General features: G+C 68.2%; 59 protein-coding genes (1 of these 59 running past the window's edge). 30 read left to right on the top strand and 29 right to left on the bottom strand.

Annotated elements, in window-relative coordinates:
- On the top strand, positions 1 to 667 hold the 3' portion of the coding sequence (locus BST11_RS05140; protein ID WP_083136898.1) for a DUF2249 domain-containing protein. It extends 101 nt beyond the left edge of the window; only the last 667 of its 768 coding nucleotides appear in the window; its start codon lies off the left edge, out of view; the stop codon is at positions 665 to 667.
- Positions 668 to 678: 11 nt separating this feature from the next.
- On the opposite strand, the gene BST11_RS05135 is transcribed toward BST11_RS05140, so the two are convergent.
- The 7 genes from BST11_RS05135 to BST11_RS05105 form a co-directional block, all read right to left on the bottom strand.
- On the bottom strand, positions 679 to 870 hold the full coding sequence (locus BST11_RS05135) for a ferredoxin (protein WP_067321085.1): 192 nt from the start codon (positions 868 to 870) through the stop codon (positions 679 to 681).
- 16 nt (positions 871 to 886) lie between these two features.
- Positions 887 to 1360 carry a hemerythrin domain-containing protein gene (locus tag BST11_RS05130; RefSeq protein WP_083136897.1) on the bottom strand — a complete coding sequence of 158 codons (474 nt, stop codon included), beginning with the start codon at positions 1358 to 1360 and terminating at the stop codon, positions 887 to 889.
- 8 nt (positions 1361 to 1368) lie between these two features.
- Positions 1369 to 1830 (bottom strand): OsmC family peroxiredoxin, encoded by a 462-nt coding sequence (locus tag BST11_RS05125; protein ID WP_083136896.1) that lies wholly within the window; start codon positions 1828 to 1830, stop codon positions 1369 to 1371.
- Positions 1831 to 1946: 116 nt separating this feature from the next.
- Positions 1947 to 3092, bottom strand: a complete 1146-nt coding sequence (locus BST11_RS05120; protein WP_244897532.1) for a mandelate racemase/muconate lactonizing enzyme family protein — start codon at positions 3090 to 3092, stop codon at positions 1947 to 1949.
- Between the two features lie 17 nt (positions 3093 to 3109).
- Entirely contained in the window at positions 3110 to 3436 is a 327-nt protein-coding gene (locus BST11_RS05115) for a carboxymuconolactone decarboxylase family protein (RefSeq protein WP_067321073.1), read from the bottom strand.
- A 30-nt stretch (positions 3437 to 3466) separates the two neighbouring features.
- A complete protein-coding gene (acnA, locus tag BST11_RS05110; protein ID WP_083136895.1) occupies positions 3467 to 6271 on the bottom strand; it encodes an aconitate hydratase AcnA in 2805 nt (934 codons plus the stop codon).
- Positions 6272 to 6288: 17 nt separating this feature from the next.
- Positions 6289 to 7278, bottom strand: a complete 990-nt coding sequence (locus BST11_RS05105) for an Acg family FMN-binding oxidoreductase (RefSeq protein ID WP_068214518.1) — start codon at positions 7276 to 7278, stop codon at positions 6289 to 6291.
- A gap of 88 nt (positions 7279 to 7366) precedes the next feature.
- Here BST11_RS05105 and BST11_RS05100 point away from each other — a divergent pair, with 88 nt between their 5' ends.
- Both BST11_RS05100 and BST11_RS05095 read left to right on the top strand, forming a co-directional pair.
- Positions 7367 to 8098, top strand: coding sequence for a helix-turn-helix transcriptional regulator (locus tag BST11_RS05100; RefSeq protein ID WP_083136894.1), 732 nt, complete (start codon positions 7367 to 7369; stop codon positions 8096 to 8098).
- Complete coding sequence (locus tag BST11_RS05095) at positions 8091 to 8552, top strand: group III truncated hemoglobin (RefSeq protein WP_067321060.1); 462 nt, start codon at positions 8091 to 8093, stop codon at positions 8550 to 8552. Before BST11_RS05100 ends, BST11_RS05095 begins: the two co-directional genes overlap by 8 nt.
- A gap of 3 nt (positions 8553 to 8555) precedes the next feature.
- Here the strand turns inward: BST11_RS05095 and BST11_RS05090 are convergent, their stop codons facing one another.
- The 3 genes from BST11_RS05090 to BST11_RS05080 all read right to left on the bottom strand — a co-directional run bounded on the left by BST11_RS05090 (position 8556) and on the right by BST11_RS05080 (position 12994).
- Positions 8556 to 9302, bottom strand: a complete 747-nt coding sequence (locus BST11_RS05090) for a succinate dehydrogenase/fumarate reductase iron-sulfur subunit (protein ID WP_083136893.1) — start codon at positions 9300 to 9302, stop codon at positions 8556 to 8558.
- Positions 9299 to 11041, bottom strand: a complete 1743-nt coding sequence (gene ctaD / locus BST11_RS05085; RefSeq protein ID WP_083137021.1) for an aa3-type cytochrome oxidase subunit I — start codon at positions 11039 to 11041, stop codon at positions 9299 to 9301. Before ctaD ends, BST11_RS05090 begins: the two co-directional genes overlap by 4 nt.
- A gap of 222 nt (positions 11042 to 11263) precedes the next feature.
- Positions 11264 to 12994 (bottom strand): molybdopterin-dependent oxidoreductase, encoded by a 1731-nt coding sequence (locus tag BST11_RS05080; protein ID WP_083137020.1) that lies wholly within the window; start codon positions 12992 to 12994, stop codon positions 11264 to 11266.
- A 123-nt stretch (positions 12995 to 13117) separates the two neighbouring features.
- On the opposite strand from BST11_RS05080, the gene fdxA reads away from it, so the two are divergent.
- Both fdxA and BST11_RS05070 read left to right on the top strand, forming a co-directional pair.
- Positions 13118 to 13471, top strand: coding sequence for a ferredoxin (gene fdxA / locus BST11_RS05075; protein WP_067326283.1), 354 nt, complete (start codon positions 13118 to 13120; stop codon positions 13469 to 13471).
- 11 nt (positions 13472 to 13482) lie between these two features.
- Positions 13483 to 14142 (top strand): helix-turn-helix transcriptional regulator, encoded by a 660-nt coding sequence (locus BST11_RS05070; RefSeq protein WP_083136892.1) that lies wholly within the window; start codon positions 13483 to 13485, stop codon positions 14140 to 14142.
- Positions 14143 to 14152: 10 nt separating this feature from the next.
- On the opposite strand, the gene BST11_RS05065 is transcribed toward BST11_RS05070, so the two are convergent.
- Positions 14153 to 14440 (bottom strand): hypothetical protein, encoded by a 288-nt coding sequence (locus BST11_RS05065; protein WP_205781703.1) that lies wholly within the window; start codon positions 14438 to 14440, stop codon positions 14153 to 14155.
- A gap of 104 nt (positions 14441 to 14544) precedes the next feature.
- Between BST11_RS05065 and BST11_RS05060 the strand changes: the two genes are divergently transcribed.
- A complete protein-coding gene (locus BST11_RS05060; protein WP_244897530.1) occupies positions 14545 to 16014 on the top strand; it encodes a PE family protein in 1470 nt (489 codons plus the stop codon).
- Here BST11_RS05060 and BST11_RS05055 read toward each other — a convergent pair.
- Positions 16011 to 16712, bottom strand: a complete 702-nt coding sequence (locus tag BST11_RS05055; RefSeq protein WP_083136890.1) for a cysteine peptidase family C39 domain-containing protein — start codon at positions 16710 to 16712, stop codon at positions 16011 to 16013. The genes BST11_RS05060 and BST11_RS05055 overlap by 4 nt on opposite strands.
- 69 nt (positions 16713 to 16781) lie before the next feature.
- On the bottom strand, positions 16782 to 17105 hold the full coding sequence (locus BST11_RS05050; protein ID WP_083136889.1) for a DMT family transporter: 324 nt from the start codon (positions 17103 to 17105) through the stop codon (positions 16782 to 16784).
- Between the two features lie 65 nt (positions 17106 to 17170).
- On the opposite strand from BST11_RS05050, the gene BST11_RS05045 reads away from it, so the two are divergent.
- From BST11_RS05045 to BST11_RS05035, 3 genes are all read left to right on the top strand, one after another.
- Entirely contained in the window at positions 17171 to 18100 is a 930-nt protein-coding gene (locus tag BST11_RS05045) for an alpha/beta hydrolase (protein ID WP_083136888.1), read from the top strand.
- 61 nt (positions 18101 to 18161) lie between these two features.
- The gene (locus tag BST11_RS05040; RefSeq protein WP_083137019.1) at positions 18162 to 18956 is read left to right on the top strand and encodes an SDR family NAD(P)-dependent oxidoreductase; all 795 of its coding nucleotides are present in this window, start codon (positions 18162 to 18164) and stop codon (positions 18954 to 18956) included.
- Entirely contained in the window at positions 18957 to 19913 is a 957-nt protein-coding gene (locus BST11_RS05035; protein WP_083136887.1) for a phosphotransferase family protein, read from the top strand. It abuts the gene before it with no gap.
- A gap of 3 nt (positions 19914 to 19916) precedes the next feature.
- On the opposite strand, the gene BST11_RS05030 is transcribed toward BST11_RS05035, so the two are convergent.
- Positions 19917 to 20162, bottom strand: a complete 246-nt coding sequence (locus tag BST11_RS05030) for a hypothetical protein (protein WP_083136886.1) — start codon at positions 20160 to 20162, stop codon at positions 19917 to 19919.
- A 226-nt stretch (positions 20163 to 20388) separates the two neighbouring features.
- Between BST11_RS05030 and BST11_RS05025 the strand changes: the two genes are divergently transcribed.
- Positions 20389 to 21024 carry an MspA family porin gene (locus tag BST11_RS05025; RefSeq protein ID WP_169834880.1) on the top strand — a complete coding sequence of 212 codons (636 nt, stop codon included), beginning with the start codon at positions 20389 to 20391 and terminating at the stop codon, positions 21022 to 21024.
- 13 nt (positions 21025 to 21037) lie between these two features.
- On the opposite strand, the gene BST11_RS05020 is transcribed toward BST11_RS05025, so the two are convergent.
- Genes BST11_RS05020 through BST11_RS05010 form a run of 3 tightly spaced genes read right to left on the bottom strand, consistent with a single transcriptional unit; the run spans position 21038 to position 24252 of the window.
- Positions 21038 to 22333 carry an acyl-CoA dehydrogenase family protein gene (locus BST11_RS05020; protein WP_083136884.1) on the bottom strand — a complete coding sequence of 432 codons (1296 nt, stop codon included), beginning with the start codon at positions 22331 to 22333 and terminating at the stop codon, positions 21038 to 21040.
- Positions 22334 to 23479, bottom strand: a complete 1146-nt coding sequence (locus tag BST11_RS05015) for a CaiB/BaiF CoA transferase family protein (RefSeq protein WP_083137018.1) — start codon at positions 23477 to 23479, stop codon at positions 22334 to 22336. It abuts the gene before it with no gap.
- Positions 23476 to 24252: an enoyl-CoA hydratase/isomerase family protein gene (locus BST11_RS05010; RefSeq protein WP_083136883.1), complete on the bottom strand. Its 777-nt coding sequence runs from the start codon at positions 24250 to 24252 to the stop codon at positions 23476 to 23478. Before BST11_RS05010 ends, BST11_RS05015 begins: the two co-directional genes overlap by 4 nt.
- Before the next feature lie 157 nt (positions 24253 to 24409).
- On the opposite strand from BST11_RS05010, the gene BST11_RS05005 reads away from it, so the two are divergent.
- On the top strand, positions 24410 to 25366 hold the full coding sequence (locus BST11_RS05005) for an LLM class F420-dependent oxidoreductase (protein WP_083136882.1): 957 nt from the start codon (positions 24410 to 24412) through the stop codon (positions 25364 to 25366).
- Positions 25367 to 25369: 3 nt separating this feature from the next.
- On the opposite strand, the gene BST11_RS05000 is transcribed toward BST11_RS05005, so the two are convergent.
- On the bottom strand, positions 25370 to 26197 hold the full coding sequence (locus BST11_RS05000) for an oxidoreductase (RefSeq protein ID WP_083136881.1): 828 nt from the start codon (positions 26195 to 26197) through the stop codon (positions 25370 to 25372).
- 155 nt (positions 26198 to 26352) lie between these two features.
- Between BST11_RS05000 and BST11_RS04995 the strand changes: the two genes are divergently transcribed.
- Complete coding sequence (locus BST11_RS04995) at positions 26353 to 27645, top strand: PucR family transcriptional regulator (protein ID WP_169834877.1); 1293 nt, start codon at positions 26353 to 26355, stop codon at positions 27643 to 27645.
- Between the two features lie 102 nt (positions 27646 to 27747).
- Entirely contained in the window at positions 27748 to 28215 is a 468-nt protein-coding gene (locus BST11_RS04990; protein WP_083136880.1) for a 2,4'-dihydroxyacetophenone dioxygenase family protein, read from the top strand.
- Positions 28216 to 28369: 154 nt separating this feature from the next.
- Here BST11_RS04990 and BST11_RS04985 read toward each other — a convergent pair whose 3' ends face one another.
- Both BST11_RS04985 and BST11_RS04980 read right to left on the bottom strand, forming a co-directional pair.
- Positions 28370 to 28672, bottom strand: coding sequence for a hypothetical protein (locus tag BST11_RS04985; RefSeq protein ID WP_142276194.1), 303 nt, complete (start codon positions 28670 to 28672; stop codon positions 28370 to 28372).
- A gap of 171 nt (positions 28673 to 28843) precedes the next feature.
- The gene (locus BST11_RS04980; protein WP_083137016.1) at positions 28844 to 30373 is read right to left on the bottom strand and encodes an ATP-dependent DNA ligase; all 1530 of its coding nucleotides are present in this window, start codon (positions 30371 to 30373) and stop codon (positions 28844 to 28846) included.
- A gap of 111 nt (positions 30374 to 30484) precedes the next feature.
- On the opposite strand from BST11_RS04980, the gene BST11_RS04975 reads away from it, so the two are divergent.
- Both BST11_RS04975 and BST11_RS04970 read left to right on the top strand, forming a co-directional pair.
- Positions 30485 to 31243, top strand: a complete 759-nt coding sequence (locus BST11_RS04975) for an SDR family NAD(P)-dependent oxidoreductase (RefSeq protein WP_083136878.1) — start codon at positions 30485 to 30487, stop codon at positions 31241 to 31243.
- Positions 31244 to 31358: 115 nt separating this feature from the next.
- A complete protein-coding gene (locus BST11_RS04970; protein WP_083136877.1) occupies positions 31359 to 33524 on the top strand; it encodes an acyl-CoA dehydrogenase family protein in 2166 nt (721 codons plus the stop codon).
- Between the two features lie 84 nt (positions 33525 to 33608).
- Here BST11_RS04970 and BST11_RS04965 read toward each other — a convergent pair whose 3' ends face one another.
- On the bottom strand, positions 33609 to 33953 hold the full coding sequence (locus BST11_RS04965; RefSeq protein WP_244897528.1) for a Zn-ribbon domain-containing OB-fold protein: 345 nt from the start codon (positions 33951 to 33953) through the stop codon (positions 33609 to 33611).
- A 57-nt stretch (positions 33954 to 34010) separates the two neighbouring features.
- On the opposite strand from BST11_RS04965, the gene BST11_RS04960 reads away from it, so the two are divergent.
- The 3 genes from BST11_RS04960 to BST11_RS04950 all read left to right on the top strand — a co-directional run bounded on the left by BST11_RS04960 (position 34011) and on the right by BST11_RS04950 (position 37745).
- Positions 34011 to 35204 carry a thiolase family protein gene (locus BST11_RS04960; RefSeq protein WP_083137015.1) on the top strand — a complete coding sequence of 398 codons (1194 nt, stop codon included), beginning with the start codon at positions 34011 to 34013 and terminating at the stop codon, positions 35202 to 35204.
- A gap of 30 nt (positions 35205 to 35234) precedes the next feature.
- Entirely contained in the window at positions 35235 to 36665 is a 1431-nt protein-coding gene (locus BST11_RS04955; protein ID WP_083136875.1) for a FadR/GntR family transcriptional regulator, read from the top strand.
- Between the two features lie 105 nt (positions 36666 to 36770).
- Entirely contained in the window at positions 36771 to 37745 is a 975-nt protein-coding gene (locus BST11_RS04950) for a sensor histidine kinase (RefSeq protein ID WP_083136874.1), read from the top strand.
- A 7-nt stretch (positions 37746 to 37752) separates the two neighbouring features.
- Here BST11_RS04950 and BST11_RS04945 read toward each other — a convergent pair whose 3' ends face one another.
- Positions 37753 to 37962 carry a hypothetical protein gene (locus BST11_RS04945; protein WP_083136873.1) on the bottom strand — a complete coding sequence of 70 codons (210 nt, stop codon included), beginning with the start codon at positions 37960 to 37962 and terminating at the stop codon, positions 37753 to 37755.
- 358 nt (positions 37963 to 38320) lie between these two features.
- Here BST11_RS04945 and BST11_RS04940 point away from each other — a divergent pair, with 358 nt between their 5' ends.
- Entirely contained in the window at positions 38321 to 38824 is a 504-nt protein-coding gene (locus BST11_RS04940) for a 2-isopropylmalate synthase (protein WP_083136872.1), read from the top strand.
- 31 nt (positions 38825 to 38855) lie between these two features.
- On the opposite strand, the gene BST11_RS04935 is transcribed toward BST11_RS04940, so the two are convergent.
- Complete coding sequence (locus BST11_RS04935; RefSeq protein WP_083136871.1) at positions 38856 to 40337, bottom strand: cytochrome P450; 1482 nt, start codon at positions 40335 to 40337, stop codon at positions 38856 to 38858.
- A gap of 123 nt (positions 40338 to 40460) precedes the next feature.
- Here BST11_RS04935 and BST11_RS04930 point away from each other — a divergent pair, with 123 nt between their 5' ends.
- Both BST11_RS04930 and BST11_RS04925 read left to right on the top strand, forming a co-directional pair.
- On the top strand, positions 40461 to 41123 hold the full coding sequence (locus BST11_RS04930) for a TetR/AcrR family transcriptional regulator (RefSeq protein ID WP_083137014.1): 663 nt from the start codon (positions 40461 to 40463) through the stop codon (positions 41121 to 41123).
- 18 nt (positions 41124 to 41141) lie between these two features.
- Positions 41142 to 42056, top strand: coding sequence for an SDR family oxidoreductase (locus BST11_RS04925; protein WP_083136870.1), 915 nt, complete (start codon positions 41142 to 41144; stop codon positions 42054 to 42056).
- Between the two features lie 239 nt (positions 42057 to 42295).
- Here the strand turns inward: BST11_RS04925 and BST11_RS04920 are convergent, their stop codons facing one another.
- Complete coding sequence (locus BST11_RS04920) at positions 42296 to 43336, bottom strand: DNA polymerase IV (protein WP_083137012.1); 1041 nt, start codon at positions 43334 to 43336, stop codon at positions 42296 to 42298.
- Complete coding sequence (locus tag BST11_RS04915; RefSeq protein ID WP_083136869.1) at positions 43333 to 43944, bottom strand: TetR/AcrR family transcriptional regulator; 612 nt, start codon at positions 43942 to 43944, stop codon at positions 43333 to 43335. The genes BST11_RS04920 and BST11_RS04915 overlap by 4 nt, the downstream gene beginning before the upstream one ends.
- A 91-nt stretch (positions 43945 to 44035) precedes the next feature.
- On the opposite strand from BST11_RS04915, the gene BST11_RS04910 reads away from it, so the two are divergent.
- The 7 genes from BST11_RS04910 (at position 44036) to BST11_RS04875 (ending at position 50981) form a co-directional block, all read left to right on the top strand.
- Complete coding sequence (locus BST11_RS04910; protein ID WP_211284645.1) at positions 44036 to 44602, top strand: NAD(P)H-dependent oxidoreductase; 567 nt, start codon at positions 44036 to 44038, stop codon at positions 44600 to 44602.
- 491 nt (positions 44603 to 45093) lie between these two features.
- A complete protein-coding gene (locus tag BST11_RS04900; protein WP_083136868.1) occupies positions 45094 to 45333 on the top strand; it encodes a redoxin NrdH in 240 nt (79 codons plus the stop codon).
- Positions 45334 to 45375: 42 nt separating this feature from the next.
- Complete coding sequence (gene nrdI, locus BST11_RS04895) at positions 45376 to 45828, top strand: class Ib ribonucleoside-diphosphate reductase assembly flavoprotein NrdI (RefSeq protein ID WP_083136867.1); 453 nt, start codon at positions 45376 to 45378, stop codon at positions 45826 to 45828.
- Positions 45798 to 47963: a class 1b ribonucleoside-diphosphate reductase subunit alpha gene (gene nrdE, locus BST11_RS04890; protein ID WP_083136866.1), complete on the top strand. Its 2166-nt coding sequence runs from the start codon at positions 45798 to 45800 to the stop codon at positions 47961 to 47963. Before nrdI ends, nrdE begins: the two co-directional genes overlap by 31 nt.
- Before the next feature lie 143 nt (positions 47964 to 48106).
- A complete protein-coding gene (locus BST11_RS04885) occupies positions 48107 to 48835 on the top strand; it encodes a TetR/AcrR family transcriptional regulator (RefSeq protein ID WP_083136865.1) in 729 nt (242 codons plus the stop codon).
- A gap of 82 nt (positions 48836 to 48917) precedes the next feature.
- On the top strand, positions 48918 to 50471 hold the full coding sequence (locus BST11_RS04880; RefSeq protein ID WP_142276193.1) for a flavin-containing monooxygenase: 1554 nt from the start codon (positions 48918 to 48920) through the stop codon (positions 50469 to 50471).
- Positions 50472 to 50522: 51 nt separating this feature from the next.
- The gene (locus BST11_RS04875) at positions 50523 to 50981 is read left to right on the top strand and encodes a universal stress protein (protein WP_083136863.1); all 459 of its coding nucleotides are present in this window, start codon (positions 50523 to 50525) and stop codon (positions 50979 to 50981) included.
- Positions 50982 to 51007: 26 nt separating this feature from the next.
- On the opposite strand, the gene BST11_RS04870 is transcribed toward BST11_RS04875, so the two are convergent.
- Together BST11_RS04870 and BST11_RS04865 are read right to left on the bottom strand one after the other, a co-directional pair.
- Positions 51008 to 51556, bottom strand: a complete 549-nt coding sequence (locus tag BST11_RS04870) for a TetR/AcrR family transcriptional regulator (RefSeq protein ID WP_083136862.1) — start codon at positions 51554 to 51556, stop codon at positions 51008 to 51010.
- Positions 51540 to 51986, bottom strand: coding sequence for an SRPBCC family protein (locus BST11_RS04865; RefSeq protein WP_083136861.1), 447 nt, complete (start codon positions 51984 to 51986; stop codon positions 51540 to 51542). The genes BST11_RS04870 and BST11_RS04865 overlap by 17 nt, the downstream gene beginning before the upstream one ends.
- 190 nt (positions 51987 to 52176) lie before the next feature.
- On the opposite strand from BST11_RS04865, the gene nrdF reads away from it, so the two are divergent.
- Both nrdF and BST11_RS04855 read left to right on the top strand, forming a co-directional pair.
- Positions 52177 to 53151, top strand: a complete 975-nt coding sequence (gene nrdF, locus BST11_RS04860; protein ID WP_211284641.1) for a class 1b ribonucleoside-diphosphate reductase subunit beta — start codon at positions 52177 to 52179, stop codon at positions 53149 to 53151.
- A 128-nt stretch (positions 53152 to 53279) separates the two neighbouring features.
- Complete coding sequence (locus tag BST11_RS04855; protein WP_068207319.1) at positions 53280 to 53597, top strand: DUF3349 domain-containing protein; 318 nt, start codon at positions 53280 to 53282, stop codon at positions 53595 to 53597.
- A 4-nt stretch (positions 53598 to 53601) separates the two neighbouring features.
- On the opposite strand, the gene BST11_RS04850 is transcribed toward BST11_RS04855, so the two are convergent.
- On the bottom strand, positions 53602 to 54642 hold the full coding sequence (locus tag BST11_RS04850; protein WP_083136860.1) for an NAD(P)-dependent alcohol dehydrogenase: 1041 nt from the start codon (positions 54640 to 54642) through the stop codon (positions 53602 to 53604).
- 98 nt (positions 54643 to 54740) lie between these two features.
- Positions 54741 to 55757: iron-siderophore ABC transporter substrate-binding protein (locus BST11_RS04845; protein WP_142276192.1), on the bottom strand; the 1017-nt coding region annotated here is incomplete at its 5' end.

Here is a 55757-nt window from a genome sequence, read left to right as displayed (position 1 = left end):
GCTCACCGACGCGATGCTGGCCGCCCTCGAGCGCGGTGCGGAATTCGAGCCGGCACGCGCCGCGGCCCTGGTCTTCCTGAACGGTGAGCTGCTGCCGCACGCCACCGCCGAAGAGGAGCGGCTGTACCCGGCCGCCACCCGCACCGAGCGCGCCCGTCCCCTGGTCGAATCGATGATCGCGGCGCACCGCGTCATCGGCTCCCTCGTCGACAGCATCCGTACGGAACCGCCGGTGCGCGCGGCGGGGTCCGGCCGAGCCCTGCGGGTGCTGTTCGACGCACACCTGGCCGACGAGAACGAGCGCATCCTGCCGATCGTCGCCGCCGATCCGGATGTCTCCCTCGTCGAGGTCACCCACGGCATGCACGAGCTCCTCGGCGATGCCCACCCGGCCGACGGCGCCGAGCCGTCACACGCCTGCGGCTGTGGCGAATCCGATGCCGACGATCCCGTGCTCGACGTACGTGAGGTGCCGCACTCGATTCGGCACGCGACCGTCTTCGGCGCGTTCGACGCCGTGCCGGATGGCGGCACGTTGGTCCTGGTGGCGCCCCACGACCCGATCCCCCTGCTGCGCCAGCTCGACTACCGCGCTTCGGGGCGCCTCGGAATCGAGTACGAGCAGCGTGGTCCGGAGGCGTGGCGGCTACGGCTTACCAAGAGGTAGGCCCCGCGCCGTCAGTCCTTGCGGGACAGCGCCGCGCGCGGGCACGCGGCGATGGCCTTCTCGACGAGCTCCTCCTGCTCGACCGGAACGGGGTCCGCGATGACGACGGCGTACTCGTCGTCGTCGAGCTGGAACACCTCGGGCGCGAGATTCGTGCAAAAGGCGTTGCCCTCACAGCGATCACGGTCCACTACGACGCGCATGAGATTCCTCCTTCGATCATGCACCCGCCTGCTGGCACACCCACCCGTCTGGAGTGCGCCCGGATTCCAGGAACCGCGTCAGTTCCGCACTCGTGTGGGGTGGCAGGCCGGTGTCCGCGTTCGGATAGATGACCGGCTCCTCCTTGGAGTTGTGCTGATGAAGTTGATCCAGCAGCTGCGCGCAGGTCTCGGTCAACCGCGCGCTGTCGCTCCCTTCGGCGAGTAGATCCGCCAAGGCGTCCATCGTGCGCCACAGCTCACCGTGTTCGCGCAGCATCACGAAGACCGGCATCACCACCCCGGCCTCCCGGATCGGCGGGAAAAGGAAGATCTCCTCGGCGTAGATGTGCCGGCGCAGCGCTTCCAATGCCCCGGTGAGCAGTTCGGGCTGCAGGCTGCCGCGGTCGAGCTTTTCGATGAAAGTCTCTATCGCGGCGTCGATTTCGCGGTGCTCGCGCGTCAGGACGTCGGACAGGGCCGGGCTGGTCATCGGTGCTCCTATGCGCCGGCCGATGCGGTCTCGTCGAGTTCGGCGTCGACACTGATGTTGGCGCCGGCGAACAGCCGCGACACCGGGCACAGGGCGGCGGCCTGGTTCACCACCGCCGCGAATCCTTCGGAGTCCAGCCCGGGCACGCGCGCCTTGACCCGCAACCGCGACGTGGTGATGGTCGGGACTTCGTCGACCGCGTCCAGGGTGACGGTGGCCGTGACATCGAGCCGCTGGGGCGGTGTGTCGTTCTCACCCAACTTCAACGCCAGCGCCATCGAGAAGCACGACGAATGCGCCGCCGCGAGAAGCTCTTCCGGGCTGGTCTTGCCGCCGGGCTGCTCGGTCCGGGCGGCCCAGGTCAGGGCCAGGCCGTCCAGGGCGCCGCTGCTGCCCTGCGACACCGTGCCATCACCCGACGCCAGCGGGCCTTCCCATGTGGTCTGCGCGGTGCGTTGCGCAATGCTCATACTCCTCGACCCCTTTCTCACATCAATATTTTTACAAGTACGTTTTGTGTAAACTCTAGCCCGTCACGCGCGCACTGACCAGAGCGATTTGGCGGGGCGTGAGACAGCGTCCGTCGTCATGGCGCCGTCATGGTGCCGTTTTGCCGTCGGTAGGCGCCGATGACGTCGGGATCGGGGTCGATTCCCAGGCCCGGCCCCTGCGGGACCGAAACCCGTCCCGCCTTCGGGGCGAAGGCGGGACCGTAGATGGCCGCTTCCAGATCGAACCAGCGCCACTCGATCATCGAGTCGCGGGTGCCCAGCGCGGCGGTGGCATGAAGCGCCGCGAGCAACCCGGGGCCGTCGTAGAAGGAGTGCGTCATCACCGGAACGTTGTGGACGGCCGCGAGGGGAAAGACTTTGCGCAACTCGCTGATCCCGCCCAGTTTGGCCGGGCTCGGCTGAACGAAGTCTATGGCCCTCGCGCTGAGCATTCGCTCGAATTCCAGGAGGGTGGAAGCGTTTTCACCGGCCGAGATCGGAATGCCCGTAGTTCTCCGAAGTTCGGCCAGGCCGCCGAAATTCTCCGGCGGCCACAGTGGTTCCTCGAGAAATTTGAGCCGAACCGCCCCGAGTTCTTCGGCGACAACCCCGGCCTCTGCCAACGTCCAGGAACATCCGGCGTCCACGATCAGCTCGACATCGGGTCCGGCTTCCTCGCGCGCCGCGCGGATCGCCGGCAGGCCGGACTCGTGCAGCTTGATCACGCGAAAGCCGCCGTCGATTGCTTGGCGCACCGCGGCGCGGACCAGCGGGGGATCGGAATAGCAGGCCAGGCTCGCGTAGCACGGCATCGTGGTCTCTCCGCCGCCGAGGAGCCGACACACCGGCGCGTCGGCGAGCTTGCCGGCGATGTCCCACAGGGCGATGTCCACGGCCGACAGCCCATAGGTCAAGGCGCCTCCGCGCCCGAAGACGTGCAGCTTCTTTTGAAGCCCCAGCATCAGCGGCCCGATTCGAGTGGCGTCCTCGCCGATGCATAACGGTGCGATCAGTTCGTCGACGGCAAGCTTGGCCGCATTGACCGCGCGAAAACCGAAGGCTTCCCCCCACCCTTCCACCCCGCCGCGCGTCGTCACCTTGACGAGCAGTGAATCCGCCGCGGACAGTTGGTCGCCCCAGAGCGAAGCGCCGGGTGTGCCGTCGGCCCGGAGCGGGATACGCAGGGGGACCGTTTCGATCTCGGCGATGACCGCGCTGCGGTCTACGGCGGTGCGGACCACGCGACTCCTCTGGGCAACTATTTGGCGAGCTCTTCGAGGGCGAGCGTGGCGTGGGCGTAGGCGCCCCCGGCGCGCATCTCGGCCGCGACCCAGATGGCCTCCATGATCTCGTTGTCGGTGTTGCCTTTCCGGCGCGCGAGCCGCGTGTGGCCCCGGATGCAGTAGGGGCACTGCGTGGTGTGCGCGACCGCGACCGCGATGAGCTGTTTGGTTTTCTCCGGGAGGGCGCCGTCGGCGAACACCGCACGCGAAAACGCCTCGAACGCCTCGTGGGTATGCGGCGCGAGTTTCTTACGGAGGTTGTGGATCTCGGGGGTGGTGGGGTGGTACATCTCCTCGGCCATGGCGCCTTCTTCCTGGGTCGGACTCCGCTGTCAAGGTTGGACGGCGGCGTCGCCGCCGAGCAATTTCCTCAGGACGTACTGCATGATGCCGCCGTGGCGGTAGTAGTCCGCCTCGCCGGGGGTGTCGACGCGCACGACCGCGTCGAACTCGGCGTCACCCGCTTCGACATGCACCCGCGCCGGGATTTTTTCGTTGAATGTGTCCACACCGGTGATCTCGACGGTTTCTTCGCCGGTGAGGCCGAGCGAGTCCGCGTTCTGCCCTTGGGGAAACTGCAGCGGCAGCACACCCATCCCGATGAGGTTGGAGCGGTGGATGCGTTCGTAGGACTCGGCGATCACGGCACGCACACCGAGCAGAGCGGTGCCCTTGGCGGCCCAGTCCCGCGACGAACCGGATCCGTATTCCTTGCCGGCGAGGATTACCAGAGGAGTGCCCGCGCGCGCGTAGCTCACCGCGGCGTCGTAGATGGTCGCCACCGGGCCGCCGGGCCGGGTGAAGTCGCGCGTCCATCCGCCCTCGGTGCCCGGTGCGAGCTGATTGCGCAGCCGGATGTTAGCGAACGTGCCGCGGATCATCACCTCGTGGTTGCCCCGTCGTGAGCCGTAGGAGTTGAAGTCCTTGGGCGCAATCCCTTGCTCGGACAGGTATTTTCCCGCGGGCGAGTCGGCCTTGATCGAGCCGGCCGGGCTGATGTGGTCGGTGGTGACCGAATCACCCAACTTGGCGAGCACCCGGGCCCCGGTGATGTCGGCAACGGGCTCCGGCTCGCGTGCCATGCGAGCGAAGTAGGGCGGCTTGCGCACATACGTCGACTCCGGGTCCCACCGGAAGGTGTCGCTGTCGGGAACCGGCAGCGAGCGCCAACGCTCGTCCCCGGCGTACACGTCTGCGTAGTCATGGGCGAACATCTCGGCCCGCAGGCAGTTGTCGATGACCTCGGTGACCTCGTCGGCCGAGGGCCAGATGTCGCGCAAATAGACCGGCTTTCCGTCACGACCGTTCCCCAGCGGGTCGTGCAGCAGGTCCGCGTGCAGGGTGCCGGCCAATGCGTAGGCGACTACCAGCAGGGGCGAGGCCAGGAAGTTCATCTTGCATTCCGGGTGGATGCGTCCCTCGAAATTGCGGTTGCCCGACAGCACCGAGCAGACGGTCAGGTCGTTGCCGGTCACCGCCTGGCTCACCTCGGGGATCAGCGGCCCCGAATTGCCGATGCAGGTGGTGCAGCCGTAGCCGACAAGGTTGAAGCCAAGCTTGTCCAAATATGGTGTGAGCCCGGCCTTTTTGTAGTAGTCGGTGACCACGCGCGAACCCGGTGCCAGCGACGTCTTGACCCACGGTTTGCGCGTCAACCCGCTGTCCACCGCTTTTTTCGCCAGCAAGGCCGCGCCAATCATCACCGACGGGTTGGAGGTATTTGTGCAGGAGGTGATCGCTGCGATCACCACGTCCCCGTTATCGATGCTGACGGACTCTTTATCCAGGCTGATCTCGACCGGCTTTCGCGGCCAGTCGGATCCATCACCGTTGGTCTGCGGCGTGTGCGGTGCGTCGCCGGGGTGATCCCGGGAGACGGCGATCGGGTCGCTGGCCGGAAACGACTCCGCGGATGCCTCATCCAGGCCGATTTCCATTGCCTCGGCGTAGGTTCGACCGGCCAGTAGCGCGGCGACCGCCTGCGGAGCGACGCGCAACGGGATGCGGTCCTGCGGGCGTTTGGGTCCGGCGATCGACGGCTCGACACAACCGAGGTCCAGCTCGATCGTCTGCGAGAACGTCGGCTCGTGGTCGGGGCGGTGCCACAGGCCCTGCTCCTTGGCATAGGCCTCCACCAGCCGGATCCGGCTTTCGGGACGACCCGTCAGCCGCAGGTAATCCAGGGTGACGTCATCGATCGGGAAAATTGCGCAGGTTGCGCCGTACTCGGGGCTCATGTTGCCGATAGTGGCGCGGTTGGCCAGAGGTACGTTGGCCACGCCGGGCCCGTAGAACTCGACGAACTTGCCCACCACGCCGGTGCGGCGCAGCAGCTCGGCAACGGTCAGCACCAAATCGGTGGCCGTGGTGCCCGTGGGCAGCTCACCGGTCAGCTTGAGGCCCAGCACCTGCGGAATCAGCATGCTCATCGGTTGCCCGAGCATGGCCGCCTCGGCTTCGATGCCGCCGACGCCCCAACCCAACACCCCTAGCCCGTTGACCATCGGCGTGTGTGAGTCGGTGCCGACCAGCGTGTCCGGGTAGGCGAGCGTTCCGTCCGCGCCCTCGCGCGTGAATACCAGGCGGGACAGGTATTCGAGGTTCACCTGGTGGCAGATGCCGGTGTCCGGAGGCACCACGCGGAAGTCCGCGAAGGCTTGCTGCGCCCACCGCAGCAACTGGTAGCGCTCGGCGTTGCGCTCGAACTCCAACTCGGCGTTGATGCGGAAGGCATCCGGCCTACCGAATACGTCGGCGATCACCGAGTGGTCTATCACCAGCTCGGTCGGGCACAACGGATTGATCTGCTTCGGGTCACCGCCGAGTTCGGTGATGGCATCGCGCATCGCGACCAGGTCCACCACGCATGGCACCCCGGTGAAGTCCTGCATCAACACCCGCGCCGGCGTATAGGCCACCTCCCGGCCGTGCTCGGCAAGGGGATCCCATGCGGCCAGCGCATTGATCTGCTCGGTGGTAACCAAGCGCCCATCCTCATTGCGCAGCAGATTTTCCAGCAAGATCTTCAAGCTGTAGGGCAGCCGATCCGCGCCGTCGATCCGGTCGAGGCGGTGGATGGTGTACGTCTTGTCGCCGACCGCGAACCGATCGAGGGTGCCAAAGCTGTTCGACGCCATCGGAACACCTCCGCGGGTCAGCTCGCCAACCGCAACACGTCGGCGAGCGGACGCCGCGGTGTGGGTGGCGGCGGCGAGTCCAGCGCCGGCGCCACACCGACCCGGATCAGGACCTGGGGCAGGTCGGTGTGGTCGGTCAGCGCCGCGAGGAGCTCGCGGCTGACCGACAGTTCCGTCAGGTGCGACACCGGGCAGGTCGCCAGGCCGGCCATCGTGCATTCCAGCAGCGCGCGCGACAGCGCCTCGCCACACGCCAGCGCGCTGCCGGGGCTGTCGTCGTCGGTGGACAGCATCAGGATCTTCGAGTAGTCCGCGACGATCGCGGTGCGCCGATCTGTGTTGTGGGTGAACGGAAAGGCCCGGTTGACGGCCACCCGGTCGTACTCTGCGACCGATACCAGCGAGCTGTACGGGATACCCTCCGACACCTCGAACGGCGCAGTCCACCAGTGGAGTTCGGAATGATATGCCGAGTCGTAGCGGCGCAGCGATTCGGTGAGTTCGGCCGCTTCGGCGAGGCGCGGACGCATCTCCTCCTCGAGGACGTCCAACCGCACCGCCTCGGTGTCGACGCTGCTGCGCAGCAGGGGCTCGAACGAATCCCAGCCGGTCGGCGCGAAGAACGGGAGCCGATCGGTCCGGCGCTTCAGGATCGCATCGGCGCGGCGGCGCTGCTCGTCGGTGACGCGGTCCGCGGGGACAAACTGCAGCCTGGCCAGGTGTGCCGGGTTGTCCGGAGTGGGAAAGCGCTCCACGTCGGTCGTCCACCCCGCGGCGGCCATGGCCACCCGAAGGTGCTCGAGCGCACCGCCGCAGCCGATGTGGGCCTCCCGCATCGATCGGTCCGCGTGCACGAGGCGGCTCGGATCGAGAAACAGGTCCAGCCGGCCGCCGTCCGCCACCCACCGCCACGGCTGGGTGTTGTACAGCGACGGGGCGCGGCACGCCAGCCGCACAGCGTTCTCGATGACTTCGATTTTCGCGGTCTCCACCACCGTGTCGAACACAGCGCACCTGCCTTGCATCGAGTGCTATTATTAATGAATAATATCCTCTAAATAGCTGGAGGACAACCGGACGAGAGGACGAGTTGGGGTGGACCGGCACGGCGAAGACGCGACCGGGCGACGGCACCGCGCGGGTACCAACCGGCAGCGCCAGCGAGTCCTCGAGCTGGTGCGAGAACACGACGAGCCGGTCGACGCAGCCGAACTCGCAGCCAAACTGGGACTGCACACGACGACGGTGCGGTTCCACCTTGACGCGTTGTGCGATGACGGAGTCGTCGAGCGCACCCGGATAACGAGGACCGGTGTCGGGCGTCCGCGTACCGGCTACCGCGCGGTGCGCGAGCGGCTGGACTATCGAACCCTGGCCGAGATACTGGCGCTGGAACTGGGCGACACCGCCGACGAGCGACGCCGCCGCGCCGAAGCCGTCGGCCGACGATGGGCGGAGCGGATCGGGGCCGAAGACGGTGCGGGGCAACGGGTTACCGACCTCCGTGAACCCGGGACCGTCCTCGAGGAACGAGCCGCGGCGGTGGCCAAGGTATTCGACCGGATGGGATTTGGCCCCGAGCTGGCCCCACCCGAAAGCTCGGCGACCGGCAAGCGGCGGACCATCGAGCTGCACAGCTGCCCGGTCCGCGAGCTGGCCCGGGCCCATCCCGAGGTGGCGTGCGCCATGCACCGCGGAACGCTGCAGGGCCTGCTTAAGAAAGCCGCGGCCCGCGAGGGCGATGCGGTTGACCCGGTGCTGCGGGCCGAGCTCGAACCATTCGTCGAACCCGAACTGTGCCGCGTCCGGGTGACCGCCAATGACTGAGTTGCGGGTACCGATGGGTCAGGCCGTCGCCGATCTCGGCGACCGGGCGGATGTCGAGGCGCTGTTGCGCCGGTTCTACGGCCGGGTAATGCTCGACGACACGCTCGGCGAGCCCTTCGCCGAGTTACGCAGCGCGGGCCTGGATTCGCACATTCCGGTGATGGCCGACTTCTGGGAGACCGCGCTCTTTCGCGCCGGACTCTACCGGGGCAGCGCGCTGCATGCCCACCGCCGCGTCCATCAGCGAACCCCGCTCAGCGGCCGCCACTTTGTCCGATGGCTGACCGTATGGAACGACACCGTTGACGAGATGTTCTCCGGACCCGTCGCCGATCGTGCCAAGGTCCAGGGCACCCGGATCGCCTGGGCCATGCACCGACGGCTAACCGGCACGGACACACCCGAGCTCGACGCCCTCATCACACGCGGAACGCTTGGGAAACAGCCGAACTGAGCGCTACCGGCGGAAGAGCCTGCGTCCCAGCCAGACCACCGGGTCATACCTGCGGCCGGTGACGCGTTCCTTCATCGGGATGATGGCGTTGTCGGTGATCTTGATGTGCTCCGGGCAGACCTCGGTGCAACATTTGGTGATGTTGCATAGGCCCAGGCCGTACTGGTCCTGGGCCAGGTCCCGCCGGTCGGCCGTGTCGAGCGGGTGCATCTCCAGCTCGGCCAGGCGAATGAAGAAGCGGGGCCCGGCGAACGCCTTCTTGTTCTCGTCATGGTCGCGGATCACGTGGCAGACGTCCTGACACAGGAAGCATTCGATGCACTTGCGGAACTCCTGCGAGCGCTGGACGTCGACCTGGGCCATCCGATACTCACCGGGCCGCAGGTCCTTCGGGGGTGCGAAAGACGGTATCTCCCGAGCCTTTTCGTAGTTGAACGACACATCGGTGACCAGATCACGAATCACCGGGAAGGCGCGCATCGGTGTGACGGTGACGGTCTCGTTCTCGGCGAAGTTTGACATGCGGGTCATGCACATCAGCAGGGGATAGCCGTTGATCTCCGCCGAGCAGGAACCGCATTTGCCCGCTTTGCAGTTCCAGCGGACCGCGAGGTCCGGGGCTTGCGTCGCCTGCAACCGATGGATGACGTCGAGCACCACCTCGCCCTCGTTGACCTCGACGGAAAAGTCGCGGAGATCACCGCCGCTCGCGTCGCCCCGCCACACCCGGATCTTCGCACTGTAGGTCATGGCCCCTGTCCCGCCCGGCGTTTCTCCCGGTCGGCACCGGTGTCGTGGTGGGCTTTGTGCCCGACGTGCGCCTCGGCGCGTAGCCGCTCCACCATGTGCGGGTAGTGCAGCTCGAAAGCCGGGCGCTCCGAACGGATCCGGGGCAGCTCGGTGAAGTTGTGCCGCGGCGGCGGGCAACTGGTCGCCCACTCCAGCGAGTTCCCGTGTCCCCACGGGTCGTCGACCGTGACAGGTTCTCCGAAGCGCCAACTCCTGAACACGTTCCACACGAACGGCAGCATCGAGGCGCCAAGAATCAAGGCGCCGATGGTGGAGACGATGTTGAGCGACTGGAAGCCGTCGGTGGGCAGGTAGTCGGCATAACGGCGGGGCATGCCCATGTTGCCCAGCCAGTGCTGCACCAAAAACGTCGTGTGAAAGCCGATGAACGTCAACCAGAAATGCAGCTTGCCCAGCCGCTCGTCGAGCAGCCGGCCCGTCATCTTCGGGAACCAGAAGTAGATGCCGGCGAACGTGGAGAACACGATCGTTCCGAACAACACGTAGTGGAAATGCGCCACCACAAAATAGGTGTCGGTGACATGGAAGTCGATCGGCGGACTGGCCAGCATGACCCCGGACAGCCCGCCCAGCAGGAAGGTCACCAGGAAGCCCACCGAGAACAGCATCGGGGTTTCAAACGTCAGCTGTCCCTTCCAGATGGTGCCGATCCAGTTGACGAACTTGATCCCGGTCGGCACCGCGATGAGATAGCTCATGAACGAAAAGAACGGCAGCAAAACGGCTCCGGTGGCGAACATGTGGTGCGCCCACACCGCCACCGACAGCGCCGCGATCGACAGCGTGGCATAGATCAATGTGGTGTAACCGAAGATCGGCTTGCGCGAGAACACCGGCACCACCTCGCTGATGATGCCGAAGAACGGCAGCGCGATGACGTACACCTCGGGATGGCCGAAGAACCAGAACAGGTGCTGCCACAGGATCACCCCGCCGTTGGCCGCGTCGTAGACGTGGGCGCCCAGGTGCCGGTCGGCGGCCAGCCCGAACAGCGCCGCGGTCAGCAACGGGAAGATGATCAGCACCAGGATCGAGGTGATCAGGATGTTCCAGGTGAAAATCGGCATCCGGAACATCGTCATCCCGGGCGCGCGCATGCACACCACGGTGGTGATCATGTTGACCGCGCCCAGGATGGTGCCCAGACCACCGACGGCCAGGCCCACGATCCACAGGTCGCCTCCGGCGCCCGGACTGTTGACCGCGCTGGACAAGGGCGTGTAAGCGGTCCAACCGAAGTCGGCGGCCCCACCCGGGGTGATGAACCCCCCCAAAGCGATCAGCGCGCCGAATACGAACAGCCAAAATGACAGGGCATTGAGCCGCGGGAACGCCACGTCGGGCGCGCCGATCTGCAGCGGCAGCACCAGGTTGGCGAACCCGAACACGATCGGGGTCGCATAGAACAGCAGCATGATCGTGCCGTGCATGGTGAACAGCTGGTTGAACTGCTCATTGGACAAAAACTGCAGCCCGGGCGCGGCCAACTCGGTGCGCATCAACAGCGCCAGCAACCCGCCGATGAAAAAGAAGATGAAGCAGGCGACGCAGTACATGATGCCGATCAGCTTGTGATCGGTCGTGGTGATCAGCTTGTACAGGAGGCTGCCCCGCGGCCCCTGGCGCGGGGGGAAGGGGCGGCGCGCCACCAATACCCGCGGAGACACTTCGGTAGCCATCACACCCTCCATTGCTCGGATCTTCGACCTACCTCGGCCGTCGGCCGGCGTGGTCCAACCCCCGTCCGGTTCGCGTCGCCGTCGCACCTCGGGATCGTTGTCAGCCATGGGTTTTCGCACTTCCCATGGTTTATACGAGCGCAGTTGTGTAAACACTACCGCATGGTTACGCGATAGGGAAGCTCTGCCGTGTCGCCTTGGTCACTCGCCGTTGGATACGGGTCAGATGGTTTGGTGCCGACCGAAGAATTCGTGGTCTTCGTTGTAGCCGCCGTGACCACTGCCGACCTCGGAGTAGTGCGCGACGAACTCAATGCCTTTGAGCCACTTCACATGGCGGAAGCCGTGTTGCAACTCGTTACGTAGCCGCAGGGGCGCGCCGTGCCCGTAGCTCACGGGTTTGCCGTTCATGTCGTAGGCAAGCATGGTCAGGTGGTGGCTCATCTGCTCGATCGGATGCGCGGCGTAGTAGATACCGCCGTCGGCACCGGCGCCCAACGAGTAGAACACCACCCACTTGGCTTCTGGCCGCGGCTTGACGATGTCCATGATCGTCCGCATCGACACGCCGCCCCATTTGGCGACACCCGACCAACCCTGGATGCAGAAGTGCTGGGTGATCTGCTCGTGGTACTGCAGGTCGCGCAAGTCGGCTAAGGAGAACTCGGTGGGATGCTCGACGAGGCCGTAGACGCGCAACCGCCAATCCACGAAGTTGTTCTTCTCGAGTTCTTTGTACTCAACGGTTTCCGGGTAGGTGCCGTTGTGCCACAAGTACGGGGAGATGTCGTTGTCGGTGAATGCGCCGGGCTTCGGGTTGGCGTGTTCGAACCACCGCTGCAGCGGCCCGACGAGCGCGTAGCCGACCCGTTGGACCACGCGGGGATGGCGATAGGTGAATGGCGTGGCGAGCACCCAGGCGGCGGCGACCACCACCATGGCCCCGGTAAACATCGCGAACCCGACCCAGCCGTCGTCGTCGCGGCCGGCGAACATGTGGTTGAGGTTGCGCAAAGCTTCGGTGGTGAAGACGAGCGTGACGTGGACGACGACAAACAACAGGAAGTAACACAGCACCAGGAAATGCATCGACCGTGCCGCCTGGATGCTGATCCGCTTGCTGATCGCGGTGAAGCGCATCGACATGGCCGGCGACATCCCAAGTCCGGTGATCAGTGCGAGCGGTGCCGCGACGAACACGGTGGTGAAGTACGCGAGCAGCTGCAGCGCGTTGTAGGCCACCCAGGTGTTGTCCGCCGGCCAGTCCAGTGACAGGTACTGGATCGCAACCGAGGCCGCGTTGGGAAAGACGTCCCAGCTGGTCGGAACGATGCGTCGCCATTGGCCGGTAACGAACAACAGCAGGTAGAACACCGCGCCGTTGAGCAGCCACAGCACGTCGATGCCAAGGTGCCACCACCGCGCCAAGCCGATCGAATGGCGAATTCCGGGTAATCCCAGATGGCCCGGCAACGAAACCGAATCGTCCTTGGCCGTCCACAGCGGGTCGTCCGGCACCGGCCCCGTGAAGCGCAGCCACTCGTCGGTGCCCGGGGTCGAGTTGCGGCTGAAATACAGCCGTGGATGGTCGCACAGAATCTGAATTCCTGAGCGGACGATGAACATCATCAAGAACAGGTTGAAGAAATGCGTCCAGTCCACCCAGGCGGGGATGCCCGGGTTGATTCCGGCAGGCACCCGTGCGCCGGGATATCGCTGGACGAACGCCTGGACGGCGGGCGTGTTGTGCAGGCCTTTGCCCACCGCCACCGCCGCGATCAGCAGGGCGAACCCGACTGGGATGAGCCACAACGGATTCACCCACTTGTCACGGCCGATGCGTAGCCGCGGTGCGGTCGCCCGCTTGTCCTCGATCCCGCCGGCCCAGGTCTGCGGGTCGACGATGTCCTCGGCGAGGCGCAGCTCGGTGCGGTAGTCGGCGACCTGATGCACGTTGCCGGCGTCGTGGTCGCCCCGCACCCATCGATAGGGGTTCCGGACGCGGGTCTCGTTGTCGGTCACGGGGGCTCGCACTTCCTCTAGTTTATACAAGCACCATTGTGTAAACTCTACGCCATGGCATACGTGATCGGAAAGCCATGTGTTGACGTGATGGACCGGGCCTGCGTGGAGGAGTGCCCGGTGGACTGCATCTACGAGGGCGGCCGGTCGCTCTACATCCACCCCGACGAGTGTGTGGACTGCGGCGCGTGCGAGCCGGTCTGCCCCGTTCAGGCGATCTACTACGAGGACGACCTGCCCGAAGAGCTGCAGCCGTATCAGGCTGACAACGCGGCGTTCTTCTTCGATGCCCTCCCCGGCAGGGACGAGCCCCTGGGGTCACCGGGCGGGGCCGCCAAGGTGGGCCCGCTGGGTGTCGACACACCGCTGGTGGCCGGCCTGCCAAGGCAGGACACGCAGCACGCGTGAGTGCGGTTGGCATGTCACGTGGGAGGCCATCGCGTCGCCGCCGTGATGTGCTGCGGGTATTGAAGGCGGCGTCCAGCCCCATGAGCATCACGGCTATCGCCAAAGTGCTTGGCGTGCACCCCAACACGGTTCGCTTCCACCTCAACACGTTGCTCAACGACGGTCGGGTGGAGCACATCGAGCCGTACCGCAAGCGACCGGGGCGCCCGCCGCTGATGTTTCGCGCGATCCCGCAGATGGACCGCCACGGGCCTCGCCGTTATCGGTTGCTGGCCGAAATTCTCGCGGCAGGCCTTGCCTCCGCCCGCGATCCGAGCGCCAAGGCGCAGGCCGCCGGTCGTGTGTGGGGTCGGCGGTTGACGGCGTCGGAGCAACAGCGGGAAAAGACGAGCAGCGACGAATCGATCGACCACCTCGTCGGCGTGCTCGACGAGTTCGGCTTTGCCCCCGAACGCCGCAAATCCGATGGGCAGCAATGGATTGACTTGCGGCATTGCCCGTTCCTGGAGCTCGCCGAGACCCGAACCGAGGTCGTGTGCCCCGTCCACCTGGGGATGATGCAAGGGGTGCTGGAAAGCCAAGCGGCGCCGGTTGGCGTCGACCGCCTGGACCCGTTCGTCGAACCGGACCTGTGCGTCGCCCACCTGACGCCGCTGGAAAACGCCGAATGAGCCCGATTGGTTAACGCCAGCTGGCCGGTAGGTCGATGATGTGGTTGGGACAGAATTGCTGGGTGGCCAGGGACATGACGTCGCGCGCGGCCTGGGCCGACATCTTCGCGCGCAGCATCATGAACGCGTATTCCGCTGGCGCGTAACCCGCTTCGGGCCCGGCCGGGTCGTCCATCAACTGGCAGGCCTCCTTCTCCAGGTCGCTGTCGGCGCGCGCCATAGCGGAGCCGATCGCCGAGCCGAACAGCGACGCCAGGCCGACGAGCCCGCCGGCGGCGATCTTCGTCAACTTCCCCAATGGCGTTTCACCTTCAGTCGCGCACCTTGCCGGCCAGTGTAGGGGGCGGCGTTTTTCCCGCCAATATGCCGCAGGCCCCGCGGTCGGCACCCAGAATGGTCCAGATGCAGGTCGTTCCCGTGGGTCTGGCGTCGGCAGCGGACGCCGTCGGCAACCTCGGCGCGGTTCTCGAGGAGGCGGGCGCCGTGGCCGCGTTGCCGACGAGCGACATCCCGCCCGCCGGGGCCGACGCGGTCAGCGCGGCGATCACGCCGCTGTTCAACGCCCAATCCGCCGTCTATCAGGAGCTGGCCGCCCAGGGTGACGCGTTCCGCCGGCGGTTCATTGAGCTGCTGACCGCGGCCAACGCCGCCTACGCCGAGACCGAGCAGGCCGGACAGCAGGCGCTGCGCGACGCGATCACCGCGCTGGAGGCGCCGTTGGTCCCGCTCGTCGCGCAGGCCGAGGGTCCCGCCCCCACGAGCGTCCCGCCGCTGATCGTGCCGAACAACGGGTCGGTCGCGCTGATCGTCGGCGGCACCACGTTCCCGCTGCCGGACGCCAGGTACGTCGACGCGATCATGGCCGGCTTCCTGGACAACCCGGCGCTGTCGCCCCTCACCGGGGCGCTGGGGCAGGCGCTCTTCACCCCGGAGCAGTTCTGGCCGGTCACTCCGCAGCTCGGGAACCTGACGCTGGGTCAGTCGGTGGCGCGGGGCGTGCAGGTGCTCCACGGCGCCATCGAAACCGAGCTGGCCGCGGGCAACCGGGTGATCGTCTACGGCACCTCACAAGGTGCGCTTGTGGCGACCGACGAGATCCGGAACCTGATGGCCACGGCCAACCCGCCCGACCCAAACAGGCTTTCGTTCTTTTTGACCGGCAACCCCGGCACCCCCAGCGGGGGATTCTTCGCACGGTTCCCCGGGCTGTACATCCCGCTGTTCGACGTCCTGATGAGCGGCGCGACGCCGCCCGACTCCCCGTATCCCACCGTGATTTTCACCAACCAGTACGACATGGTGGCCAACTTCCCGCGGTATGTGCTCAACCCGGTAAGCGACCTGAACGCTTTCATGGGGTTCGCGCTGTGGCATGGGACGCACGACTACGTCGACCTGACGCCGACGCAGACCGCCAACGCCGTTCAACTGCCGACCTCACCGGGCTACGCGGGCAACACGACCTACTACGAGCTGCTGACGCAGGACCTGCCGCTCGTCACCCCGCTGCGGTGGTACCTGCCGGCGCCCTTCGGCAACGCGCTGGCGGACCTGCTGCAGCCGGACCTGCGGGTGATCGTCGACATGGGCTACGGGTCGGGTGAGTACGCCGACATCCCCACCCCCGCCAGCCTTTTCGAACTTCCGAACCCATTCACCATCGTGCCGTATCTGACGCTGGGCGCGATTCAGGGGCCGCAGGCCGCGTTGGTGGATCTCGGGTTGCTGCCCCCGTCGATGATGCCGACCGGCTACCCGTTCAATCCGGTGCCCGACCCCGGCCTCAACTTCCCGCTGCCACAGTCCCCGGTGACCGGGGTGTCGCTGCTGACCGGGTTCGAGGGCCGGCTGATGGGTTTGGTGCCGAACTAATCGGTGACGGTCATTTGGTCGTCGCTGCTGGCCCACGACCGGGCGAAGACATCGATCGGTACCCGCTCGCTTCGGCCGTCCTCGCTGCCGCTGTCGTTGAGGTACACCACTCCGGCGGCGGTGTCGACGCCGGTGACCACCACCGCGTGGTTGGCTTCGGGTCGACCGTCCGGGGTCTTGTCCTCGACGGGCTCTTCCCAGATGACCTCGGAGTTGACCCCCGCGATCACCTTGCGCCCCTGGGCCAGGTCCCGCTCGAGTTCGGTCATGCCCGTGGGCACGCCGGATTTCGCGGCGCGTTCCTCGTCGGTGGCCACCGCGTGGATCCCGTAGTGCGCGAGTAGCAGCGGTTCGTCGTCGAAAGAGGTGCCGGCTCCGGCCGTGTGTTTTTTCGGCTTGACGTAGACGGGCCCGGGGTGGACGGTGCTGGGGGTGGTCTGAGCCAGCTTGACGACGTCGCGCTCGGAGGGTTGGCGGCCGGTCAGCTCGCCCACGACGTCGGCGACCGCCATTTCCACGCAGTCGTCGTCGTATCCCTGGTACCGCCAGAACGGGGCGGCCGCAGCGGGATTGCCGTACAACGTGCCCTCGCCGCTGGGCGGGCGGGGACCGGCGTGCGCGGTTCCCGCGGCGAGGCCCAGGGCCATGCCCAGCGCGGCCGCGCCCGCCAGGGCCGCCGCGGTGCGGGTACCGATCATGCCGTGTCCTTCTCGTGGTCTCAGGTTGCTTTTCTGAGAAGGGCGTCCGCGCGTTACGTCATGCGTTACCTAATGGGCGCCGGCCAGGTTCAACGTGACCACGCCCGCGATGATCAGCGCGATGCCGGCGATCTTCGCCACGGAGATGGGGGAGCCGAGGAACAGCACTGCGATCGCCACGATCGCGGCCGTGCCGATCGCCGACCACAACGCGTAGGCGACGTCGGTGCGCATGCCGCGCGAGATCGCCAGCGCCAGCAGCGCGAAGGAGATGGCGTAACCGGCCAGGCAGGTGACCGTCGGCCAGAGCCGGCTGAACCCTTCGGTGCTCTTGAGCAGGCTGGTCGCCACCACCTCGGCGAAGATCGCGCACAGCAGGATGAGGTAGGTCAAAGCTCCTCCTCGCACGGTGGAATCATCCCCACGATGACTCATCAGGCTACGACGAAAGGCGCGCCATGACCGTATCCGCACGACCGATGCGCTTCGACGTCAGCGACGCGATCGGCGAGCACGCGTCGTTGGCGGCGACCTATTACCCGGCGGCCGACGGCGCCGCCGCGCCCGCCGTCCTCGTCTGCCTGCCGGGCGGCACCTACAGCCGCGAATACTGGGACCTGAACATTCCCGGCCGCGACGGCTACAGCTTCGCCGAATTCGCCACCGATAACGGCTACGCCGTCGTGACGATCGATCCGCTGGGAACCGGCGAAAGTTCCAAGCCGGCACGCGCTTTCGACTTCGACGACATCGCCGCCGCGCTCGCGCGGGCCGTCTCCGCGCTGCCGGCCGTCGCCGGTGACCGCGCCCCCGCGATCGCCGTGGCGCATTCCCTGGGTGCGTACCTGGCCATCGTCCAGCAGGCGCTGTTCGGGAGCTACGCCGCCTTGGCGGCGCTCGGCTGCACCAACCAACACGTCGCGCCGCTGAACCTGGAGCCGGCGTTCATCGCCCGGGCCGCGACCCCGCAGGGCCGCGACGAGCTGGCGCGGCAACTCCTGTCGGCTCTTCCGGACCCCTACTTCGAGGGCCCGCGCGAATACCTGCAGAGCTGGTTCCACCTCGGCGACGTGCCCGCCGACGTCGTGGCCGCGGACTGCGTCACCGCGAAGTCGGTGGTGCCGCGGGTGTTCGGCACCGCGATGATTCCCGGCGTCGTCGCCGAGCACGCCGCGCGGATCGACGTCCCGGTGCTGCTCGGCTACGGCGTCGTCGACGTCTCGCCCGACCCCCGCGCGGAGGCCGCCCTGTATCGCAGCAGCCCCGACATCACGACGGTCGTCCTGGCCGACAGCGCGCACTGCCACAACATGGCGTCGAGTCGCCACCGACTGTGGTCTCGACTGCTCGGCTGGGTGGCGACCGCCCTTCCGGTCGACGGGCGATAATGGCATTCTCTAGTTCGGAGAAGCCGTTTCCGCACGGCGGACGAGGACTGGAGGCATGCACATGGGCGCAGAGCAACGGTGCGACGGGATGGTGGCTCTCGTCACCGGAAGCAGCCGCGGCCTGGGCAAGGCGATCGCCGCGCGGCTGGCCGCCCGCGGCGCCTCCGTGGCGCTGACCGCCCGCACGATGGACCCGGACCCCAAATACCAGGGGTCGCTGAGCCAGACCCGCGACGAGATCGTCGACGCCGGCGGCAAGGCCGTCGCGATCCAGGCTGATCTTTCCCAATCCGAGGAGCGCGAAAGGCTTTTCGCCGAGGTGGTGAGCGCGGTCGGCCCGCCCGACATCCTTGTCAACAACGCCGCGGTCACCTTCCTGCGGCCGCTCGACGGGTTCCCCGAACGCCGCGCCCGCCTCATGATCGAGATGCACGTGCTCGCGCCGTTGCACCTGAGCCAGTTGGCGATCCCCGCGATGCGCGAGCGGGGCCGGGGCTGGATCCTCAATGTGACGTCGGTCGGCGGCGACCTGCCGCCCGGGCCGCCGTTCTCCGAGTTCGACCGGACCGCGGGCTTCGGCGTCTACGGGACGGTCAAGGCCGCGCTCAACCGGCTGACCAAAAGCCTTGCCGCCGAGCTGTACGACGACGGCATCGCGGTCAACGCCGCGGCGCCGACGAACCCGGTGGCCACGCCCGGCGCCGGCACCCTGGACTTGGCCAAGACCGACACCGAGGACATCGAACTGATCACCGAGACCGCCTTTCGGTTGTGCACCGGCGATCCGAAGACGCTGACCGGGCGCATCGCGCACACCCAGTCGTTCCTCGCCGAAGTGGGCCGGCAGGAGCGCTGAATGGTCGAGCTCGACCCCGAGGCGCTGCGACGCCGGCTGCACGCCGCCGGCGTTACCGGCGTCGGCCCGCTCGCCGGCGGCGCCTCCAGCCTGACCTTCCGGGGTGAGCGCGACGGCCAAGCGGTGGTGATCAAGGTCGCCCCGCCCGGTGTCGAGCCGGTGGCGCACCGCGACGTGCTGAGGCAGGCTCGCATCATGAAAGCGCTTACGGCGACGTCGGTTCCGGTACCTCGCGTGCTGTGGGAGGATTCGGGCGACCCGCCGGATGCGCCGCCGCTCTTCGTGATGTCCCGCGTCGGGGGCGACTGCGTGGAGCCGTTGTTCGACGGTTGCCCGCCCAGCGCCGACCTGCCCGAGCGATACCGCAACGCGAGCCGCGTCATGGCCGCCCTGCACAACCTGTCGCCGGCCGACCTGGGCCTGGGTGGGGAACCGGTGATCGATCCGGCCGCGGAGGTCCGCCGCTGGTGTGACACGCTGCAGACCGTCGATGCGGCGCTGGCTCCCGGCTGGGAGGAGGTGCGCGACGCGCTGTTGTCCTGTGTGCCAAGGGCCGTGGGGCCCGGCGTGGTGCACGGTGACTTCCGGCTCGGCAACCTGCTCGCCGAGGGGCGCCACATCAGCGCGGTGATCGATTGGGAGATCTGGTCCGTCGGTGATCCGCGCATCGATGCGGGCTGGTTCCTGATCAACTGTGATCCGGACACCTACCGGCGCGTTCCGGATGCCGGGATCGTGCCCCCCGCAAGCGAACTCGCCGAGATCTATCGGGACGAGCTGGGCCGCGACGTCTCCGACCTGGGCTGGTTCACCGCGCTGGCGTGCTTCAAGTCCGCCGCCACGTGGTCGCTGATCGTCAAGCACAATCGCCGAAGGCGCGCTCCGCGAGCGGAACTGGAAGCCATGGCGGCCGTCTTACCGCGGCTGCTGACGCGCGCCCGGTCGATGCTGGACTGACGATCAGCTGCAGCGGACGTAGATGTTTTCGCAGTACATTCCGACGCCGTCCCAGTCGGTTGCCGGGCCGCCTTCGTCCATCGGGTTCACGAACGTGGTCGGAAACTCCGTCAGCCATTCGTCGATCGACGGGGGAATGGGCGGCAGGGCGGGGTCCGGCGACGCGCGGGCGATCCCGGTGCCGCCGGCCAGCGCCATGGCAACGGTCGCGCCGGCCAGCAGCCCACGAGCGCACGTGCGAAGCGTCATCGCCGCCCTCTCCTCGTCTGCCGATGATTGGTCATCTCAAGAGGTAGCCGCCTGCTGCCGAGTTTACATCGCATAACAATCACGAACGCACAACAACTTTGGTTCGCCGTCCAGCAAATTTCGCGACTCGAATTGGAGCCTGCGTAGCGTGTCGCCCGTGAGGCCGATAGCCGTCGTCGTTCGTCGTGCCGTGGCTGTCGCCGTCTGCCTCGTCGTGTCGGTGGTCATGGCGCCGTCGACAGGCGCCGAACCCGAGTCCGGCGCAGCCCCTCCCGATGCGGCGCCGCCGGCGGACGGAAGGGTGCCGTCGAATCCTCCCTCGACCCTGCAAACTCCGGATGGCTGGACCCTCGGGCTCGGCGCGAAGGACGAGATGCAAATTCCGGTGCCGCCGTTGACCACCGCCGTCTCGTCACGCGAATACATGGCCAGCGGTACGTTCGTCGGCTCGCTGATAGGACCGGCAGAGCCGCGCGGCGTCCTGGAGGTCGGCTTCCAAATCGGCTGCGGGATCGATATGAGCACGTCCAACGGTGTCATCATGGAAGGCGGTATCGGCCTCAACCCCGGGATCGCCCCCACGTTCGATGCCACCGGCACGCTGCCGCCCCTCTTGCCGTTCGTCTCCGCACCGGTCAACGGCGTGGTCAGCGTCGGACTCAAGCCCGGCCTCGTGTTTGTGGTGCCGGTGGTCAAGAAACAGTTCAAGGGTCCCAGTCCCTGGGTCATGATCAGCAACTTCCACGTCAAGATCGACGGGTGCGTGGGGCAGTCGTTCATCCGCTCGTATGCGACGTTGACCCGATCGACCGACCAATCCGATGTGGTGCTGTCCTACGTCGGCGTGACCAAGGCCGTCTGAGTTGACGTCGCGGCTAGCCGCGGGGGATGCCGGCGAGCTTGTCGGCGAACTTCTCCTCGGCCGCGGCGCGCAGCCGCAGCAAATGCTCGGAGGGAAACAGGTCGGGTGCGGGCCGGCGGTCCTTCAGCAACAGGCGGGCCAGCGTCACCTTGTGCACCTCGGTGGGGCCGTCGGCAAGCCCCAGCACGAACGACTCGACGAGGTACTGCACGAACGGCATCTCGTGCGTGGTGCCCAACGATCCGTGCAGCTGCAGCGCGCGGGACGACACGTCGTGCAGCACCTTCTGCATCATGGCCTTCACCGCCGAGATGTCCGCCCGCACCGCCTTGTAGTCGTTGAATTGATCGATCTTCCAAGCCGTTTGGAGGGTCAGTAGCCGGAACGCCTCGATTTCCATCCACGAGTCGGCGACCATCTCCTGGACGAGTTGCTTGTTGGCCAGCACCTCGCCCTGCGTGTAACGCGACACCGCCCGCTCACAGATCATGTCGAAGATGCGGCGGACCAGCCCCACCGTCCGCATCGCGTGGTGAATCCGCCCGCCGCCCAACCGGGTTTGCGCGACGACGAATGCCCCACCGCGCGGACCCAGCATGTGATCGGCGGGCACCCGCACGTTCTCGTAGCGGACGTAGCCCTCGCGCCCCCCGCCCGGTGGCTGGTATCCCAGCCCGACGTCGCGCATCACGTTGATGCCCGGGGTGTCGCCGGGCACGACGAACATCGAGTAGCGCTGGTACGGCGGCGCGCCCGGGTCGGTCATCGCCATCACGATGATGAACGACGCCATCGAGGCAAACGACGAGAACCACTTCTCCCCGTTGATGACCCAGTGATCCCCGTCGGGCACCGCGGTGGTGCGGAACACCTTGGGGTCGGCGCCACCCTGCGGTTCGGTCATCGAAAAGCAGGAAACGATGCGGTTGTCCAGCAGCGGCTCGAGGTAGCGCGCCTTGAGTTCGGGCGTGCCGTAGTGCGCGAGGATCTCGCTGTTGCCCGAATCCGGTGCCTGCGAACCGAAGACGATCGGCGCACATTCCGAACGGCCCAGGATCTCGTTCAGCAGCGCCAGTTTCACCTGACCGTAGCCCGGCCCGCCCAGGTGCGGCCCGAGGTGGGTGGCCCACAGCCCGCGCTCCTTGACGATCTCCTGCAGCGGCGGGATGAGCGCCTGGCGAACCGGATCGTTGAGGTCGTGAGACTCCTTGACGATCAGGTCGATCGGTTCGCACTCGCTGCGCACGAACTCCTCGACCCATTTCAGTTGTTCGGTCCACTCCGGGTCGGTGGAGAAGTCCCACGACATCTACCGTCTCCTTTTGCTCTGTGCCACCACGCCGGAGTCGACGAGTTCGGCGATGGCTTGGGTGTTCAATCCCGCCTCGCGCAGCAGCGCGAGCGTGTGGTCTCCCGGCAGCGCGGGCGCCGACGGCGCGGCCGGCGCGGTGCGCGAGAACCGCGGCGCCGGTGCGGGCTGAGTGACGCCGTCGACGTCGATGAACGTCCGGCGCGCGGCCAGGTGCGGGTGCCGCGGCGCCTCGGCCAGCGAAAGTACCGGCGTCGCACAGCATCCCGGCGAATCGAGGATGCGCTCCCACTCCTCGCGGGTCTTCTCGGCGAACCGGGCCGCCAGCTTCGCGCGGTGCGCCGCCCACGTCGCCGGGTGGTCGTCGTCGTGGGGCACGTCGACGTCGAGCCGATCGCACAGTTCGGCGTAGAACTTTCGTTCCATCGCGCCGACGGCGATGTGGGCGCCGTCGGCCGTGGCGTAGGTGCCGTAGAAGTGGGCCGCGCCGTCGAGCAGGTTGTCGCCTCGATGGTCGCGCCAGGTGCCCGCCGCGACCATGCCGAAGTACGGGGCCATCAGCGTCGCCGCGCCGTCGACCATGGCGACATCGAGGACCTGGCCCTCGCCGGACCCGCGGGCTTCCAGGATTGCGCTGAGCAGCCCCACGGCCAACAGCATCCCGCCGCCGCCGTAGTCGCCGACCAGATTCAGCGGCGGTATCGGGGATTCGGCTGTGCCGATGCCGTGCAGCGCCCCGGCCAGGGCGATGTAGTTGATGTCGTGGCCGGCGTGCCCGGCCAGGGGGCCGTCCTGCCCGTAGCCCGTCATGCGGGCGTACACCAGGCGGCGATTGCGCTCGCGTAGCGCGTCCGGGCCGATGCCCAGCCGTTCGGCGACTCCCGGCCGGTACACGTCGACGAAGGCGTCGGCGTCGGCGGCCAGCCGGTGGACCAGTTCCCGGCCGCGGGGATCTTTTACGTCGGCGGCCAGCGACCGCTGGCTGCGGCGCACCGTGTAGTCGATTGGCAGCCCGTCGTCGACGCCCGGGATGGGATCCACCCGCACGACGTCCGCGCCCAAGTCTCCCAACAGCATTCCGCAGAACGGGGCGGGGCCCAGGCCGCCCATCATCACGATGCGGACGTCGGCCAACGGTCCGGTCACCGAGACCACTTTTTTCGGCGCTCGGCCGCTTCCTCGGTGGCGTGCGAGATCACCTGGTTGCGGTTCTCCAGTTCCAGCGCCGCCGAGAGGCTCGGCGCGTCGGTATTGACCTGCAGCGCACGCTTGGTCAATTGCACACCCAGCGGGGCCAGGTCGGCGATCAGCGACGCCAGCTCCACCGCGCGCTCGACCAACCGATCGGGTTCGGCGATCTCGCTGACCAGCCCGCGCCGGTCGGCTTCGGCGGCCGACACCGTGCGGCCGGTGAGCATCCAGTCGGCCGCGACGCTGGTGCCGACGATGCGGGGCAGGTGGTAGCTCATGCCCATCTCGGCTCCCGACAGCCCCAGCAGGATGGCGGCGTTGCCGAACGAGGCTTGCGCCGAACAGATCCGGATGTCGGCGGCCAGGCACAGCGCGAAGCCCGCGCCGACGCACGGGCCGTTGACCGCGGCGACGACGGGCTGCGGCAACCGACGCACCCGCTCGGCTAGCGCGGCCATGCTCTCCTGGAAGTGCATCCGATCGAGCGCAGGGGCGGTGGCCTCCGGCACGTCGGGCCCGAAGTCGCGCAAGTCGATCCCGGCGCAAAAGCCGCGACCCGTACCGGTGAGCACGATGGCGCGCGCGGTGGGCCCGGTGGCCAAATCGTCGAGCGCTTGGGCCAATTCGGTGCGCATGACCTCGTTGATGGCGTTGAGCCGCTCCGGGCGGTTCAGGCGCACGACCACGACGCCGTCGCGGGGCCGCTCGAGTTCCAGCGTGGATGGCACCCACCGATCGTAAGGGCTCTCTCGTGCTGGGAGAATAACCTTCTCTTAGATGGCGAACCCGTTCTCGCTGGTGCGTGGTCCCAGGTCCTTCGGACGCCGTGACCGCCATGGCGGGCTTTCCTGCGTAAGCGACCGCCCAGCGGGTAGCCCGCGGGGCATGACAAAGATCGGATACTTCCTTACCTGCGAACAGTTCGGCCCCAAGGAGCTGGTCGACCAGGCCAAGCGGGCGGAGGCGGCCGGGTTCGACGCGCTGTGGATCTCCGACCACTTTCACCCGTGGAACGACGAGCAGGGCCAGAGCCCGTTCGTGTGGGGCGTGATCGGCGCGCTGTCGGAGGCGACGTCGCTGCCGGTGAGCACCGCAGTCACGTGCCCGACCGTGCGGACGCACCCCGCGATCATCGCGCACGCGTCGGCCACCGCGGCCGTGCAGCTCGACGGACACTTCGTGCTCGGCGTCGGCAGCGGCGAGGCGCTCAACGAGCACATCCTCGGCGATCCCTGGCCGTCGGTCGGCGTGCGCCAGGAAATGCTGGAGGAGGCCGTCCAGGTCATCCGCTTGCTGCACCGCGGCGAAGAGGTGAGCCACCATGGAAAGCACTACGAGGTGCAGGAGGCGCGCATCTACACGCGGCCGGAGCGGCCGGTCCCGATCTACGTGTCCGGGTTCGGTCCGCAGGGCGCCGAGCTGGCCGGGCGCATCGGCGACGGCTTCGTGCTGGCAATGCCGGAGGCCGAGCTGGTCAAGACGTTCCGGGACTCCGGCGGCGGCGACAAACCGGTGCAGGCGGGGACCAAGGTCAGCTGGGACCAAGACCCCGACGCCGCGCTGAAGGTCGCACACCGGTTGTGGGCCAACGAGGGCCTGCCCGGGCAGACCTCACAAATATTGTCGCGGCCCAAGGACTTCGCGGCCCTCATGTCGCTGGTGCCGCCGGAGACGGTCGCCGAGAGCGTCGCGTGCGGGCCGGAGCCCGGCAAGCACATCGCGCAGGTGCGCGAGTACGTCGACGCCGGCATCGACGAGGTCTACGTGCAGCAGATCGGCCCCGACATGGACGGGTTCTTCGCGGCGTGGGAACGCGACGTCCTTCCGGCGGTGCGCGGCTGAGGCTCAGTCCAAGTTCGTGCCGCCGCTGAGCTGTTCCCACTTGGCGATCTCGGCGGCGCGCGCCTGGCTCACATGCCGGTAGATCGCCAGGGCGTCGGGACCCAGCAGCAGGAAGCCGGGCGGCTCGCCCGATTCGACCGCCGTGATGATCGCGGTCGCCGCCTTGGCGGGGTCCCCGGCCTGGTTGCCGTGCATCGTGTCGTTCTCCTTGCGGCGCTGCCCGGCGGTGGCGGCGTAGTCGTCGATGACGGTGGCCGACTGGGCGAGCGAGCGGCCGGCGAAGTCGGTGCGGAAGGCGCCGGGCTCGACGACCGTCACCGAGATGCCCAGCGGCGCCAGTTCCCCGCGCAGGGCCCCGCTGACCCCCTCGATGGCGGCCTTCGCCGCGGCGTAGTACCCGGAGCCGACCGGGTGCACGGTCGCGCCGATGGAGGAGATGTTCACGATCGCGCCGCTGCGGCGCGCCCGCATCCCGGGCAGCGCGGCCTTGATCATCGCGACGGTGCCGAAGAAGTGCGTCTCGAACAACTGGCGGACCTCGGCGTCGTCGCCCTCTTCCACGGCGGCGCGGTAGCCGTAGCCGGCGTTGTTGACCAGCACGTCCACCCCGCCGAACCGCTCGTCGGCCCGGCGCACGGCCGAGGTGACCTGGGCGGGGTCGGTGACGTCGAGGGCCGCGGCGAGCACCCGCTGCGGCGCGGCCTCGGTGAGGTCGGCGACCTTGGCGGCGTCGCGCGCCGTCACGACGGCGTTGTGGCCGGCCCCGATGACGGCCTCGGCGAGCGCGCGCCCGAGCCCCGTCGAGCAGCCGGTGATGAGCCAGGTGGACATGCGATGTCTCCTCTCGGTGCCGCAACCCCGGGCGGCGAGTGTGAATCTACCGACGTCTGACCGGCGCGTCGCGTCGCAAGGTTCACTTTCGCGGCGGACTGAACGAACTGAATAGACATTGTGCCGCCACTGCAACCGGATTAGATTCTGCCGACATGGAGCCCCGGTGGCCACCCCTCCAGGAGCCGACCGCCCGCAAGGCATGGGACGAGGTGCTGAAGCCGGTTGCCGCCCAGTTGCAAACGTGCGCACCGCAATTGGCCGCCCAATTGGTTGAGCGCCTGCGCGTCGACCTGCCGGCGATAGTTCCCGATGCCACGGCGGTTGCCGAACAATTGGGCAGCGTCGAAGCCATTCTCCGCCAGATCGCGCAGTGCATCGAAATCGGCGACGATCCACGCCGATTCGACCTCGCGCCGCCAACCGCGGTCATCGCGCGCTCCGGCGTGCAACGAAACATTCCGCTCAACGAGCTCGTTCGTTCCGTGCGTCTGGGGCAGCAGGAAACGTGGCAGTGGTTGTTCGAGCGGATATCCGCCACGCGGTCAGACGCCCGCGACAAGGCGCTTGATCTGGCGACCAACTTCCTGTTCGCCTATTGCGACGCACTGCTGGTCCGGGCTGAACGTCTCTACGAGACCGAACGAGAGGCATGGCTGCGGGGTGCCGCGGCCGCCCGCGCCGCCGCGGTCGACGACATCCTCGGCGGACGCGAAGAAGATCCGCAGCGGGCGTCGAAACGGTTGCGCTACGACATCAATCGCCATCATGTCGGCGTCAGCACGTGGCTGGACGCGACGCGCGACGCCGCGGACGCACAAACGGCCCTTGCCGATGCCCTGAGGCAGCTCGCCGGCGCCGTGTCGACGCAGAGCAACCTGATCCACCCGGCCGGTTCCATGGCCATCGCGGCCTGGCTCAGCCGGGCGCAGCCGTTTACCGATGTGGAGTTGGACATAGCGCGCATTCGTGCCCAGACCCGCCTGCCGGATGGCGTCCGGGTGGCGGTCGGTGAGCAGGGATGGGGAATCGGCGGTTTCCGCCGCACACACACCGAATCGGCGCACGCTCATCGATTCGCCGCGCTGCTCGGGGATCGCGCCGACGTGGTGACCCGCTACCGCGACGTCGCGGTCGGGGCGCTCGCCAGTACGGACGCCGGCCATGCGCTGGCATTCGTCGAACGCATCCTGGGCCCCTTGGCCGCCGATGACGAGGCGACGTATCGGATCGCCGCCACGCTCGCGGTGTATCTGGAAGAAAACCGGAGCCCCGCAAGGGCCGGGCAGCGGCTTACGGTGCACCCCAACACCGTCGGCTATCGAGTCCATCAGGCCGAAGAATTGCTGGGCCGTCCAATCGACACCAACACCATCGACCTGTCCGTCGCGCTGGCGCTACTCCCCGCGATTCGCGGCCTGACGCGGCGCAACGGCGCCGAACTGTGACGGCATCACAACGGCGCTGCTGAACTCTGTTACCGCGACCCGAGCGGAGTTGCCGCCAAGGCTTCTAGTGTTTCGGCTCAACCACCAGCAGGAGGAGGAGTCATGCAAACTCTGCAAGAACTCGACGTCAACTACATCAACGGCGCGGATAACCCGTGGGTACCGTTCACGCCGCTCAGTGACCAAGTCTTCTTGAAGTATTGGAAGATCGACCCGGTTCGGGCGGAGATCGTCGTCTCGATGAAGGTACCCGCCGGCATCGAACTGGGAACGCATTACCACACCGGAGTCGTTGTGGCACACACGATCAGCGGGGCATGGCGCTACAAAGAAAACGACTGGGTCGCCCGCGCCGGCGACACCCTCTACGAGGTGGCCGGGTCCTCCCACACCCCCGAAGCTTTCGAGGACTCGGAGATGTTCTTCTACATGACGGGTGAATTGCTTTTCCTCGATCAGGACAACAAGATCCTGTGGCAGGAAAACCACAAGACCTCCATCGAGCGCTACACCCGCTACTGCGCTGACAGCGGCATCCGCGCCCGCGACCTGACGCGATGGGACGCCTGATCGACGATCGGCGCCTACCTAAACGCGTCGGCACCCCGCGGTCAGTCTTCGAAATGGCGCTCGTAGTCGCTGCGCTCGAGCCGCCACTGCAGGTTGTAGGTCCCCATGGCAACCATCAGCACCAGCGCGGCGCTGATCACGACGACGACGGTGTTCATAGCCTCTCCATTTCGCGGGCCAGCAGGGCGTCCTCGAGGAATCCGTAGTGCCTCGCGGCGTATCGCCGCGGGCCGGATCCATCGGTGGCCAGCATTCGGCGCACGATGGCGGCGAGCCGTCCGCCGTGGTTCGTGCGGCGGGCGCCCGTCGCGGCCGCGGTGCCGAAAACGACCTGCTGTGGGGTGATCAGCACCTCGGTGGATGACGGCTTCACCGGGGGCGCAACCGAGGGCGGTTGACCCAGCGGCTCGTCGACGTGGTTGGTGGTGCTGGTGATTTCCGTTGATGAGGCCAACATTTCGTCCACCTCCTTTCCGGTATCCCCTCCTTGACCGGAGCTACCGGTCGTCGGTGCACCCACGGTACGGTCGGCGATCACCGGTTGGCATGCGTAGTCGACTACCCCTTTTCGCCGTTTTCGCCCTTTCCGCCCTTTTCCGCGTCTTTCCGCGTAGGGAGGGGCGCAGAGTCAATACAGCGCGCGCACCGCGTCGATGGTGTCGGCCTCGGCCGGGCCCTTGTCGTCGCGGTACCGCAGCACCCGGGCGAACCGCAGCGCGAGGCCGCCGGGGTAGCGCGAGGACTTCTGCACGCCGTCCAGGGCGATCTCTACGACCTGCTCGGGCCGCAGCCGCACGACGCGGCCGTCGACGCCGCCCACCGCGAGTTCGCGGAACCGCGCGGTCTGCCAGTCCAGCATGGCGTCGGTCATCCCCTTGAAGGTCTTTCCCACCATCACGAATTCGCCGCTGGCCGGGTCGCGCGCGCCCAGGTGGATGTTGGACAGCTTGCCGCGGCGGCGCCCCGACCCCCACTCCACCGCGATCACCACCAGGTCCAGGGTGTGCACCGGCTTGACCTTGAGCCACCCCGCCCCGCGGCGCCCGGCGAGGTAGGGCGCCCCCGGGGCCTTGGCCATGACGCCCTCGTGGCCGGCGGCCAGCGTGGCGTCCAGGAAGGCGCCGGCCTGCACCGGGTCCGACGTCATCAGCCGATCGACGCGCTGGGCGGGGGGCACCAGCGCGTCCAGGGCGGCCAGCCGGTCGGTGGTCGGCGCGTCCAGCAGGTCCACGCCGTCGCAGTGCAGGATGTCGAAGAAGAACACCGAAAGCCGCTGTGCCACAAGGGCTTGAGCGATGTCGACGGATCGGCCGAACCGTGAGGCGGTGACCTGGAAGCGGTGCGGCCGGTTGTCGGGCCGCAGGGCGATGGCCTCGCCGTCGGCGATCAGATCGGTCACCGGGAGGGCCAGCGTCGCCTCGACCACCTCGGGCAGCCGGGCGGTGACGTCGTCGAGGCTGCGGGTGTAGACGGTGACCTCGTCGCCGGCCCGGTGGATCTGCACCCGCGCGCCATCCAGCTTCGCCTCGAAAATGGTTGTGCCGTCGTGGCGTTCGAGCGCATCGGTCACACCGGTCGCGGTCTGCGCCAGCATCGGGCTGACCGGCCGCCCCACCGCCAGGGTGAAGGCATCCAACGCCGGCGCGCCGCCGGAAAGACCGGCGGCGGCGACCGCCGGCAGGTCCCCGCCCAGCATCGCGGCGCGCTGCACCGCGGCGGCGGGGATCCCGGTGGCCCTGGCCACCGCGTCGGCCATGATGCCGGCCAGCGCCCCCTGGCGCAGCTCGCCGCCGAGCAACCGCAGCAGGAAGGCCTGCTCGGTCTCGGTGGCGGCGGCGAACAATCCCGCGACGAGTTCGGCGCGCCTGGCCTGGGCGCCCTTGCCGGAGACGGATCCGATCTGCCCGAAGGCGGCGTCGACGCCGACCACGGTCAGGACCGGGCGCGGCGTCGGCGGCGGGCGGTCGCGCAGCGAGGCCCACCCGACGCCGATCTGGCGCTGGCGCAGCTCACCGGAGAGCCACGAGACGATGATCGCCACCGCCTCGGGCTCCGCGGCGGCGCGGCGCAGCAGGTCGGCGATGTGGGCGACCTTGGCCAGCCGCGACGAGGTGCCGCCGACATTAAGCGATGTGCTTGCCACGTCGAGGAGGAGCACGCGGACCAGCTTGGCATGGCTCGCCGACAAGCCTTCGGGACCGACACGCTAGCGTGCCTACTTGACGTTACAGATTGCCACGATTCTGACAAGCCAAAAAAGGAGGTCCGGATGGAGATCAGCGGGAAGAAAGTCGTCGTCATCGGCGGCGCTTCGGGAATGGGGCGCGCCAGCGCCGAGCTGCTGCACGAACGCGGTGCGCAGGTTGCGGTGCTCGACCGCGAGGGTTCCGACGGCAAGGCGGTCGCCGAGGGCATCGGCGGCTCGTTCTACCCCGTCGACGTCACCGACTTCACCGGGACCGAGGAGACGCTGCAGACCGCGGTCGACAAGCTCGGCGGCCTGCACGTCGTGATCACCACCGCCGGCGGCGGCATCGCGAAGCGGACCATGACCAAGTCCGGCCCCCACGACCTCGAGTCGTTCCAGTCCGTGATCGACCTCAACCTCATCGCCACCTTCAACATCAGCCGGCTGGCCGCCGCGCACATGGCAAAGAACGAGCCCGAGGACGAGGAGCGCGGCGTCATCATCAACACGGCGTCGATCGCGGCCTTCGAGGGCCAGATCGGGCAGGTCGCCTACACCGCAGCCAAGGCGGGCATCGCGGGGATGTGCCTGACCATGGCGCGCGACCTCGGGTCGCTGGGCATCCGGGTGCTGGCCATCGCGCCCAGCCTGTTCGCGACGGGGCTGACCCAGGGCATCCCGGACGAGTTCGCGACGGCGCTCACCAAGGACGCGGCCTTCCCCAAGCGCCTCGGCCGCCCCGAGGAGTACGCGAAGCTGGTGGCGGCGATCGTGGACAACCCGATGCTCAACGGCCAGTGCCTGCGGCTGGACGCCGGACAGCGCTTCGCGCCCAAGTAAGCACCCGCGGCGGACGCCCTCCCCGCAATAAGTACACTCTTTAGCCAGCCGCCCCGCTTCCGCTCGGAGCGGGGCAGGCAACCATCCCGGGTAGCGGCGCGAGGAGGGCTCCCCCATGGGTATCGCACTGACCGACGACCATCGCGAACTCGCCGAGGTGGCCCGGGCGTTCCTGACGTCCCAGAAGGCGCGGTGGGCGGCGCGCTCGCTGCTCGATGCGGCCGACGAGGCCCGGCCGGGGTTCTGGCCGAACCTGGTCGAGCTCGGCTGGCTGGGGCTGCACGTCGACGAAGAGCACGGCGGCTCCGGCTACGGCCTGCCCGAACTCGTCGTTGTCATCGAGGAACTCGGGCGCGCGGTGGCGCCGGGACCCTTCGTGCCGACCGTGATCGCGTCGGCCGTGATCGCCAAAGAGGGCACCGCCGAACAGAAGTCGCGGCTGCTGCCCGGCCTGATCGACGGGTCGGTCACCGCGGGCGTCGGGCTGGGCGGCGCGGTGTCCGTCTCGGGCGGCACGGCCAGCGGCGACGCCGGGATCGTGCTGGGCGCCGGGCTGGCCGAGCTGTTGGTGGTCGCCGCCGGCGACGACGTGCTGCTGCTGGACCGCGGCCGCGAGGGCGTGTCGGTGGAGGTGCCGCAGAACCTCGATCCGACGCGGCGCTCCGGGCGCGTGCGGCTGGACAACGTCCGCGTCACCGACGACGACATCCTTTCCGGGGCACGGGAATCGGCCCTGGCGAGAGCGCGGACCCTGCTGGCCGCCGAGGCGGTGGGCGGGATGTCGGACTGCGTCGATGCCGCCGTCGACTACGCCAAGGTGCGCCAGCAGTTCGGCCGGACCATCGCCACCTTCCAGGCCGTCAAGCATCACTGCGCGAACATGTTGGTGGCCGCCGAGTCGGCGACCGCCGCGGTGTGGGACGCCTCGCGCGCGGCGGGCGAAAACGAGGAGCAATTCCGCCTGATCGCGGGCGTGGCCGCGGCGCTGGCGTTTCCCGCCTATGCGCGCAACGCGGAGCTCAACATCCAGGTGCACGGCGGGATCGGCTTCACCTGGGAGCACGACGCACACCTGCACCTGCGCCGTGCCCTGGTGACCCAGGCCCTGTTCGGCGGGGACGCCCCGGCCGCCGACGTCTTCGAGCGCACCGCGGCCGGTGCCGTGCGGGAAAACAGCCTGGATCTTCCCCCGGAGGCCGAAGAGCTACGCACCCAGATCCGCGCCGATGCCGCCGAGATCGCCGCGCTCGACAAGGACGCCCAGCGCGACAAGCTGATCGAGACCGGCTACGTCATGCCGCACTGGCCCAAGCCCTTTGGCCGCGGCGCCGACGCGGTCGAGCAGCTGGTGATCGAGGAGGAATTCCGCACCGCGGGCATCAAGCGCCCCGACTACGGGATCACCAGTTGGGTGATACTGACCCTGATCCAGCACGGAACACCGTGGCAGATCGAAAGATTCGTGGAGAAGGCGCTGCGCAAGGACGAGGTGTGGTGCCAGCTGTTCTCCGAGCCCGACGCGGGATCGGACGCGGCATCCATCAAGACCCGCGCCACCCGGGTGGACGGCGGCTGGAAGATCAACGGGCAGAAGGTGTGGACCAGCGGGGCGCACTACTGCGCGCGGGGGCTGGCCACCGTGCGCACCGACCCCGACGCGCCCAAGCACGCCGGCATCACCACGGTGATCGTCGACATGAAGGCCCCCGAGGTCGAGGTGCGCCCGCTGCGGCAGATCACCGGCGGCTCCGACTTCAACGAGGTGTTCTTCAACGACCTGTTCGTTCCCGACGAGGACGTCGTCGGGGCGCCCAACTCCGGGTGGACCGTCGCGCGGGCGACGCTGGGCAACGAACGCGTCAGCATCGGCGGCAGCGGCTCCTTCTACGAAGGCCTGGCCGACGTCCTGATCGAACTCGCCAAGCAGCGGCCGGATCAGTTGGCGGGGGCCAACATCCGCGTCGGAAACTACCTCGCCGACGACCACGCCCTGCGGCTGCTGAACCTGCGCCGCGTCGCCCGCAGCGTGGAAGGCGCGGGCCCGGGACCCGAAGGCAACGTCACCAAGCTGAAGCTGGCCGAGCACATGGTGGACGGGGCCGCGATCGCGGCGGCTCTGCTGGGGCCCGACGTCGCGCTGGTCGACGGCCCCGGCGCGCTGGCGGGCCGCATGATCATGGGCGCCCGCGGCATGTCGATCGCCGGCGGCACCTCGGAGGTGACCCGCAACCAGATCGCCGAGCGCATCCTGGGGATGCCGCGCGACCCGCTTATCAACTAGCTCGCTTCTGTCGGCGAGCGCCCGTGGTTGTACGGCGACACGCCGTCCGGGCCAGCATTTTGCGGACGCTGGGCGAATGGAGCACTAGGCGGGGGCGAACTGGGGCGCGCCGCCGCTGCCCCGTTCGGGCTGCGCGGCGACGGGCATCCCGCACGTCACCGAATCCGGCTCGCACCCAACGATATTGGCCGCCACACGCAGGCCGCTCTGCTCGGCCAGCTCGACGATCGCGATCACGTAGGGGGTCGGGACCTCCGGGTTGTACGGGTGATGATTCACCGTATAGGTGAACACGGTGCCGCGCCCGGACACCGGCCGCGCCACCAGCGGGCCGCCGCAGTCGCGGCATTCGCCGGCAGGCGGGTGGACCCAGCGCGCGCAAGCCTCGCAGTGATCGATGAGCAACTGGGACGTCGTCTCGCCTGGCACGCCCAATACAGTACACTCTATTGATCCGGTGCGGGCTGGTTGGACGGGCGGTGGCAGGTGACCCACTTCGAGAAGGACGCGATCGTGTCGGGCCTCGGCATCTCGCGAATCGGCCGTCGCACGGGCATCCCGGGCCTCGAGCTGACCATGGAGGCGGTGCGCGCCGCGATCGCGGACGCCGGCCTGGCGCCCGCCGACATCGACGGGATCGCGACCCTGGGCGACACGCCGGCGGGACAGGTCAACGCCGAACTGCGAATCGAGGCCGCCGACTGCGGGTCCGGCTTCGGCACCGGCGGCCTGCTGAGCCCGGTGATGTCGGCGTGCCGCGCGGTCGCCGAGCGGCGCGCCCGCCACGTGGTGATCTACCGGACGATCCAGATGCTCGGCGGCACGGTACCGGTCAAGCCGCAGGAGGACGCGCCGGCCCCACCGCTGGCGCGCATGTTCGAAACGGCCGACGGCGCGCCGCGGCCGGCCGTCGGCGCCATGGACGACGTCAATGACCTGGTTGCCGCCCACGCATATTCGGCGGCCAACTGGCTCGCGCTGAACTGCCGCCTGCACATGGAGCTTTACGGAACCACCAAGGAACAGCTGGGCTGGCTGGCGCTGAACGGCAGGCGCAACGCCGCACTGAATCCCCTTGCGGTATACCGCGAACCGATGACCATGGCCGACTACCTCGGCGCGCGCTCGGTATCGACGCCGTTCGGGCTGCTGGACTGCGATGTCCCCATCGACGGCTCGATCGCGGTGGTGGTGTCCCACGCCGACTACGGCCGCGACTGCCCGCACCGGGCGGTCGCGGTGGAGGCGATCGGCGGATCCGACGGCGCCGGCGGCTGGTTCCACCGCGACGACTACCCCAAGATGGCGATGTCGGACGCGGCGGCGCAGATGTGGTCGCGCACGCAGCTCAAGCCCACCGACCTCGACGTGGCCGAGTTGTACGACGGCTTCACGTTTCTGACCATCGCCTGGCTGGAGGCGCTCGGCGTGTGCGGCGACGGCGAGGCCGGCCCGTTCGTCGAGGGCGGCGCGCGCATCGCCCTGGACGGGAGGCTGCCGCTGAACACCTATGGCGGTCAGCTCTCGGCCGGGCGGATGCACGGCTACTGGGCCCTGCACGAAGGGTGCCTGCAGTTGCGGGGCGGGGCGGGGGAGCGCCAGGTGTCGAAACGACCGGAGGTCGGCGTGGTGTCGGTGGGCGGCGGTCCGGTCGCGGGCTGCATGTTGCTGACATGTTGAGAGAGCCTGTGGGAGAGCGCAATTGAGCCTCTGAGCCGCGAGCCGGACAACGGCCCCGTGAACAAGCTGGCTTCGAAGGTTGCCCGCCACATCGAGGCGGATATCGCTCGCCGCGGCTGGAGGATCGGCGAATCGCTGGGTTCCGAGCAGGCCTTACAACGGCGCCACGGCGTGAGCCGATCGGTGCTTCGGGAGGCCGTCCGCCTCGTCGAACACCACCAGGTCGCTCGGATGCGCCGCGGCCCGGGCGGCGGGCTGCTGATCTGCGAGCCCGACGCCGGCCCGGCGACCCGCGCCGTCGTCATCTACCTCGAGCACCTGGGCACCACGCTCGTCGACCTGCTCAACGCGCGCCTGGTGCTCGAGCCGCTGGCGGCATCCCTCGCGGCCGAACGCATCGACGAGGCCGGCATCGACCGGCTGCGCGCGGTGTTGCGGGCCGAGGAACACTGGACGCCGGGCGCGCCGGCGCCGCGCGACGAGTTCCACATCGCGCTGGCTGAGCAATCGAAAAGCCCGCTGCTGCAACTGTTCATCGACATCCTGATGAGGCTCACCACCCGATACGCCCGGCAGTCGCGGCCGGACTCGGCGACCGAGGCCATCGAGGCCGTCGACCACATGCATCACGACCACTCCCGCATCGTCGCGGCCGTCACCGCCGGGGACGCGGCGCGGGCCAAGACGCTCAGCGAACGACACATCGAGGCGGTGACCGCCTGGCTGCGGGAACACCATCCCGGCGGCGGCCAGGCTTCGCGGCGCGGCCGCGCGGCTCGGTCCCGCCCGGCGCCGCGCCTCGAGGGCGACGAGCCCCCCGGCAAGCTGGCCGAGACGGTGGCGGCGGCCATCGGCGAAGAAATCGTCGCCGGCGGCTGGGCGCCCGGCTCGGTCTTCGGGACCGAGCCGGCCCTGCTGGAGCGCTACCGGGTGAGCCGCGCGGCGTTTCGGGAAGCGGTGCGGCTGCTCGAATACCACTCGGTCGCGCACATGCGGCGCGGCCCCGGCGGCGGGCTGATCGTCGCCCGGCCCCGGGCCGAGGCGAGCATCGACACCATCGCGCTGTATCTGCAGTACCGCAAGCCGACCCGCGGGGACCTGCGCTGTGTCCGGGACGCGATCGAGATCGACAACGTGGCCAGAGTCGTCAAGCGGCGCAAGGAATTCGCCGGATTCGACGCCGCGGCGCTCGTCCACGACGTGGCCGACGAGGAGCGGTTCCATCTCGGGCTGGCGCGGCTGGCCGGCAACGCGCTGCTGGACCTGTTCCTCCGGATCATCTTCGAGCTGTTTCGCCGACAGTGGTCCACCACCGGCCAGTCGCTCCCGACCCGGGCCGACGTGGCCGCCGTCGAACACGCTCACCATCGGATCCTGCTGGCGATCGAGGCGGGAGACGACAGCCTGGCCCGCTATCGGGTCCGCCGTCACCTGGACGCCGCGGCGTCCTGGTGGCTGTAGGAACCGGCCGCCCGTGGCGCGCATAGCCAACGCCCGTCTGGGGTATGGGGAGGGGAGCCGGTCCAGCAGGGGGGCGGCATTGCGATCGAAAGCGAGAGCGCTGGAATGTCGGGGGGCGCGCCGTTTCCGGCAACCGATCAGTCGGGTTTCGTACATTCCGTGCTGTTTTACCGCTCGCGGCACGAATGCCTGGATTTGGTAAGGCGCTTCGTCGCCGACGGTCTGGCGGGGGACGAGGCGGTGCTGGTGGCCATGCGCGGCGACGAGCTGGCCGAGCTGTGCGACGCGTTCGGCGACTCCGGCGGTGGGCTTCCACCCGAGCTGCGGATGGCCGACGTCGCCGAGGTCGGCCGCAACCCGAGCCGGTTCACGGCGACGGAGGGCTCGTTCGTCGACGAGCACCCGGACCGTCGGGTGCGGATCGTGAGCCAGCTCGCCTGGCCGGGGCGCCGCGGCGACGAACTCGTCTCCTGCGTGGAGCACGAGGCCTTGGCCAACGCCGCCCTGGACGGCTACCCGGCGACGAAGTTGTGCCTGTACGACGAGACCCGACTGAACGACCAGATATTGGCCGATGCCCGCGCCACCCACCCCGTGCTGTGGGCGGGCGGCGGGCTGCACCCCAGCGCCGAATACGCGCCCGACGCCGTCCTGGACCGCTGCAACCAGCCGCTCGAGGCCAACCCGGGGGCCGCCACGTACCTGGTCAAAGAGTCCGCGGATCTGCGTCCCGCCCGGTCGTTCGCCGTCGACTACGGCGGCTGGGCCGGCATGTCCGAGGACGCCATCGACGACCTGCAACTGGTCGCAACGGAGCTGGCAACCAACAGTTTGATGTACACCGACGGGGCGTGCCGGCTGGCCTTCTGGCGGCAGGACGAGCATCTGGTGTGCGAGGCCCGCGACACCGGGCGGCTCGACGACCCGTTGGTCGGTCGCCTGGACCCGGGCCCGGCCGGCGCCGCCAGCCGCGGGCTGTATCTGGTCAACGCCATATCCGATTTGGTGCGCACGCACACCACGTCAGCCGGGACGACGATCCAGGCCTACCTCCGAATCGACCCGTCGCCGGACGACTGAGTCCCGCTCAGAGGTTGCTTTGCGCCGGCGCGGGAACCGCGACGCCCGGCGCGGGGGCGCCCTTGGACGGCGGCGGGTTGGACGGCACCGGGCCGGGGCTGCTGTTGGTCGGGGCGCAGGCGGCGGCCAGCACCGCGAATACCGCGGCCAGGGCCGCGCCCAGCGTCCGAACGGACAGGACGGACAAGATCGTCTTGCTGGCACTCTTCGCGGTCATCGATCGCCTTTCGCTCGCTCGTCGGTCTCGCTAGTCGGTCTCGCCAGTCAGCCGTTGAAAGCACTGCCCGCCCCAGATGTTATCGCTATCACCGCGGGGCTCACGAGGCCGCGACGGGCATTGGCCGCCGCCGCCTCTCGGAAGCCCTTGTCCGGCAAGGCTTTTCCCGCTCGCGGGAAAGGATTTGCATTTGCCGGTGCGGGGCGTCTATCGTCTCGCTCGTGCGTCTTCTTCAGCGTGCCTTCAAGAAGGCCGTAGTAGCCAGCACCCGCAGCGGGGTCTGATCCGAGACCGACCCCCCGCTGTGGGTCGGAAGCTACTGCCGTCGGTCACCTGCTGACCAGAGAAGACCGACACCATGCTTGTTTCGCAGCTTGTTTCGAAACCCCTTTCGAATGCCACCGCCGCCACCTGGTTTCTGCACCACTTCGGCGCCGCGTTGCCGCGTGGGCTGCGCGAGGAGGCCGGCGCGATGCCCTGGGAGAGCTTCGTCGCGGCCTACGGCCAGGCCGCCGGCCCGGTGCGACTGGGGCAATGGGCCTGCACCGACACCGACCGGCCCGCCGGGCGGCTCGGTCCCCAGGCCCGCAACTTTCGCGCCATGATCGCCGTCGGCGATCACATCAGCACCTCGACCGCCGCCGCCGGCGGCCCGATCGCCGCCCTCACCGCGATGCTGCACGAGCGCGGGATCACGGTGGAGACACTGCGATTCCACCAGATGCGCTCGGACGGGATCACCGCCACTTTCATCCGTGGCAGCAACGGGATTCGGGCGGAGTGGGCGATGGGCTGGTCGGAGGACCCGACGCAGTCGGCGCTGCGCGCGGTGGTCGCGTGCGCCAACCGGCTGCTGGCATAGTTGCACCCGCCCGCGCGGGGGAAGGCGGAAACTACAGCGGGCGCAACACGATCGGCATGCCGTCCTTGGGCACCGGCATGCCCCCGTAGTCCCACTCGGCCTGGTAGCCGGGGCGGGGCAGCTCGAGCTGATACTTGCGCAGCAGGCGGTGCAGGATCGTCTTGATCTCCAACTGCCCGAATACCATTCCGATGCACTTGTGCGCGCCGCCGCCGAACGGGGTGAACGCGTAGCGGTGCCGCTTGTGCTCGTTGCGCGGCTCGGTGAACCGATCCGGGTCGAATTTCAGCGGGTCCGTCCACAGTTCGGGCAGCCGGTGGTTCATGCCGGGATAGGCGATGACGTTGGTGCCCTTCGGGATGTAGTAGCCCAGCAGATCCGTGTCGCGCACCGTCTGGCGCATCGCCCACTGCACCGGGGTGACCAGCCGGATCGACTCGTTCATCACCAGGTCCAGCGACTCCAGCTTCTCCAGGGACTCGATGTCGAGCGGGCCGTCGCCGAGGCGGTCGGACTCGTCGCGGCACCGCTCCTGCCACTCCGGGTGGGCGGCCAGCTGGTAGATCATCGTCGTCGCGGTCGACGTCGACGTGTCGTGCGCGGCCATCATCAAAAAGATCATGTGGTTGACGATGTCCTCGTCGGAGAAGCTGTTGCCGTCCTCGTCCTCGGTGCGGCACAGCACCGACAGCAGGTCGTTGCCGTCCTTGCCGCGCTGCTCCTTGACCCGCTCGCGGAAGTAGTTCTCCAGCAGTTCGCGCGCCTTGAGGCCGCGCCACCAGGTGAACGGCGGGACGCTGGTGCGGATGATCGCGTTGCCGGCGCGGGTGGTGACGATGAACGCCTTGTTCACCTTGGTCACCAGCTCGCGGTCGGTGCCCGGCTCGTGGCCCATGAACACCATCGAGGCGATGTCGAGCGTGAGCTCCCTCATCGCCGGATAGAGCAGGAAGCGCGCGTCGTTGACGACCCAGTCGTTGGCGACGGTCTTCGTCACGACGCCGTCCATCTGCTCGACGTAGGAGACCAGCCGGGGGCGCACGAACGCCTCCTGCATGATCCGCCGGTGGAACATGTGCTCCTCGAAGTCGAGCAGCATCAACCCGCGGTGGAAGAACGGCCCGATCACCGGGACCCAGCCCTGCTGCGAGTAGTCCTTGTTGCGGTTGGAGTAGATGACCTGCGCGGCGTCGGGGCCCAGCGCCGCGACGCCCGGCAGCACCGGCGAGTCACCAAACACCACCGGACCCTTGGTCCGGTACAGGTGCAACAGGTAATCGGGCCCGCCGCGCAACATCTCGATGATGTGCCCGAGGATCGGCAGGCCCGCGTCGCCGAGGACCGGCTTGAGGTCGCTGCCCGGCGGCGGGTCGGCGAGCTTGTGCTCGGGGAACTGGGTGTCCAGCAGCCTGCGTTCCACCAGGCCCATGCCGGGAAAGTTGTTGAACGACGGGGTCAATCGGCGCCGCGCCTGGTCGAGCAGGTAGTGCGGGGTGCTGATCGTCGCGGCCATTGACGCTCCTTTGCGCTCTCGTGCAAGCCCGGGATGGTGACAACGGTCACTGGCTCTATCCTTTGGAAAAAGTTGACGGCTGTCAAGTTTGCTTTTCCCGTGGTGTGGTGCAAGGTCAAGGGCGTGAGCACCCACGCCGCCACCCCGGAGCCCGGGGAACCGGGCGGCCGCCGGCGCGGCGACAAGCACCGGCAGGCGATCATGCAGGCCGTCCGCGACCTCCTCGAGGAAAAGCCGTTCGCTGAGCTGTCGGTCAGCACCATCAGCCAGCGGGCGGGGGTCGCCCGATCGGGGTTCTACTTCTACTTCGACTCCAAGTACGCGGTGCTCGCCCAGATCGTCGCGGAGGCCACCCAAGAGCTCGAGGAGCTCACCCAGTATTTCGCCCCGCGCCAGCCGGGAGAGTCGCCCGAGCAGTTCGCCAAGCGGATGGTTCGCAGCGCAGCCGCCGTCTACGCGCACAACGACCCGGTCGTGGCGGCCTGCAACGCCGCCCGCTACACCGACGCCGAGATCCGCGACATCCTCGAGCAGCAGTTCGAGGTGGTGCTGCGCGAGATCGCCGACGTCGTCGACGCCGAGATGAGGGCCGGCACCGCCAACCCGATCAGCGACGACATCCCCACCCTGGTGCGCACATTGGCGGGCACCACCGCGATGGTCTTGACGGGCGACCCGATCATGGTTGGCGGGCACGACGGAGACGGCGAGGACGATGCCGAGCGCCGGGTGCGCGTGCTCGAGCAGCTCTGGCTGCATTCGCTGTGGGGTGGGGCCCCGAAGTAACGCGGTAGGGTCACGGCCATGGCGCCAAAGGGATCCGGACGCTACTACGCGGGCAAGCGGTGCCTCGTCACCGGCGCGGCCAGCGGCATCGGCCGCGCGACCGCCCTGCGGTTGGCCGCGCAGGGTGCCGAGCTGTATCTGACCGACCGCAACGCGGAAGGTCTGGAACTGACCGTGGCCGACGCCCGCGCTCTGGGCGCGAGGGTGCCCGCGCACCGCAGCCTGGACGTCGCCGACTACGACCAGGTGGCGGCGTTCGCCGACGCGATCCACGCCGAACACCCGAGCATGGACGTCGTGCTCAACATCGCCGGCGTATCGGCCTGGGGCACCGTGGACCGGCTGACCCACGAGCAGTGGCGCAAGATGATCGCGATCAACCTGATGGGCCCGATCCACGTCATCGAGACGTTCGTCCCGCCGATGGTGGCGGCCGGGCGCGGCGGGCATGTGGTCAACGTGTCCTCGGCGGCCGGGCTGGTCGCGCTGCCGTGGCACGCCGCCTACAGCGCGAGCAAGTACGGGCTGCGGGGCCTTTCGGAGGTACTGCGCTTCGACCTGGCCTCCCACCGCATCGGGGTGTCGGTGGTGGTGCCGGGCGCGGTCAGGACGCCGCTGGTGAACACGGTCGAGATCGCCGGCGTCGACCGCGAGGACCCCCACGTGGCCCGCTGGGTGGACCGGTTCAGCGGTCACGCCGTGTCGCCGGAGCGGGCGGCCGAGAAGATCCTGGCCGGCGTCGCCAAGAACCGCTACCTCATCTACACGTCTTCGGACATCCGGGCGCTGTACGCGTTCAAGCGGCTGGCCTGGTGGCCCTACAGCGTGGCGATGCGTCAGGTGAACCGCATCTTCACGCGGGCGCTGCGGCCCAGCCCGGTGACGATGCAGGCCGCGAAGCGGCGTGAGGAGGAATCGGGCGATCGGACCTAGCCCGGTGACGATGCAGGCCGCGAAGCGGCGTGAGGAGGAATCGGGCGATCGGACCTAGCCCGCCGACGATGCAGGCCGCGAAGCGGCGTGAGGAGGAGGCGGGTAATCAGATCTAGCCCGGTGACGATGCAGGCCGCGAAGCGGCGTGAGGAGGAATCGGGCGATCGGACCTAGCCCGGTGACGATGCAGGCCGCGAAGCGGCGTGAGGAGGAGGCGGGCGATCAGACCTAGCCCGCCGCTATTGCGGCATCGCCAGCTCGAGTCGCACCCCGAGTAACCGCACCGGCCGGTCGAGGTCGAAGAGGTCCAGCAGGCGCAGCGCCGCGTCGGTGATGGCGCCGGCGTCGGTGGTGGGCGCGGGCAGCTTGCGGATCTTGGTGCGGGTGTAGAACGTCGCGGTCCGCACGGTGACCGCGACGCGGGTGACGATCCGCCCGCCCGCCAGCACGTCGTCCAGCGCCTGGCGCGCCAATTGCGTTACCGCGGCGTCCATTTCGGCGCGATCGGTGAGGTCGCGCGGGAAAGTGACGACGTGGCTGCGCGAGCGGGGGACCCAGGGCTCGGCGCTGACGTCGCTGTCGCCGCCGCCCTTGGCCAGCAGCAGCAGCCACAGGCCGGTGCGCGGGCCGAACTCCGACGTCAGCGACTCCGCGTCGCTGTGCGCAAGTTCCCGCACCGTCGTTATCCCAAGCGAGGCAAGCTTTTTCGCCGTCTTGGGACCCACGCCCCACAGCGCGTCGACCGGCCGGTCGCCCATCACGGCCATCCAGTTCGCGTCGGTGAGCACAAACACGCCGTCCGGTTTCGCGAAGCCGGTGGCCACTTTGGCCCGCTGCTTGTTGTCGCTGATGCCGACCGAGCACGACAACCCGGTTTCCGAGGAGACGACCGCCCGGATCCGTTCGGCCACCTCGACCGGATCGTCCGCGGTGACGCCGACGTAGGCCTCGTCCCAGCCCCACACCTCCACCGGGTAGCCCAGGTCGCGCAACAGCGCCATCACCTCGTCGGAGGCCGCGTCGTAGGCCGCCGGGTCCGACGGTAGGAAGGTCACCCCCGAGTTGGGGGGGCAGCGGCGCGCCGCGGTGCGCAGCGGCATGCCCGCGCGCACACCGAATTCCCGCGCCTCATAGGAGGCGCACGTGACGACCTTGCGCGGTTCGGTCGGGTCGCCGCTGCCGCCGACGATCACCGGCAGCCCGGCCAGTTCGGGGTGGCGGCGCAGCTCGACGGACGCCAGGAATTGGTCGAGGTCGACGTGCAGGACCCAGGTCGTCATCGCCCGCACAGCTTGCGCGCCACGCTCTCCCACGCGTCGCCGAGCGTCTTCAGGGTGTGGCCGCCGTAGCTGAGTTGGTGTTCGACGTAGTCGACGTCGAGCAGCGCCAGCAGGGCGTCGGTCTGGGCGTCGAGGTTGCCGGTGGTTTGCGCCTGGTTCAGCAGCACGCGGACGTGGGTGCGCTGGACCATGGCGGCCGGGCTGTAGCGGTTCTGCGGATCGGCGTTGGCCGCCGACAGCAGGGCGCGGTGGGCGTGCACGAACCGGATCCGCTCGCGGCCGAACGCGATCAGGCGGTCGAGCGGGGGCGCGTCGGGCCCGAGCGGTGGCGGGCCGAACAGGAAGGCCTGCTGGCTGGCGCGCTCGTCCTCGTCGAGGAGCACCATCATCAGCCCCGCCCGGCTGCCGAACCGGCGGAAGAGCGTGCCCTTGCCGACGCCGGCGGCGGCGGCGACGTCGTCCATCGTGACTGCGTCCGCGCCGCGCTCGGCGACCAGGGCGCGGGCGGCATCCAGCAATAGCGCGCGGTTGCGCGCCGCGTCACCACGCTCTGGGGGGAGCTCCCGTGGTGCATAGACGGGCAACTCGTCCAGCCGTTCGACGCTCACTCCTGCACTTTAGCGCCGACGGAATTAATCGGACCGTAGTCCGGTTAGATCGTGCGAAGATGTAGACCAGCGACCGAAGGGAACGTTGACAGTGCCAGAGAACTCCGACATCAAGGTCTTGGCGTTAGTGGGCAGCCTGCGCGCGGCGTCGATCAACCGGCAGATCGCCGAACTGGCCGCGGCGGTGGCCCCCGACGGCGTCACAGTCACGGTGTTCGAAGGCCTGGGGGAGGTGCCCTTCTACAACGAAGAGATCGACGGTGCGGTCAGCCCCGGCTCCACGACGCCGGCCCCCGTGGTCGCGCTGCGCACCGCGGCGGCCGGCTCCGACGCCGCCCTGGTGGTCACCCCGGAGTACAACGGCAGCCTTCCCGCGGTCGTCAAGAACGCGATCGACTGGCTGTCGCGGCCCTTCGGCGACGGCGCGCTGAAGGGCAAGCCCCTGGTGGTCATCGGCGGGTCGTTCGGCCGGTACGGCGGGGTGTGGGCGCATGACGAGACGCGCAAGTCGTTCGGGATCGCCGGGGCCCGCGTGCTCGAGGCGATCAAGCTGTCCGTGCCGTTCAAGACCCTGGAGGGCAGGCCGCCCGCGGAGCACGCCGAGCTCTCGGCGACCGTCCGCGACGTGGTGGGCAAGCTCGCCGCCGAGGTCGGCTGAATCGGGGTGCCGTTTGGCGGGAGCCCACCGGGTTCTCGCTTTGCTGGCGGCGAGGGTCGAGCCGGTGGCCGGCGCCGCGGGGCGCCACCGCCGCGGGCTGGTTGTCGGTGGCCGCTGATATACCGGTGGGCATGCATCCCGTCGGCCGATATGTGATCTGCGACACGCCGGTGGCGCGCCCGGCGGATGCCGCGCGACCAGCGAATTTCAAAATTGTTATTCAGAACATCTTGTATCTCGACAACTTGTCGGCCACTAGGTGTAGTGTTTCGAGCACCGGCAGATCCCAAGATCCCCAAGCCGGCCGGGCTTGGGGACCTCCCCGAATCGGCTTGACGGCCCCGAAGCCCGCGGCTTCGAGCCGGACGGCCGCACGACGGGAATCTGGGAGCCTGACGGGCCGCTGAACAAGAGCGATGACCGAGTTTGTTGCAGTACCCAATTAGTTGCCAGTCCGTAGAGGTCCCACCTTCCGCAAAGGAGCGGTATCCATGAGCATCACCGTGTACACCAAGCCGGCATGCGTGCAGTGCAACGCCACCTACAAGGCGCTGGACAAGCAGGGCCTGGCGTACGAGAAGGTCGACATCACGCTCGACTCCGAGGCGCGCGACTACGTGATGGCGTTGGGGTACCTGCAGGCCCCGGTGGTGGTGGCAGGAAACGAGCACTGGTCGGGTTTCCGGCCCGACCGCATCAAGGCGCTCGCCGGGGCCGTGCTGAGCGCGTAACGCGGCGGGCGAAGTAAGAAGTCGGAGGGAGGTTGCGGCGCCATGGAGGTTCGGGGGCGCAACCTGGTCTATTTCTCTTCCGTGTCGGAGAACACCCACCGCTTCGTGCAGAAGCTGGGTGTTCCCGCCACGCGGATACCGCTGCACGGGCGCATCGAGGTCGATCAGCCGTACGTGCTGATCGTGCCGACGTACGGCGGCGGCCACGCCACCCCGGACGTCAACGCCGGGGGCTATGTCCCCAAGCAGGTCATCGCGTTCTTGAACAACGAGCGCAACCGATCGTTGATCCGCGGCGTCATCGCCGCGGGCAACAACAACTTCGGGGCTGAATTCGCCTACGCGGGCAACGTCATCTCGCGCAAGTGCGGCGTGCCCTACCTCTACCGCTTCGAACTGATGGGAACACCGGACGACGTGGACGCCGTCCGTGCCGGTCTCGCCGATTTCTGGAAGGAACAGACGTGCCCCCAACCGTCGCTGCAGAGCCTGTAACCGCCGGCGCTCATGTGTTGCCCGACGAAACGGACTACCACGCGCTGAACGCGATGCTGAATCTGTACGACGCCGACGGCAAGATTCAGTTCGACAAGGACGTTCTCGCGGCGCGCCAGTACTTTTTGCAGCACGTCAACCAGAACACCGTCTTCTTCCACAACCAGGACGAGAAGCTCGACTACCTGATCCGCGAGAACTATTACGAGCGTGAGGTTTTGGACCAGTACTCGCGCAACTTCGTCAAGGAGCTGCTGGATCGGGCCTACGCCAAGAAGTTCCGCTTCCCCACGTTTCTCGGCGCGTTCAAGTACTACACCTCCTACACGCTGAAAACCTTCGACGGGAAGCGTTACCTGGAGCGCTTCGAGGACCGTGTCGTGATGGTCGCGCTGGCGCTGGCCGCCGGAGACACCGGGCTGGCCGAGAAGCTGGTCGACGAGATCATCGAGGGCCGCTTCCAGCCGGCCACCCCGACGTTTTTGAACTCGGGCAAGAAGCAGCGCGGCGAGCCGGTGAGCTGCTTCCTCCTTCGCATCGAGGACAACATGGAGTCGATCGGGCGCTCGATCAACTCCGCGCTGCAGCTGTCCAAGCGCGGCGGGGGAGTCGCGTTGCTGCTGAGCAACATTCGCGAGCACGGCGCGCCGATCAAGAACATCGAGAACCAGTCCTCGGGCGTCATCCCGATCATGAAGCTGCTGGAGGACTCGTTCTCCTACGCCAACCAGCTGGGCGCGCGGCAGGGCGCCGGCGCGGTGTACCTGCACGCCCATCACCCCGACATCTACCGCTTCCTGGACACCAAGCGGGAGAACGCCGACGAGAAGATCCGGATCAAGACGCTGAGTTTGGGCGTGGTGATCCCCGACATCACCTTCGAGCTGGCCAAGAAGAACGAGGATATGTACCTGTTCTCGCCCTACGACGTGGAGCGGGTCTACGGCGTGCCGTTCGCCGACATCTCGGTGACCGAGAAGTACTACGAGATGGTCGACGACGCGCGCATCCGCAAGACCAAGATAAAGGCCCGGGAATTCTTCCAGACGCTGGCCGAGCTGCAGTTCGAGTCCGGCTACCCCTACATCATGTTCGAGGACACGGTGAACCGGGCCAACCCCATCGAGGGCAAGATCACGCACTCGAACCTGTGCTCGGAAATCCTGCAGGTGTCCACGCCGTCGCTGTTCAACGACGACCTCTCGTATGCCAAAGTGGGCAAGGACATTTCGTGCAACCTGGGTTCGCTGAACATCGCCAAGACGATGGACTCGCCGGACTTCGCCCAAACCATCGAGGTGGCCATCCGCGCGCTGACCGCCGTCAGCGACCAGACCCACATCACGTCGGTGCCGTCAATCGAGCAGGGCAACAACGACTCCCACGCGATCGGCCTCGGGCAGATGAACCTGCACGGCTACCTGGCCCGCGAGCGCATCTTCTACGGGTCCGAAGAGGGCGTGGATTTCACCAACATCTACTTCTACACGGTGCTCTACCACGCGCTGCGCGCCTCCAACCGCATCGCGATCGAACGCGGCACCCACTTCAAGGGTTTCGAACGTTCCAAGTACGCGTCGGGGGAGTTCTTCGACAAGTACATCGACCAGGTGTGGGAGCCGGCGACCGACAAGGTGCGTCAGCTGTTCGCCGACGCGGGGATCCGCATCCCGACCCAGGACGACTGGCGCCGGCTCAAGGAGTCGGTGCAGGCGCACGGCATCTACAACCAGAACCTGCAGGCGGTGCCGCCGACCGGATCGATCTCCTACATCAACCACTCCACGAGCTCGATTCACCCGATCGTGTCGAAGGTCGAGATCCGCAAGGAAGGCAAGATCGGCCGGGTCTACTACCCGGCGCCGTACATGACCAACGACAACCTGGAGTACTACCAGGACGCCTACGAGATCGGCTACGAGAAGATCATCGACACCTACGCCGCGGCCACTCAGCATGTGGACCAAGGGCTTTCGCTGACGCTGTTCTTCAAGGACACCGCCACCACCCGCGACGTGAACAAGGCACAGATCTACGCCTGGCGCAAGGGCATCAAGACGCTGTACTACATCCGGCTACGCCAGATGGCGCTGGAGGGCACCGAGGTCGAGGGCTGCGTCTCCTGCATGCTGTGACCGCTGCGCAGCGGGTGCGAGTGTGAACCCTGCGACGGGTTCGCGGCGTGTCGCGTCGCGAAATGCACACTGGGCGGGGTTCCGGGGCTTCGGTCTGCCCTGGTCAGCGGCGCCTGCGCGGTATGGTGCTTGATGTGGTGAGAATGCCGCGGACCGCTCGGCCCCACCCCAGCGCGAAGCCCGGGGTCAAGGTCGACGCTCGCAGCGAACGCTGGCGCGAACACCGCAAGAAGGTGCGCGGCGAGATCGTCGATGCGGCGTTCCGCGCCATCGACCGGCTCGGGCCCGAGCTGAGCGTACGCGAGATCGCCGAGGAGGCCGGCACCGCCAAGCCGAAGATCTACCGGCACTTCCACGACAAATCCGACCTGTTCCAGGCGATCGGGGAGCGCCTGCGCGACATGTTGTGGGCGGCGATCTTCCCATCCATCGACCTCAAGACCGACTCGTCGCGCGAGGTGGTCCGGCGCGCCGTCGAGGAGTACGTCAACCTCGTCGACGAGCACCCGAACGTGCTGCGGGTTTTCATCGAGGGCCGCTCCCCGGCCAGCCCGAAGATCCTCGAGGAGGGCCGCGGCATCACCCTGGCCGTGGCCGACATGTTCGACAACGAGCTGCGCGAGATGGAGCTCGACCACGCGGCGATCGAGCTTGCCGGGCACACCGCGTTCGGCTCGGCCGCCTCGGCCACCGAATGGTGGCTCGGGCCCGACGCCGACAGCCCCCGGCGCATGCCGCGCGACCGATTCGTCGCCCACCTGACCACCATCATGATGGGCGTCATCGTCGGCACCGCCGAGGCGCTCGGCATCACGATGGACCCCGACCAGCCCATCCACAGCGTGGTGCCCAGCAACCCCGCCGCCAGCTGAGCCCCGCGTTGACATATCCGATACCCTGGGTACTGGGTATTTGCATAACTAATAGGAAGACCGATCCAGCGTGACCGATGCGATGACACAAACCAAAGCCGACCCCGTGCCGGGGCCCGAGGCGCCCCCACCGGTGCACACCCGCGCCATCATCATCGGGACCGGGTTCTCCGGGCTGGGCATGGCCATCGAGCTGCAGAAGCAAAGCGTGGACTTCGTCATCCTGGAGAAGGCCGACGACATCGGCGGCACCTGGCGCGACAACAGCTACCCCGGCTGCGCGTGCGACATCCCGTCGCACCTCTACTCGTTCTCGTTCGAGCCCAAGCCGGACTGGAAGAACCCGTTCTCCTACCAGCCCGAGATCTGGGACTACCTCAAGGGGGTCACCGAGAAGTACGGGCTGCGCCGCTTCATCGAGTTCAACTCGCTGGTCGACCGCGGCCACTGGGACGACGACGAGCACCGCTGGCACGTGTTCACCACCGACGGGCGCGAATACGTCGGCCAGTTCCTGATCTCGGGGGCCGGCGCGCTGCACATCCCGTCCATCCCCGATTTCGAGGGACGTGACGAATTTCGTGGCGCCGCTTTCCATTCCGCGGAGTGGGACCACAGCGTGGACCTCACCGGCAAGCGGGTGGCGGTGATCGGGACCGGCGCCAGCGCGATCCAGATCGTTCCGGAGATCGTCGGGCAGGTCGCCGAACTTCAGCTCTACCAGCGCACCCCGCCGTGGGTGGTGCCGCGCTCCAACCCCGAATTCCCCGCCGCGCTGCTTCGGGCGATGGAGAACGTCCCCGGGCTGCGCCAGGCGCTGCGCCTGGCCATCTACTGGGGCCAGGAGGCGCTGGCTTTCGGCATGACCAAGCGTCCGGGCGCGCTGAAAATCATCGAGGCCTACGCCAAATACAACATTCGGCGCTCGGTCAAGGACCGCGAGCTGCGCCGCAAGCTGACCCCGCACTACCGCATCGGCTGCAAGCGAATCCTCAACTCCTCCACCTACTACGGCGCCGTCGCGGACCCGAAGACCCAACTGGTCACCGAGGGCATCACCCGGATCACGCCCGACGGGATCGTCACCGCCGACGGGCGGGAGCGCAAGGTGGACGTGATCGTCTACGCCACCGGCTTCCACGTCACCGACTCCTACACCTACGTCCAGATCAAGGGCCGCCACGGCGAGGATCTGGTCGACCGCTGGAACCGCGAGGGCATCGGCGCGCACCGCGGGATCACCGTCGCCGACGTGCCCAACCTGTTCTTCCTGCTGGGGCCCAACACCGGGCTGGGGCACAACTCCGTGGTGTTCATGATCGAATCCCAGATCCACTACGTCGCCGACGCGATCAAGACCTGCGACAAGATGGGCGCGCAGGCGCTGGCCCCGACCCGCGAGGCGCAGGACCGTTTCAACGACGAGCTGCAGCGCAGGCTGGGGCCGTCGGTGTGGAACAGCGGCGGCTGCAGCAGCTGGTACCTCGACGAGCACGGCCGCAACACCGTGCTGTGGGGCGGCTACACCTGGGAGTACTGGCGCGCGACCCGTTCGGTCAAGCCCGAGGAGTACCAGTTCTTCGGGGTCGGCGAGGGCTCACGCGCCGGGCGGCGCGCGACCGCCGCGCAAAGCTGAGCCCATTCGGGTGGGGATTTGGCCGCCGCCGGGCGTTACAGTGTCAGGGAAATGAGCGTCTATCAGACCGTCGTGGTCGGCACCGATGGCTCGGACTCGTCGCTGCGCGCGGTGGACCGCGCGGCCGAGATCGCCGCGGATCACGGCGCGAAACTGATAGTCGTGACGGCGCATCTCCCCGTCCCCCAGGAACGCGGCCGCTACGCCATCCCGCCGGGCAGCGACCACGGCCAGGACTATCGGACGGTAGGCGAGGCCCCCTACTACGCGATCCTGCAGAACGCCAGGGAACGGGCGCACCAGGCGGGGGCCCACAACGTGGAGGAGAGGTCGATCGCCGGCGCCCCCATCAACGTGCTGGTGCAGCTCGCCGAGGAGGTCCGTGCCGACCTGCTGGTCGTCGGCAACGTCGGGCTCAGCAGCGTCGCCGGGCGGCTGCTCGGATCGGTCCCGTCGGAGGTCTCCCGCAAGGTCAAGACCGACGTCCTGATCGTCCACACCACCGGCTGAAGCACCGGTAGGAATCAATCCGAAAATCAGCGGCTGAGCAGCGCCGCGAAGGCGCGCGCGGCCGCGTCGACCCCGGCGTCGTCGTCGGTGGCTACGAGATCCAGTAGCAGGCCACGGATCACGGCCAGCCCGAGCCTCGCCAGCGCAGGGTCGACGGGACCGTCGGCATCGGTTTCTAGGTCCTTGACCTCGCGCAGCCAGCCGTCGACGGCGCCGGGAACCATTCGGGCGAAAGGCTTTTCGCCCTGGGCGGCGCGGGCGTAGCACTCGAAGAACAGACGCTCGGCCTGGCGCAGTTCGGGTTGGCGCAGGTGGGACCACATGGCGGCGAAGCTCTCGGCCGGAGTGGTCGGCAGGTCGGGCAGGAGCGCCATCTGGCGGCTCTCGACCTCCTCGACGATCGCGACGAGCAGGTCCTCGCGAGACCCGAAGTGGTGCAGCAACATTCGGTGGCTGGTGCCGACGGCGGCGGCCACGTCGCGCAGCGAACGGTCGCCGACCCCGCCCGCGGCGAACTCGTCGACCAGCGCGTCGAGGAGCTGCCTGCGCCGTTGCGTGTCAGGGGTGCGAGCCATCGGCCCGGCTGAGTTGCTCAGACCGGGCCTTGAGCCCTTCGGCCTCGAGTTTGAGGTAGCGCTTGGTCATCGGCCCCATGAGCCGTGCGACGAGGCCGCCGAGCACGCCGCGCTGGTCGAGCCGCTGGCGCACCAGGGTGCGGCTGCCGGGCCGCGGGATGACGTCGTGGCGGGCGCTGGTCGACGCGCCCGGCGCGCGCTGCACCCACGTCCACGACGAGCCGGGTTCGACCTCGGTGACCTGCCACACCAGCTTCGACATGCGGGGCTGCTTGATCGCGAAGCGTTTGCCGACCGCGAGCCCGGGCCCGTCGACGGCGGCCAGCGACGTCACCGACGCCGTCCACTCGGGCCAGCGCTCGACGTCGCTGAACACCTCCCATACCAGCTGCGGCGGGGCGTCGATCTCGACACTGTCCTCGGTAATCATGTACCAAATGGTACATGGGCTGGCGGCGGCTGAAAAGGGGGCGCGAAGGGCGCGCCGCACGTTCGGCGAGCCGGGCGAGGCGCGACACGGCAAACACAACTTCTTGTGTTCCGCCGCCTTGTCGTACCCCAGGGGTAGTGTTTGAAGTCTCAAGTTCTTAGGCAAAACCTTCCGGTGAAGTGGGGTTTCGGTGACCGAAAACATGAAGCTGATTGACCGCGTTTCGGCGATCAACTGGAACCGTCTGCAAGACGACAAGGACGCCGAGGTCTGGGACCGGCTGACGGGCAATTTCTGGCTGCCCGAGAAGGTGCCGGTGTCCAACGACCTGCCGTCCTGGGGGACGCTGACCCCACACGAGAAGCAGCTGACGATGCGGGTGTTCACCGGGCTGACGCTGCTGGACACCATTCAGGGCACCGTCGGGGCGGTGAGCCTGATCCCGGACGCGCTGACCCCGCACGAGGAGGCCGTCTACACCAACATCGCGTTCATGGAGTCGGTGCACGCCAAGAGCTACAGCTCGATCTTTTCCACGCTGTGCTCCACGGCCGAGATCGACGACGCCTTCCGCTGGTCGGAGGAGAACCCCAACCTGCAGCGCAAGGCCGAGATCGTCATGCAGTACTACAAGGGCGACGAGCCGCTGAAGCGCAAGGTGGCCTCCACGCTGCTGGAGAGCTTCCTGTTCTACTCCGGGTTCTACCTGCCGATGTACTGGTCGAGCCGGGCCAAGCTGACCAACACCGCCGACATGATCCGGCTGATCATCCGCGACGAGGCCGTGCACGGCTACTACATCGGCTACAAGTTCCAGCGTGGCCTGGCGCTGGTGGACGACGTCAAGCGCGCCGAGCTGAAGGACTACACCTACGAGCTGCTCTTCGAGCTCTACGACAACGAGGTGGAATACACCCAGGACCTCTACGACGAGGTCGGGCTGACCGAGGACGTCAAGAAGTTCCTGCGCTACAACGCGAACAAGGCGCTGATGAACCTCGGCTACGAGGCGCTGTTCCCCCGCGACGAGACCGACGTCAACCCGGCCATCCTGTCCGCGCTGTCGCCGAATGCCGACGAGAACCACGACTTCTTCTCCGGCTCGGGGTCGAGCTACGTGATCGGCAAGGCCGTCGTCACCGAGGACGAGGACTGGGACTTCTAGCCCTGCGGCGATGAACGGCGCGTGAATTGTGCCGATCGGGGGATGTCCCGGTGGCGCCGCCGCCCCGCACCCGTGACACTTAGGGCGTGGCGATAACCCCATCCTCCACGGCCGCGTTCTTCCGTTCGGTGATCCGGTGGCTGCAGTGCGGCTACCCCGACGGCGTTCCCGGACCCGACCGGCTGCCGCTGCTGGAGTTGCTGCGCAGCACGCCGCTGACCGAGGACCAGATCAAGCAGGTCGTCGACGCCGTCGACGAAGAGGTCGCGCCGGGCAAGGAGATCGACCGCGACGTGATCGCCGATTTCATCTCCGGGGTGACGCAGCGCGACGCCGGCCCCGAGAACGTCGCACGGGTGGCCGCCAGGCTGGCCGCCGCGGGATGGCCGCTCGCGGGTGCCACGCTGCCCACCAACGGCGAAGCGGCGGGTTCCGAATCGGCTTGAGCCGCTACAGCTTCGAGATGTCGATGACGAAGCGGTAGCGCACGTCGCTGGCGAGCACGCGCTCGTAGGCCTCGTTGATGTAGTCGGGCTCGATGACCTCGATTTCCGGGGTCACGCCGTGGTCGGCGCAGAAGTCCAGCATCTCCTGGGTCTCGGCGATGCCGCCGATGTTCGACCCGGACAGGCTGCGGCGCGCCAGCGCCAGCGGGAACGCCGGCACCTCCATCGGGTGCTCGGGGATGCCCAACTCGACCAGCGTCCCGTCCACGTCGAGCAGGTTGAGGTAGTCGCCGAGTTTCAGGTTGGCCGACACGGTGTTGAGCATCAGGTCGAAGCTGCCGCGCAACTGGCGGAAGGTCTGCCGGTCGGAGGTCGCGTAGTAGTGGCTGGCGCCCAGGCGCAGCCCGTCCTCCATCTTCTTCAGCGACTGCGACAGCACCGACACCTCGGCGCCCATCGCGGCCCCCAGCTTGACGCCCATGTGCCCCAGGCCGCCCAGGCCGATGATCGCCAGCCGGGTGGTCTTGCCGGCCTTCCAGTGCCTCAGCGGGGAGTAGAGCGTGATGCCCGCGCACAGCAGCGGCGCCGCCTTGTCCAGCGGCAGCGAGTCGGGGATGCGCAACACGAAGTTCTCGTCGACGACGATCGCCTGGCTGTAGCCGCCCTGGGTGACCGAGCCGTCCTTGTCGATCGAGTTGTAGGTGAACACCGGGTCGCGTTTGCAGTACTGCTCGAGGCCGGCCAGGCAGCTGCTGCACTCGCCGCAGGAGTTGACCATGCAGCCCACCCCGACGTGGTCGCCCACCTTGTACTTGGTGACCTCGGAGCCCACCTCGGTCACCACGCCGGCGATCTCGTGGCCGACGACCACGGGGTAGTTGGGTTGGCCCCACTCGCCCTTGGCGGTGTGGATGTCGGAGTGGCAGATGCCGGCAAACTTGATGTCGATCGCCACGTCGCGCGGGCCGGGGTCGCGGCGCGTGATCGTGGTCTTGGTCAGCGGTGCCGTCGCCGACGTCGCGGCGTACGCCAAAACAGTGCTCATGCTTATCCCTTGAATCCCTCTGTGCAGTCCAGTCCCCAAAAAGTTTAGCTAGGGTAAACGTTTTCGGCTAACCGGACGGGTGTGATCTTCAGCGCCGCTCAGTTGATCGGGGCGTTGACCAGCCGCAGGTCGTCGACGATGCCGCGGGCCGCGATCAGGCCCTCGCCGGTCTGCCATATCTCGTCGTTGACCACGTACACGCGGTTGTCGCGGTTGGCCGACAGCTTGCGCCAGGGGTTGCTGTCCAGCACGGTGGCGGCGCGCTCCGCGGCGGCCGGGCCGGCGCACGACACGTAGACGACGTCGGCGTCGGCCGCCGAGAGATCGGGGTTTTTCGCGAGGTCGGCGTCGGTGGCGGCGATCTCGATGTAGGGCTTGTCGGTGAACCGCTGGCCGGCCGGGCGCTCCACCCCGACGGCGCCGAGCACGCTGGCCGGGAAGTTGTCGGCCCCGTACACCCGGATCGTGTCGGTGGTCAGCCGCACGATCGACGCCTGGAAGTGCGACGCGTCGTGCGTGGCCCCGATCCGGGTGGCGCGCTGCGTGAAGCCGCCGAGCAACGCGTCGACGGCGCCGCCGCGGGCGGTGGCGGCCCCGACGCCGCGCAGGTTGTCCTGCCAGGCCGCGCCCGGGGCGGCGGTGAACACCGTCGGGGCGATCGCGGCGAGCTGCGGATACAGCTTCGGGGTCAGGCCCTGCGACCCCAGGATCAGGTCGGGGTGGGCCGCGGCGACGGCCCCCAGGTCGGGGTTGGTGCGGGTGCCGGCGCCCGGCACGCCGCGCACCGCGTTGCCCAGGTACGACGGCTGGCCCGCCGCCCCGTCGGGCAGCGCCGCGGCGACGACCCGCGACTGCAGGCCCAGCGCGCACAGCGCGTCGAGCTGGTCCCCGGAGAGCACCACGATGCGCCGCGCCTCGGCGGGGACCGTGACCGTGTCCGGGGTGACGCCGGCCGCGTTGCGGGCCTGCCGCGTCGCGGGACCCTCGTCGGCCGGGGCGGCGTCGCGCGCGCACGACTCGTCGGGCCGCCGATCGTTGCCCAGCACCCCGGCCCCCGCGATCTGGGTGGTCGGCGTCACCAGCGACCGCGTCGCGGCGGTGGGCCCCGACCCTCC

Source organism: Mycobacterium alsense (assembly GCF_002086635.1).
Classification (GTDB): Bacteria; Actinomycetota; Actinomycetes; order Mycobacteriales; family Mycobacteriaceae; genus Mycobacterium; species Mycobacterium alsense.
This window is presented reverse-complemented; position numbering and strand designations above follow the sequence as displayed.

Bases quoted from the DNA above. Each gene is read 5' to 3' on its own strand.
- BST11_RS05135 (WP_067321085.1), bottom strand. From the start codon at position 870: ATGCGCGTCGTAGTGGACCGTGATCGCTGTGAGGGCAACGCCTTTTGC.
- BST11_RS05130 (WP_083136897.1), bottom strand. From the start codon at position 1,360: ATGACCAGCCCGGCCCTGTCCGACGTCCTGACGCGCGAGCACCGCGAA.
- BST11_RS05125 (WP_083136896.1), bottom strand. From the start codon at position 1,830: ATGAGCATTGCGCAACGCACCGCGCAGACCACATGGGAAGGCCCGCTG.
- BST11_RS05115 (WP_067321073.1), bottom strand. From the start codon at position 3,436: ATGGCCGAGGAGATGTACCACCCCACCACCCCCGAGATCCACAACCTC.
- acnA (WP_083136895.1), bottom strand. From the start codon at position 6,271: ATGGCGTCGAACAGCTTTGGCACCCTCGATCGGTTCGCGGTCGGCGAC.
- BST11_RS05095 (WP_067321060.1), top strand. From the start codon at position 8,091: ATGACTGAGTTGCGGGTACCGATGGGTCAGGCCGTCGCCGATCTCGGC.
- BST11_RS05090 (WP_083136893.1), bottom strand. From the start codon at position 9,302: ATGACCTACAGTGCGAAGATCCGGGTGTGGCGGGGCGACGCGAGCGGC.
- ctaD (WP_083137021.1), bottom strand. From the start codon at position 11,041: ATGGCTACCGAAGTGTCTCCGCGGGTATTGGTGGCGCGCCGCCCCTTC.
- fdxA (WP_067326283.1), top strand. From the start codon at position 13,118: ATGGCATACGTGATCGGAAAGCCATGTGTTGACGTGATGGACCGGGCC.
- BST11_RS05070 (WP_083136892.1), top strand. From the start codon at position 13,483: ATGTCACGTGGGAGGCCATCGCGTCGCCGCCGTGATGTGCTGCGGGTA.
- BST11_RS05060 (WP_244897530.1), top strand. From the start codon at position 14,545: ATGCAGGTCGTTCCCGTGGGTCTGGCGTCGGCAGCGGACGCCGTCGGC.
- BST11_RS05055 (WP_083136890.1), bottom strand. From the start codon at position 16,712: ATGATCGGTACCCGCACCGCGGCGGCCCTGGCGGGCGCGGCCGCGCTG.
- BST11_RS05045 (WP_083136888.1), top strand. From the start codon at position 17,171: ATGACCGTATCCGCACGACCGATGCGCTTCGACGTCAGCGACGCGATC.
- BST11_RS05040 (WP_083137019.1), top strand. From the start codon at position 18,162: ATGGGCGCAGAGCAACGGTGCGACGGGATGGTGGCTCTCGTCACCGGA.
- BST11_RS05035 (WP_083136887.1), top strand. From the start codon at position 18,957: ATGGTCGAGCTCGACCCCGAGGCGCTGCGACGCCGGCTGCACGCCGCC.
- BST11_RS05030 (WP_083136886.1), bottom strand. From the start codon at position 20,162: ATGACGCTTCGCACGTGCGCTCGTGGGCTGCTGGCCGGCGCGACCGTT.
- BST11_RS05025 (WP_169834880.1), top strand. From the start codon at position 20,389: ATGGCGCCGTCGACAGGCGCCGAACCCGAGTCCGGCGCAGCCCCTCCC.
- BST11_RS05020 (WP_083136884.1), bottom strand. From the start codon at position 22,333: ATGTCGTGGGACTTCTCCACCGACCCGGAGTGGACCGAACAACTGAAA.
- BST11_RS05005 (WP_083136882.1), top strand. From the start codon at position 24,410: ATGACAAAGATCGGATACTTCCTTACCTGCGAACAGTTCGGCCCCAAG.
- BST11_RS05000 (WP_083136881.1), bottom strand. From the start codon at position 26,197: ATGTCCACCTGGCTCATCACCGGCTGCTCGACGGGGCTCGGGCGCGCG.
- BST11_RS04995 (WP_169834877.1), top strand. From the start codon at position 26,353: ATGGAGCCCCGGTGGCCACCCCTCCAGGAGCCGACCGCCCGCAAGGCA.
- BST11_RS04990 (WP_083136880.1), top strand. From the start codon at position 27,748: ATGCAAACTCTGCAAGAACTCGACGTCAACTACATCAACGGCGCGGAT.
- BST11_RS04985 (WP_142276194.1), bottom strand. From the start codon at position 28,672: ATGTTGGCCTCATCAACGGAAATCACCAGCACCACCAACCACGTCGAC.
- BST11_RS04975 (WP_083136878.1), top strand. From the start codon at position 30,485: ATGGAGATCAGCGGGAAGAAAGTCGTCGTCATCGGCGGCGCTTCGGGA.
- BST11_RS04970 (WP_083136877.1), top strand. From the start codon at position 31,359: ATGGGTATCGCACTGACCGACGACCATCGCGAACTCGCCGAGGTGGCC.
- BST11_RS04950 (WP_083136874.1), top strand. From the start codon at position 36,771: ATGTCGGGGGGCGCGCCGTTTCCGGCAACCGATCAGTCGGGTTTCGTA.
- BST11_RS04945 (WP_083136873.1), bottom strand. From the start codon at position 37,962: ATGACCGCGAAGAGTGCCAGCAAGACGATCTTGTCCGTCCTGTCCGTT.
- BST11_RS04940 (WP_083136872.1), top strand. From the start codon at position 38,321: ATGCTTGTTTCGCAGCTTGTTTCGAAACCCCTTTCGAATGCCACCGCC.
- BST11_RS04935 (WP_083136871.1), bottom strand. From the start codon at position 40,337: ATGGCCGCGACGATCAGCACCCCGCACTACCTGCTCGACCAGGCGCGG.
- BST11_RS04925 (WP_083136870.1), top strand. From the start codon at position 41,142: ATGGCGCCAAAGGGATCCGGACGCTACTACGCGGGCAAGCGGTGCCTC.
- BST11_RS04920 (WP_083137012.1), bottom strand. From the start codon at position 43,336: ATGACGACCTGGGTCCTGCACGTCGACCTCGACCAATTCCTGGCGTCC.
- BST11_RS04900 (WP_083136868.1), top strand. From the start codon at position 45,094: ATGAGCATCACCGTGTACACCAAGCCGGCATGCGTGCAGTGCAACGCC.
- nrdI (WP_083136867.1), top strand. From the start codon at position 45,376: ATGGAGGTTCGGGGGCGCAACCTGGTCTATTTCTCTTCCGTGTCGGAG.
- BST11_RS04885 (WP_083136865.1), top strand. From the start codon at position 48,107: ATGCCGCGGACCGCTCGGCCCCACCCCAGCGCGAAGCCCGGGGTCAAG.
- BST11_RS04880 (WP_142276193.1), top strand. From the start codon at position 48,918: ATGACACAAACCAAAGCCGACCCCGTGCCGGGGCCCGAGGCGCCCCCA.
- BST11_RS04875 (WP_083136863.1), top strand. From the start codon at position 50,523: ATGAGCGTCTATCAGACCGTCGTGGTCGGCACCGATGGCTCGGACTCG.
- BST11_RS04870 (WP_083136862.1), bottom strand. From the start codon at position 51,556: ATGGCTCGCACCCCTGACACGCAACGGCGCAGGCAGCTCCTCGACGCG.
- BST11_RS04865 (WP_083136861.1), bottom strand. From the start codon at position 51,986: ATGATTACCGAGGACAGTGTCGAGATCGACGCCCCGCCGCAGCTGGTA.
- BST11_RS04850 (WP_083136860.1), bottom strand. From the start codon at position 54,642: ATGAGCACTGTTTTGGCGTACGCCGCGACGTCGGCGACGGCACCGCTG.